General features: G+C 64.3%; 45 protein-coding genes and 1 pseudogene (2 of these 46 cut by a window edge). 18 read left to right on the top strand and 28 right to left on the bottom strand.

Features of this window, described 5'->3' with window-relative positions:
• From CKO27_RS07905 to hcp, 9 genes and pseudogenes are all read right to left on the bottom strand, one after another.
• Nucleotides 1-60: the start of a hypothetical protein gene (locus tag CKO27_RS07905; protein ID WP_200374332.1), read on the bottom strand. It extends 765 nt beyond the left edge of the window; 60 of the gene's 825 nt are visible here — the first part of the coding sequence; the start codon lies at nucleotides 58-60; its stop codon lies off the left edge, out of view.
• A gap of 249 nt (nucleotides 61-309) precedes the next feature.
• Nucleotides 310-684 (bottom strand): helix-turn-helix domain-containing protein, encoded by a 375-nt coding sequence (locus CKO27_RS07900; protein WP_200374331.1) that lies wholly within the window; start codon nucleotides 682-684, stop codon nucleotides 310-312.
• A gap of 22 nt (nucleotides 685-706) precedes the next feature.
• Nucleotides 707-1,009, bottom strand: coding sequence for a type II toxin-antitoxin system HigB family toxin (locus CKO27_RS07895; RefSeq protein WP_200374330.1), 303 nt, complete (start codon nucleotides 1,007-1,009; stop codon nucleotides 707-709).
• A 164-nt stretch (nucleotides 1,010-1,173) separates the two neighbouring features.
• Complete coding sequence (locus CKO27_RS07890) at nucleotides 1,174-4,587, bottom strand: GH36-type glycosyl hydrolase domain-containing protein (protein WP_200374329.1); 3,414 nt, start codon at nucleotides 4,585-4,587, stop codon at nucleotides 1,174-1,176.
• Between the two features lie 200 nt (nucleotides 4,588-4,787).
• Entirely contained in the window at nucleotides 4,788-5,804 is a 1,017-nt protein-coding gene (gnd, locus tag CKO27_RS07885; RefSeq protein WP_200374328.1) for a phosphogluconate dehydrogenase (NAD(+)-dependent, decarboxylating), read from the bottom strand.
• Nucleotides 5,805-6,447: 643 nt separating this feature from the next.
• Nucleotides 6,448-7,444, bottom strand: a pseudogene (locus CKO27_RS07880) (IS110 family RNA-guided transposase).
• Nucleotides 7,445-7,697: 253 nt separating this feature from the next.
• Nucleotides 7,698-8,123: a tetratricopeptide repeat protein gene (locus CKO27_RS07875; protein ID WP_200374327.1), complete on the bottom strand. Its 426-nt coding sequence runs from the start codon at nucleotides 8,121-8,123 to the stop codon at nucleotides 7,698-7,700.
• 78 nt (nucleotides 8,124-8,201) lie between these two features.
• Complete coding sequence (locus CKO27_RS07870; RefSeq protein ID WP_200374326.1) at nucleotides 8,202-9,707, bottom strand: multiheme c-type cytochrome; 1,506 nt, start codon at nucleotides 9,705-9,707, stop codon at nucleotides 8,202-8,204.
• A gap of 234 nt (nucleotides 9,708-9,941) precedes the next feature.
• Entirely contained in the window at nucleotides 9,942-11,234 is a 1,293-nt protein-coding gene (gene hcp, locus CKO27_RS07865; protein ID WP_200374325.1) for a hydroxylamine reductase, read from the bottom strand.
• A 298-nt stretch (nucleotides 11,235-11,532) separates the two neighbouring features.
• Here hcp and ppnP point away from each other — a divergent pair, with 298 nt between their 5' ends.
• The 5 genes from ppnP to rimK all read left to right on the top strand — a co-directional run bounded on the left by ppnP (nucleotide 11,533) and on the right by rimK (nucleotide 16,571).
• Nucleotides 11,533-11,847, top strand: a complete 315-nt coding sequence (ppnP, locus tag CKO27_RS07860; RefSeq protein ID WP_200374324.1) for a pyrimidine/purine nucleoside phosphorylase — start codon at nucleotides 11,533-11,535, stop codon at nucleotides 11,845-11,847.
• 60 nt (nucleotides 11,848-11,907) lie between these two features.
• On the top strand, nucleotides 11,908-13,635 hold the full coding sequence (locus CKO27_RS07855; protein WP_200374323.1) for a potassium/proton antiporter: 1,728 nt from the start codon (nucleotides 11,908-11,910) through the stop codon (nucleotides 13,633-13,635).
• 79 nt (nucleotides 13,636-13,714) lie between these two features.
• Nucleotides 13,715-14,581 (top strand): ATP phosphoribosyltransferase, encoded by an 867-nt coding sequence (gene hisG / locus CKO27_RS07850; protein WP_200374322.1) that lies wholly within the window; start codon nucleotides 13,715-13,717, stop codon nucleotides 14,579-14,581.
• Between the two features lie 300 nt (nucleotides 14,582-14,881).
• A complete protein-coding gene (gene lspA, locus CKO27_RS07845) occupies nucleotides 14,882-15,391 on the top strand; it encodes a signal peptidase II (RefSeq protein ID WP_200374321.1) in 510 nt (169 codons plus the stop codon).
• Nucleotides 15,392-15,665: 274 nt separating this feature from the next.
• Complete coding sequence (rimK, locus tag CKO27_RS07840; protein WP_200374320.1) at nucleotides 15,666-16,571, top strand: 30S ribosomal protein S6--L-glutamate ligase; 906 nt, start codon at nucleotides 15,666-15,668, stop codon at nucleotides 16,569-16,571.
• Nucleotides 16,572-16,624: 53 nt separating this feature from the next.
• On the opposite strand, the gene CKO27_RS07835 is transcribed toward rimK, so the two are convergent.
• Nucleotides 16,625-16,870 (bottom strand): hypothetical protein, encoded by a 246-nt coding sequence (locus CKO27_RS07835; protein WP_200374319.1) that lies wholly within the window; start codon nucleotides 16,868-16,870, stop codon nucleotides 16,625-16,627.
• Nucleotides 16,871-16,900: 30 nt separating this feature from the next.
• On the opposite strand from CKO27_RS07835, the gene CKO27_RS07830 reads away from it, so the two are divergent.
• On the top strand, nucleotides 16,901-17,188 hold the full coding sequence (locus tag CKO27_RS07830) for a hypothetical protein (protein ID WP_200374318.1): 288 nt from the start codon (nucleotides 16,901-16,903) through the stop codon (nucleotides 17,186-17,188).
• Nucleotides 17,189-17,225: 37 nt separating this feature from the next.
• Here the strand turns inward: CKO27_RS07830 and CKO27_RS07825 are convergent, their stop codons facing one another.
• A complete protein-coding gene (locus tag CKO27_RS07825) occupies nucleotides 17,226-17,996 on the bottom strand; it encodes a retropepsin-like aspartic protease family protein (protein WP_242470789.1) in 771 nt (256 codons plus the stop codon).
• A 370-nt stretch (nucleotides 17,997-18,366) separates the two neighbouring features.
• Here CKO27_RS07825 and CKO27_RS07820 point away from each other — a divergent pair, with 370 nt between their 5' ends.
• Nucleotides 18,367-20,340 (top strand): SLC13 family permease, encoded by a 1,974-nt coding sequence (locus CKO27_RS07820; RefSeq protein ID WP_200374317.1) that lies wholly within the window; start codon nucleotides 18,367-18,369, stop codon nucleotides 20,338-20,340.
• A gap of 188 nt (nucleotides 20,341-20,528) precedes the next feature.
• Nucleotides 20,529-20,834: a hypothetical protein gene (locus CKO27_RS07815; protein WP_200374316.1), complete on the top strand. Its 306-nt coding sequence runs from the start codon at nucleotides 20,529-20,531 to the stop codon at nucleotides 20,832-20,834.
• Here the strand turns inward: CKO27_RS07815 and CKO27_RS07810 are convergent.
• Both CKO27_RS07810 and cobD read right to left on the bottom strand, forming a co-directional pair.
• Nucleotides 20,796-21,611, bottom strand: a complete 816-nt coding sequence (locus CKO27_RS07810) for a hypothetical protein (protein ID WP_200374315.1) — start codon at nucleotides 21,609-21,611, stop codon at nucleotides 20,796-20,798. The two genes, CKO27_RS07815 and CKO27_RS07810, sit on opposite strands and share 39 nt — an antisense overlap.
• A 57-nt stretch (nucleotides 21,612-21,668) precedes the next feature.
• Nucleotides 21,669-22,745: a threonine-phosphate decarboxylase CobD gene (gene cobD / locus CKO27_RS07805; protein WP_242470788.1), complete on the bottom strand. Its 1,077-nt coding sequence runs from the start codon at nucleotides 22,743-22,745 to the stop codon at nucleotides 21,669-21,671.
• Nucleotides 22,746-23,013: 268 nt separating this feature from the next.
• Here cobD and CKO27_RS07800 point away from each other — a divergent pair, with 268 nt between their 5' ends.
• On the top strand, nucleotides 23,014-23,352 hold the full coding sequence (locus tag CKO27_RS07800) for a TusE/DsrC/DsvC family sulfur relay protein (RefSeq protein ID WP_200374314.1): 339 nt from the start codon (nucleotides 23,014-23,016) through the stop codon (nucleotides 23,350-23,352).
• Between the two features lie 60 nt (nucleotides 23,353-23,412).
• Here the strand turns inward: CKO27_RS07800 and CKO27_RS07795 are convergent, their stop codons facing one another.
• A complete protein-coding gene (locus CKO27_RS07795; RefSeq protein ID WP_200374313.1) occupies nucleotides 23,413-25,155 on the bottom strand; it encodes a SufS family cysteine desulfurase in 1,743 nt (580 codons plus the stop codon).
• 496 nt (nucleotides 25,156-25,651) lie between these two features.
• On the opposite strand from CKO27_RS07795, the gene CKO27_RS07790 reads away from it, so the two are divergent.
• From CKO27_RS07790 to CKO27_RS07775, 4 genes are all read left to right on the top strand, one after another.
• Nucleotides 25,652-25,891, top strand: coding sequence for a hypothetical protein (locus CKO27_RS07790; RefSeq protein ID WP_200374312.1), 240 nt, complete (start codon nucleotides 25,652-25,654; stop codon nucleotides 25,889-25,891).
• Entirely contained in the window at nucleotides 25,888-26,622 is a 735-nt protein-coding gene (locus CKO27_RS07785) for an ABC transporter ATP-binding protein (protein WP_200374311.1), read from the top strand. The genes CKO27_RS07790 and CKO27_RS07785 overlap by 4 nt, the downstream gene beginning before the upstream one ends.
• Nucleotides 26,619-29,141, top strand: coding sequence for an FtsX-like permease family protein (locus CKO27_RS07780; RefSeq protein WP_338115938.1), 2,523 nt, complete (start codon nucleotides 26,619-26,621; stop codon nucleotides 29,139-29,141). Before CKO27_RS07785 ends, CKO27_RS07780 begins: the two co-directional genes overlap by 4 nt.
• Nucleotides 29,142-29,334: 193 nt before the next feature.
• The gene (locus CKO27_RS07775) at nucleotides 29,335-29,799 is read left to right on the top strand and encodes a DUF2934 domain-containing protein (RefSeq protein WP_200374310.1); all 465 of its coding nucleotides are present in this window, start codon (nucleotides 29,335-29,337) and stop codon (nucleotides 29,797-29,799) included.
• A gap of 116 nt (nucleotides 29,800-29,915) precedes the next feature.
• Here CKO27_RS07775 and CKO27_RS07770 read toward each other — a convergent pair whose 3' ends face one another.
• Nucleotides 29,916-30,590 carry a DUF3334 family protein gene (locus CKO27_RS07770; RefSeq protein ID WP_338115937.1) on the bottom strand — a complete coding sequence of 225 codons (675 nt, stop codon included), beginning with the start codon at nucleotides 30,588-30,590 and terminating at the stop codon, nucleotides 29,916-29,918.
• Nucleotides 30,591-30,874: 284 nt separating this feature from the next.
• On the opposite strand from CKO27_RS07770, the gene CKO27_RS07765 reads away from it, so the two are divergent.
• From CKO27_RS07765 to CKO27_RS07745, 5 genes are all read left to right on the top strand, one after another.
• Nucleotides 30,875-32,749 carry an LTA synthase family protein gene (locus CKO27_RS07765; RefSeq protein ID WP_200374309.1) on the top strand — a complete coding sequence of 625 codons (1,875 nt, stop codon included), beginning with the start codon at nucleotides 30,875-30,877 and terminating at the stop codon, nucleotides 32,747-32,749.
• 241 nt (nucleotides 32,750-32,990) lie between these two features.
• Complete coding sequence (locus CKO27_RS07760; protein WP_200374308.1) at nucleotides 32,991-33,572, top strand: Tll0287-like domain-containing protein; 582 nt, start codon at nucleotides 32,991-32,993, stop codon at nucleotides 33,570-33,572.
• 48 nt (nucleotides 33,573-33,620) lie between these two features.
• A complete protein-coding gene (locus CKO27_RS07755) occupies nucleotides 33,621-34,127 on the top strand; it encodes a hypothetical protein (RefSeq protein ID WP_200374307.1) in 507 nt (168 codons plus the stop codon).
• A gap of 13 nt (nucleotides 34,128-34,140) precedes the next feature.
• On the top strand, nucleotides 34,141-35,337 hold the full coding sequence (locus tag CKO27_RS07750) for a protoporphyrinogen/coproporphyrinogen oxidase (protein ID WP_200374306.1): 1,197 nt from the start codon (nucleotides 34,141-34,143) through the stop codon (nucleotides 35,335-35,337).
• A 94-nt stretch (nucleotides 35,338-35,431) separates the two neighbouring features.
• Entirely contained in the window at nucleotides 35,432-35,938 is a 507-nt protein-coding gene (locus tag CKO27_RS07745; protein ID WP_200374305.1) for a CreA family protein, read from the top strand.
• Between the two features lie 112 nt (nucleotides 35,939-36,050).
• Here CKO27_RS07745 and pnp read toward each other — a convergent pair whose 3' ends face one another.
• The 13 genes from pnp to CKO27_RS07680 form a co-directional block, all read right to left on the bottom strand.
• Entirely contained in the window at nucleotides 36,051-38,150 is a 2,100-nt protein-coding gene (pnp, locus tag CKO27_RS07740) for a polyribonucleotide nucleotidyltransferase (protein ID WP_200374304.1), read from the bottom strand.
• A gap of 184 nt (nucleotides 38,151-38,334) precedes the next feature.
• Nucleotides 38,335-38,604: a 30S ribosomal protein S15 gene (rpsO, locus tag CKO27_RS07735; RefSeq protein WP_200374303.1), complete on the bottom strand. Its 270-nt coding sequence runs from the start codon at nucleotides 38,602-38,604 to the stop codon at nucleotides 38,335-38,337.
• Between the two features lie 161 nt (nucleotides 38,605-38,765).
• Nucleotides 38,766-39,683 (bottom strand): tRNA pseudouridine(55) synthase TruB, encoded by a 918-nt coding sequence (gene truB, locus CKO27_RS07730; RefSeq protein WP_200374302.1) that lies wholly within the window; start codon nucleotides 39,681-39,683, stop codon nucleotides 38,766-38,768.
• 4 nt (nucleotides 39,684-39,687) lie between these two features.
• Nucleotides 39,688-40,083, bottom strand: coding sequence for a 30S ribosome-binding factor RbfA (rbfA, locus tag CKO27_RS07725; protein ID WP_200374301.1), 396 nt, complete (start codon nucleotides 40,081-40,083; stop codon nucleotides 39,688-39,690).
• The gene (infB, locus tag CKO27_RS07720) at nucleotides 40,080-42,821 is read right to left on the bottom strand and encodes a translation initiation factor IF-2 (protein ID WP_200374300.1); all 2,742 of its coding nucleotides are present in this window, start codon (nucleotides 42,819-42,821) and stop codon (nucleotides 40,080-40,082) included. The genes rbfA and infB overlap by 4 nt, the downstream gene beginning before the upstream one ends.
• Before the next feature lie 18 nt (nucleotides 42,822-42,839).
• Entirely contained in the window at nucleotides 42,840-44,342 is a 1,503-nt protein-coding gene (gene nusA, locus CKO27_RS07715; RefSeq protein ID WP_200374299.1) for a transcription termination factor NusA, read from the bottom strand.
• 73 nt (nucleotides 44,343-44,415) lie between these two features.
• Entirely contained in the window at nucleotides 44,416-44,877 is a 462-nt protein-coding gene (locus CKO27_RS07710; RefSeq protein ID WP_200374298.1) for a ribosome maturation factor RimP, read from the bottom strand.
• Between the two features lie 370 nt (nucleotides 44,878-45,247).
• Entirely contained in the window at nucleotides 45,248-46,153 is a 906-nt protein-coding gene (locus tag CKO27_RS07705; RefSeq protein ID WP_200374297.1) for a polysaccharide biosynthesis tyrosine autokinase, read from the bottom strand.
• A 72-nt stretch (nucleotides 46,154-46,225) separates the two neighbouring features.
• Nucleotides 46,226-47,020, bottom strand: a complete 795-nt coding sequence (locus CKO27_RS07700; protein WP_200374296.1) for an SLBB domain-containing protein — start codon at nucleotides 47,018-47,020, stop codon at nucleotides 46,226-46,228.
• A gap of 338 nt (nucleotides 47,021-47,358) precedes the next feature.
• Nucleotides 47,359-49,473 (bottom strand): carbohydrate binding domain-containing protein, encoded by a 2,115-nt coding sequence (locus CKO27_RS25160; protein WP_200374295.1) that lies wholly within the window; start codon nucleotides 49,471-49,473, stop codon nucleotides 47,359-47,361.
• Between the two features lie 702 nt (nucleotides 49,474-50,175).
• A complete protein-coding gene (locus CKO27_RS07690) occupies nucleotides 50,176-52,701 on the bottom strand; it encodes an alkaline phosphatase family protein (protein ID WP_200374294.1) in 2,526 nt (841 codons plus the stop codon).
• A 116-nt stretch (nucleotides 52,702-52,817) separates the two neighbouring features.
• Nucleotides 52,818-53,816, bottom strand: a complete 999-nt coding sequence (locus CKO27_RS07685) for a sulfotransferase family protein (protein ID WP_200374293.1) — start codon at nucleotides 53,814-53,816, stop codon at nucleotides 52,818-52,820.
• A 104-nt stretch (nucleotides 53,817-53,920) separates the two neighbouring features.
• Nucleotides 53,921-57,671: the 3' portion of a Calx-beta domain-containing protein gene (locus tag CKO27_RS07680; protein WP_200374292.1), read on the bottom strand. It continues 524 nt past the right edge of the window; 3,751 of the gene's 4,275 nt are visible here — the last part of the coding sequence; the start codon falls outside the window, past its right edge — the gene reads right to left on this strand; its stop codon occupies nucleotides 53,921-53,923.

Here is a 57,671-nt window from a genome sequence, read left to right as displayed (position 1 = left end):
CTCATCGATTGCTGTAATACGAATGGCTGCGCGTCCGTTGTCCATCAGCTTGGCCGCCAACCCAGCCGCCACCCGTGTTTTGAGCCGAGGGATCAGCTCTTCGATTTAGATGATCGGTGAGTGCTCTGGATCTCTCAGTAAATGCAGGTCGGCAAATTGTATCCACCGCTGATTTTTAGCCAGCATTGTGCTCTCCCTATCATTCTAACGAGCAATACCGTGGATAAAATACAGATTCCCCAAGTGACCTGATCTGCCAGTGAGGGGAACAAGGAACCAGGGAGTTCTCGACCAGCGCAATAAGACTATTCACGCTGAAAAAACATCGCCCGGAGGTCTGATCAGGCTTTCGGCCGGGATGCCCAAATCTCGATGCAGCCGCCAGATCATCTTAAGGGTCAAGGGGCGCTTCCGGTTGAGTATTTCATAGACACGATTGGAGCGCCCGATCATGGGCTCCAAGTCCTTTGGTGCGAGCCCTTTTTGCTCCATCTGAAAACGGATGGCTTCCACTGGGTCAGGCAGGTCGAGCGGGAAATGCCGTCGCTCATAGGTTTCGACAAGCGTGACCAGGATGTCGAGCTGATCGCCTTCAGGGCTGTCCCGCTCGGCCATCATCAGACTCTCGATGGTACGAAGCGCCGTGCGGTAGTCGGCTTCGGTCTTGATCGGCTTGATATCCATGAGTGTATGAGACTTCCTCTGGTTAAACTGTCTGGGCGTCAATGGCATCGTACTGGGCGTGCGTTCCGATAAAGCGAATGTAGACTACTCGATACGGATAGTTGATCCAGACGACAAGCCGGTACTTGTTGCCGCCAAGATTGAAGACGACACGCCCGTCCTTGAGAATGCTGGCGCTGCGGAAATCCGCTTTGACATCGGTGGGCGCCGCCCAATCGGCGCGGCAAGCGATGCGATACCAAGCAAGGGCAGGCTCCTTGGAGTCTTGGAGGGACGCGGTTTCCGCCCAGAATGCTTTCAGCGTGGAGAGTGCAATGACGCGCATGCCTACCAAGATAGTCCCGCCTTGGGACTCGCGCAAGGCCGGGCTTACGCCTGTAATCGGCTCATGAACCCGAAATGAGGGGTATCGAGAGGATCCAGAGCGACAGCGCTGGAGCGGTCTGGCGCCCGACCGCCGCCTGATGGTTGTTGTGCATCGCCAGCGGTTTAACCCATCGCGATCTGGAGCCAATTCAACCCTGGAGTCAACCCCGCGCGGAAGTCGTCCAGCGGGATCTCCGCCGCGCCAAGGCGATAGGGCGACTCCCCCCGCGCGAAATCCAGCTCGACCCCATTGAGCCGTACGGCGAGCGGTCCGCAACCGGCGCTACGCACCTGGTAGGTGACCTCGAAAGCCTCGCCGATCAACGCCAACTCAACCCGCAACCCATCCAGCCGCGCCGGGATCACCGGATCGATCACCAGCCGATCGCGCTCCAGCCGTAGCCCGAGCAGGCCGCGCAGGATCAGGCCCAGGCCGATGCCCGCGCCGCTGGAATAGACTCGCCAGCCGCCTTCGAGCGGGGTTTCGCCACGCAGCGCCCGCGCATAGTCGGCGTCGGCCTGGTAGCGGTCGGCGAAGGCGGCGTCGGAGCTGGAATAGTAGCAGTTGGCCTGGCGCGGGGCGGCGGCGGGGACCAGTGACTGGAGTCCGATAGGGTTGGCCTGGCCGAGCGCGCGGAAGAAGCCCTCGGCATCGCCATAGCGCCAGAGCGCCTCGGCATAGCGCAGGTGGGCGTGGGTGTACATCAGTCCAATCTCGCGCCCGAAGTAGCTGCTGCTCTCGGCGCGCTGGAAGTGGCGTTGCAGACCGCCGCGATAGGGCATGGGTCGATCGAAGAGTCTGGCCCCATCGGGACCGAGCAGATGGCGCTCGATCAGGTCCAGATGGTGGCGCGCCTGTTCGGGGGTGAAAAGCCCCTCGATGATGGCGTGGATCATGGCGAGCAGGCTATAGGAGAGACCGGTTGTCTGGTCGCGCGGGTGCAGCAGATAGGCGATGGCCTCCGGATCCCGGAAATCGGCGAAGCCGGTCAGGGTGTCGTCGACGATCAGGTATCGCTGGAAGTCCGCGCGCACCGCCTCGGCCATGGCGGCGTAGTCGTTCGCTGGCGCGTCCTGGCCCAGATGGCGGAAGGCGCTGGCCAGGGTGGCGAGGGTGCGGAAATGCAGCGTGACCGTCCAGGCGCTGCACAGGTGCTCGCGCATGGCAGGATCGACCGGCTGGAGCGAGTCGTTCCAATCGCCGTGCCCGTAGGCGGCGAGCTGGGTGCCGGTGATGCGCCGCGCGGCGATGCAGGCGAGCGCGCGCTCCAGGTGGACGCGAATCGTCGCCGGCTCGGACTGGGCGTCGCCCTCGGGATGGAAGAAGGGGACGATTTCATCGAGCAGCGCGCCGTCTCCCGATGCGGCCAGGTACTGACCGAGCGCCAGCGGCGGCCAGAAGACGATGTCGCCGTGCGAATCGTCCGGGCGGATGTGGCGCTCGCGCTCGAAGAACATGAACCATTGGGGCCAGTCTCCGTCGGGGTTCTGCTGTTTGAACAGACGCCGCAGCAGATCGCGCACCGGTGCGTGCTGGTCCAGCGCCAGCAGCATCTCGACCGGCCCCTGCGCCACGTCGCGCGTGCCCCAGCCGCCGCCGGAGTATTGCTCCAGCCCGCGCGGGCTGAGGTAATGGACGAGCGCGTTCTGGGCCAGCCAGGGCAGGATTTCGCCGAGCCGCTCCGCATCCCCGGCCAGTGGGCTTGCGGTCGGCGGATGCAGGCGCAGCCCGGCGGTCATGCGCGACCAGTAGTCCGCCTCCTCGATTGATTCGACCTCGGTCCCGGCGACGAGATGACCCGTCAGACGGAAGCCGATGGACATCGCCAGCTCGGTCATCAGACAGAAATAGGGCTGGTTGCGCGAGCGCCCGTCGGCGAACAGCAACTCGTCTCCGCCGACGCACGCGATCTCGGTCTCGGTTCCGGGCAGGAGATCGAGCCGGAAGCCGCCCTCGGGAAAGCGCCGGCCGACATCGCTGTCGGGGATGGGCCGAATGAAGAAGCCATCGGCATCGTGCTCGTAACGCACCGGGATCGACCCCGAGCCATCGTCCCCATTGATGGCGACATGGTTGACGAGCAGGAAGCGCGCGGGCTGACCGGCGTAGATCTCAACCTCCAGGGTCAACTCATGGCGGTCGGTCGGCGCACGGCTGGTGATCTGAATCCAGCCGTCCGCGTAACGATAGGTCCAGCGACAGGCGCTGGGGCTCATGGCGAAGGCCGAAGGGATGTCGAGCCGATGCCAGATTCCGTCCAGCTCGACGAAGAGGCGCTGGCCGTGCGAGCGGAAGAGTCCCAGATAGCCGTGGGTGGTGGATAGCAGACGGTTGATGCTCACATGCCCCTGGGTGACCATCGAGTGAAAAACGCCGGCCATCCAGGCGGTCGAGGTCAGGCCCGATTCGTCCGGCGTCAGCGCCGAGCCGGTACGCAGGATCTGCCCGTGCGGGCGCAGAACCTTGAGCTCCTTGGGCTTGAGGACGACATGGGTGTGCTCGTCGGCGAAGAAGGACAAAAGCACGCCATCCTCGGATTCCAGGTGACGCCAGTCGCTTTGAAAGAGCGCGGCCAGTTCGCCATGACAGAGGTCCAGGCACTCCAGGATTGGGGCGCTGGTGAATAGGTTCGCGCCCCCCACCTCTCCCCAACCCCTCTTCCCCGTGGGGGCGATGGGCTCGAAGAGGATTTCGGCGGGGCTCGCCTCGGGCAGCGCGAGCACGCGCTCGATGCGGGCCAGATCCGCGTTCGAGGTCGCTTCCGGGTGATCCGCCTCGAACCAGCCGAAGAAGCCGCGCCTCGTCCGCTCGCCGGGCTCCAGCCGAAACGCCGTCTCCTGAATCGCCGCCATCCCGTGCTCATGCTGCCGGCGGGTGCCGGGCAGTCCCTCGGTCAGCGCGACGGGCTCCAGCCCCGCGCGGGTCGCCAGACCATGCACCTGCAAGGCATCGGTCGCGTAGCTGACACCCTGTCCGAGCGAGCCGATCAGACACCAGGGATGTCGGCCGCCCATGGACTGATTCTGCCGCGTCGCCAGCACCCAGCCGCGCTCGGGATGGCTGAGGGGACTATGGTCGAGATAGTGGCTGACGTAATACTCGTTGAGCCGCACCGCGCCGTAGTGGGCCAGCGCCAGATCCTGAGTGTGAATCAGATCCAGGGTCACGGTCTCCGCGCCAAGATTCTCCAGCTCCAGATGCCAGAACCAGGCCGGGGCCGATTCCGCCAGCACCAGCGCCAGGCTGAAACGGATGTCGCGCCAGACGCCACTCACCCGGAGCCCTGACCCGTCGCACGCCGCCAGACCCGGACCGCGCGGACCGAGCAAGGGGACGGACTCGATCCGCTCGCCCAATCGGCGCAGATAGAGATTCGCCGGCCCGCCCTCCAGCTCGTTGCCGAGGAAGCCGTTGAGGATGATGTCCTGGTGGTCCAGCCGCTGGATGGAACCGTTGGCGTTCACCCGCGCGGCCAGTCCGCTTGGGCTCTCGATGATCCGGGGGAAATCGGCGGACGGGGAGTTCTCGGCGGTCATGGCACGGCACCTGTCTCGATTGGCTCGATGCGCTTAATACACCGATGGGATGATCTTGGCCAGATGATCCGCCGGGTCGGGGGCGCGAACAGGATGGCGGTCACCGGCAGGCTCTTGCCGGCACGGATGTAATCGCGGGCCAGGTCTCCCCTGGCCCCGAAAAAACCAAGACATCGGATCGGGAAGCGCTCACACGCCACTTACTTGGCGGGCTTTTCGTGATGGCCGCCGAACTGGAAGCGCATCGCCGAGAGCAGTTTGTCCTGATAGTCGGACTCACCGCGCGAGCTGAAGCGCTGATAGAGCGCGGTGGAGAGCACCGGCACCGGCACCGCCTCGTCGATGGCGGCCTTGATCGTCCAGCGTCCCTCGCCGGAATCCGAGACCCGGCCGGCGAACTGGCTCAGATCGGGATCCTCCACCAGCGCGGCGGCGGTCAGGTCGAGCAGCCAGGAGGACACCACGCTGCCGCGCCGCCATACCTCGCTGATGTCGCGCAGGTCGAAGTCATATTGATAGTGCCCGGGGTCGCGAAGCGGGGTCGTCTCGGCGTCCGCCGCCTGCTCGCGCTTGCCGATATTGGCCGCGCGCAGGATCCCCAAGCCCTCGGCATAGGCCGCCATCAGGCCGTACTCGATGCCGTTGTGCACCATCTTGACGAAGTGTCCGGCACCGTTAGGGCCGCAGTGCAGATAGCCCTGCTCGGCGGTGCCGCCGAGCGGCTCGCGGCCGGGCGTGCGCGGAATCTCGCCCCGACCGGGGGCGAGGGTGGCGAAGAGGGGATCCAGATGCTTCACCGTGTCCGCCTCGCCGCCGATCATCATGCAGTAGCCGCGCTCCAGGCCCCAGACGCCGCCGCTGGTGCCCACATCCACGTAATGGATGCCCAGGGCCGCCAGATCGGTGGCACGTCGGATGTCGTCGACATAATAGGAATTGCCCCCATCGATCAGGATGTCGCCCGGCGCGAGCAGCGGCGCGAGAGCGGCGATCGACTGGTCCACCACCGCCGCCGGGACCATCAGCCAGATGGCGCGCGGCGCGGTGAGCTTGCCGACCAGATCCTCCAGCGAGGTGGCGCCGACGGCCCCCTCCGTGGCGAGCGCCGCCACCGGGCCGGGCGAACGGTTGTACACCACGCAGTCGTGTCCGCCCCGAATCAGCCGACGAACCATGTTCGCCCCCATGCGTCCCAGTCCGATCATGCCAAGTTGCATGGCTGTGCTCCTCTTCTGGTGAATGTGAGGTTCCCTCGGTTGTTCGTCTTCCAAGGGAGTGCGCCCATGCTACCTGATGTCTCGACCAGGATGACCCATAACTATCCAATCGGGCGCGACCATAACCGATGCCTGGCGTTGGGGTGGGCGAACGTGAACCCCAACCTTTTCTCTTGAGCCTCGGAGCGTACAGGATGGGCACGCCCGTTAAGCCTCGGTCGTATGGCTGATGCGATAGAGCACGGGCTCTGCCCATATATGGTCCGCCCCGCGATGCAAGAGGAAAACCGCTGTTTCTGACAGAAGGGACGTTGCAGCCATATATCCGGCATCTTGAGGTGTCGTCGCCGACCCTCGTGCCCTGATGGAATTCGCGCGCCTTCCCGTCCTTATCATCCTAACAGTCTCGGCTTAGCCGGCTGATGGGCAAACCAGGTTTTCAGGAAGGCTGGCCGTGCCTTTCAGGCCATCACAGTGATGTTCACTCTTCGCAACTCGTGGTACTCGGTACTCGGTGTTCGGTTGTGGCGACCGCCGGGTCGCGATTCATCCCGCCAAAGTCGGCGTCTCGCCGGTCTCAGACAGCGGCCTGGAGCGGCCGGCCGGCCGCCGGGTCGTAGGGTTGGCCGGTGACCATCACGGCCTAGGCGATCCGCGCGATCTTGTTGGCCAGCGCCACGACGGCGACATGGGTGTGACGGCGAGCTTTGAGGGCCGTCGCCCAGCGGCTGGTGGCGTCCTCCTTGCGCTCCACCCAGCGCATGACGGCGCGCGCCCCATGGATCAACAACTGACGCAGATAAACGTCGCCGCGTTTGCTGATCCCGAGCCGGCGTTCGCGCCCGCCGGTGGAATGTTGTCGCGGCACCAGCCCCAGCCAGGCCGCCAGGGCGCGCCCGTTGCGAAACAGGCCGACGTCCTCGCCGACGGCGGCGATCAGGGCGGTGGCGATCAGGGCGCCGATGCCGGGGATCGTCATCAGCCGCTGGACCGTCTCATCGCTCTGGGCGATGACCTGAATCTGGGTGTCGAAAGGCGCGACCTGCGCCTCAAGGTGGCGTAGTTCCTCAAGTAGGCGGTTGAGTTCGGCGCGAAAGCGCTCCGTCAAGCCGTTCTCGGCGTCTTCGAGGATCTCGGGCAGGCGCCGCATCAGCGCCGCGCGTCCCTGGGGAATCTCGATCCCGTACTCCAAGAGCAGACCGCGCACCTGGTTGACCTGGGCGGTGCGCCGCTCGATGCTGAGGCTTCGCATCCGATGGATCGCCTGGATGTCTTGCGGCTCGACGGTCTTGACGGCCACGAAGCCGCCTGTTAGGCCGGCGCACCGCCTCACAGATCGCTTCGGCGTCCAACGCATCGTTCTTGTTGGATTTCACGAACGGCTTGACGAACTGGGGCGCGATCAGCCGCACCTCATGCCCGAAGCCACGAAACACCCGCGCCCAATGGGGCGCGCTGCCGCACGCCTCCATCGCCACCAGGCACGGTGGCTGATTCACCATGAAGGCGCTCAACTTCTCGCAGCTCACCTTCTTGCTGAACACTGGGTGCCCCTGCGCATCCACGCCGTAGACATGAACGCTGTTCTTCGCCAAATCGATGCCGATCGTGACCACAGGCTCTTGGCTACACTCTTTCATTGGTCGGCTCCGCTACCTCGGTTGACGATGCTTCACCTACATCGCTCATTGTGCCCGCTCAGGGCGCGTTGGAGGAGCGGGGCAGACCATCCCATTATCCTTGTATCTTGAGCCCGGAGCGTACAGGATCCTTGTATCTTGAGCCCGGAGCGTACAGGATGGGCATCGCTCTCGCTCTGCCCATCCTACGGCGCTTATAGCTCGGTGCGAGGGTAATGGGTTTCGCCGTGCTCGACCCATCCACAACCCAGAATCATTCCTCCAGACGCCTGTCGATCCAGGCGATCAAGCGATCCGCCTCGGTCCCTTTCTCGGGATCGAGACGCTTGGCCTCCTGAAGCGCGGCGCGGGCCAGGGCGTGGCGTCCGAGATGAATATCGGCGATGGCCATCCCGACGAAGGCGTCGGCATTCCCCGCGTTCAGTCCGATCGCCGCGCGAAACCGCTCGATCGCCTCTTCGTGTCGTTGCTTGAGCAGCAAGGCCCCGCCGAGACGGGTGTAGGCGAGCGACGAGCCGGCATCGGCCGCGATGGCCTGTTCGAGCAGGCCGATCGCCGCGTCGACCTCCCCGGCCTGGAGCTTGCCCTCCCCGGCCCGAATCAGCGCGGTGGAATCCTCGGCCAGTAGGAACGAGGGGATGCAGATGAGCAGAACCAACAGGTAGCGAAGCCGTGACATGATGGACCCTCGGCAGGCGGATGAAGGCACGTCCCTGTGCGTCCTGATCGCGCGGGCGGACCGGAGCCCGCCCAGGATCTATTTCAACGAGTCCTTGCCGTAACGAGCCTCGAAGCCCTTGCGGACGTTCTCGAGCTGCTCGGGGTTCATGCCGTTGAAATACCAGTCATGTCCTTCGTTCGGCGCGAAATGCTTCTTCAGCATGGCGGTGGCGAACTCCTCGTTGCCATCCTTCTTGTGCACCACCTCCTTGAGTTCCGGAATCCACTCGAAATAGGTGTTCTTGGCCACCTCGTAGATGCCATGCCACCAGGTGTAGTCCGGTCCGTTCATGGAAGCGCCGTGACGGGCGCGCCGGCCTTCGTGATGCCAGATCTCCCACCAGACCCATTCGATCTTCTCGTCGAAGGGCGCGCCCGTGATGTAGCCGCCGTCCTTCAGCTCGCCCATGATGGCGGAGATGGGTTTGGCGAATTTCTCGTTGTAGAGATCTACCACGTCGTCGAACTGCTTGTAGTGGCCCTCGATGACGCTGGTAGAGTGACAGCCGAAGCAGACCGCTTCCATCTTGGCGCGCCGATCCCGCCAGGTCAGCACCTCGATCACCTTGGAGTCCTTGGCCACGTCGCCGACCTTGGGGATCTCCTTGCCTTCCGGAACGTCGAACTCGTCGCCGTTCTCCAGGCGCACCAGGTTGATCTTGGTGGAAATGGGCGGACGCAGGGTCCAGGAGATGCGCTCGCCGACGTTGTGCGTCTTGCCGATCCCAGGGCCGGCGCTCATGTGGCAGGTGGCGCAGGTGGGCGCGGCGCTGTAGTCGACCCCGGCGACCCATTTATCCGAGTCCAGGTTCATCTCATCGACCTTGGCGCGATAGATGATGCCGTGCTTGGATTCGTTGTAGACCTCGATCTGGGGATGATCGGGTCCGACATGACACTTGCCGCAGGTGTCGGGCGTGCGGGCCTGGGCGCGCGAGAAGCGGTGGCGGCCATGACAGGCCGAGCAGGAACCGAGGCTCCCGTCCGGGTTGACGCGCCCGATGCCGGTGTTGGGCCAGGTGCCGGGCGTGGGACGGCCCTTGTCCTTGCCCTCGGTGATGAATTCCAGTTCGCCGCCGTGACATTGCTTGCAGCCGGCATTGACCGCCGCCGGACCGCCGACCACCTCGCCAAGCAGGTTGTCCAGCGAGGCGAGGATCCGACCCGCCTTGGCGTGGTGCGAGCCGTCCATCTCCTCGAACTCGATCTTGTGACAGGTCGAACAATCCTTGGGCGTGACCACGATGGAGATGAAGGCCCCCTCGTGCTTGAAGGCGTCGATATCCCCTTCCTTCGCCTGGTGGCAATCCAGACAGTTGACGCCGGATTGGCCATGCTGGCTGCTGTTCCACTCCATGTAGAGCCCAGGGCTTTCGGTCATATGACAATCCACGCATTCCTGCCCCCGCGGATCGCCCCAATCGACTCCGGCCTCACCCGGCGGACGCGCGGCATTCGCCGACGACAGCAGCGAGCCGAGACCGACGACGAGGCAGAGCCTGGCCAATAGGCTCGGCCAGGAATCATGTGGTTGACGCTTCATGATGCACTCCTTAGTTATGTTAGCGTGGCCCCCCTCGGGCTTAGGTCAGCCGGGGGGCTTGGCTTCCTCCTGGATGACGATGGACCCTTGGTCCTTTCGTCGTCCGCACGGACATCGGCCGAGCCCGCCGAGTCCATGCGCGCCTCGTTGCTTCCATCCAGGATCGAAGGTGCCGGTGCGCCACGAAATCATCCTTGATACACATCAAGTTCGATCAAAAGGCGTCGAGCGGTATCAGGCCCCCATCGCCAGGCGCAGATCGCTCTTGGGATCGTCGCCCGTGAGACGCAGATCGAAGCGCTCCTGGAGCACGGCGAAGACGTTGGGGGTAATGAAGCCCGGAGGGTTGGGACCGAGCCGGATGCCCTTGACGCCAAGGCTCAGCAGGGTCAGCAGCACCGCCACGGCCTTCTGCTCGAACCAGCTCACGACCAGGGTGAGCGGCAGATCGTTCACGCCACAGTTGAACGCCTTGGCCAGGGCCAGGGCGACCGCGATCGCGCCATAGGCGTCGTTGCACTGTCCCATGTCCATCAGACGCGGCAGGCCCAGGTGCTCGCCATAGTCATGGTCGCGGATACGGTACTTGCCGCAGCCCAGCGTCAGGATGAAGGAATCGCTCGGGGTGGCCTGCGCGAAATCGGTGAAATAGTTGCGCCCTTTCTCCGCCCCGTCGCAGCCGCCGATGACGAAGAAGTGACTGATCTGGCCGGCCTTGACCGCGTCCACGATCACCTGGGCCTGGTCCAGTAGGACGCTGCGATGAAAGCCGATGGTGGACTCGCCGACGAGGGTCTCCTCGCAGGGATCGCAGCGGCGCGCCTCCGCGATCACCGCGCTGAAGTCGTCATCCATCAGACATTGACCGCCGGGCACGGCGGTCGCGCGCATGGTGAAGAGCCGGCCCTTGTAGCTCTCCGGGGGAATCAGCACGCAATTGGTGGTGCCGACCACCGGACCGGGGAAGGCCGCGAATTCCTTCTTCTGGTTCTGCCAGGCGCCGCCGTAGTGACCGGCCAGATTCGGGTGCTCGCGCAGCTTCGGATACATGTGCGCGGGCAGCATCTCGCCGTGGGTGTAGACCTTGATGTCCGTCCCCTTGACCTGTTCGAGCAGATTCCAGAGATCCACCAGGTCGTGACCCGTGACCAGGATGCCCGGTCCCGCCTGGGTTCCTTCCTTCACCTTGGCCGGCGACGGCTTGCCGAAGGTCTCCACATGACCCTCGTCGAGCAGTTCCATGACCCGCAGATTCATCTCGCCGCACTTGAGGCAGTAGGCCAGCATCGACTCCAGGTCGAAGTTGACGTTGGTCATGGTCGCGAACAGGGCCTCCTCGATGAAGGCCGAGACGCGGTCATCGTACTTACCCATTCGACGGGCATGATGGGCATAGGCGGCCATACCCTTGAGGCCGTAGAGCAGGGTCTCCTGGAGTGATTGGACATCGGCGTCCTTGCCGCAGACGCCGGGTGAGTTGACGCAGGCGGTCTGACGGAAGGTTTGTTCACATTGATTACAAAACATGCTGGCCTCTGAATCCGGGAAATGGGTCAAGACGCGATGGCCATTGGGTCTCGACGGCCCAAGAGTGGCGTGGGCGCAAGTCTTGCCGATAGGGATGACAGGGGCCTTGACCGAGGTCAAGGTGACCACCGGGACGTCCCGACCCGGCCGGCCGCCTTCGCGAGGCCGTCGCGCGCTCTGGACGCGCATCGAGAATGGTAGGATGCGAGGGTCAACCCCCGCCGAGCGGGGCTGATCGCGGCGCGATTCACAACTCCGTTTCGCACCGGAACCCGACCCAACCACCCAGGAACCGACGATGTCCGAATTCACCCATGTCACCGTGACCAAGGCCGCCAACATCTATTTCGATGGGGGCGTGACCAGCCGCACCCTGATCTTTCCGGACGGCCAACGTAAGACGCTCGGAATCATGCAGCCGGGCGAATTCGAGTTCGGCACCCAGGCGGCGGAGTTGATGGAGATCCTGAGCGGAGAACTGGACGTTCAACTCCCCGGCGCGGAGGGCTGGCGCCGGATTCAGGGCGGCGAGTCCTTCGAGGTCCCCGCCAACGCCAAATTCACCGTCCGGGTCCTGAGTCTGACGGATTACTGCTGCTCGTTCCTGTCCTGAAACAGCCGTCGGCCAGACCTCGCGCCCGCCGGCGACCTTGATGAAAGCCGCTAAAGCCGCATGGATCTAACCAACCAGATCATTCTCATCGGTTCGCTGGTGCTGTTCGTCAGCGTGCTCGCCAGCGTCGTGACCAGCCGGCTCGGCGCGCCCCTGCTGCTGGTCTTCCTGGTCATCGGCATGCTGCTGGGCGAGGACGGCCCCGGCGGCATCGCCTTCGGCGACATCCAGCTCGCCCATCTGCTCGGTAGCCTGGCGCTGGCCATCATCCTTTTCGATGGCGGCCTGGCGACCCCCTACAAGGACTTCCGCGTCGGCCTCAAGCCCGCGCTTGGACTGGCGACCCTGGGCGTGGCGGTCACCGCCGCCGTCACGGGACTGTTCGCGGTCTGGTGGCTCGAACTGCGATGGCTGGAGGGCCTGCTGCTGGGCGCCATCGTCGGCTCGACCGATGCCGCGGCGGTCTTCTCGCTGCTGCGTTCACGCGGTCTGGAGCTGAAACAGCGGGTGGGGGCGACCCTGGAGATCGAGTCCGGCAGCAACGATCCCATGGCGGTCTTTCTCACCATCGCCCTGATCGAGCTGCTGCTCGTCGACCAGGCCAATCCGGGGCTGATCCTGCTCATGGAGTTCTTCCGCCAGATGGGCCTTGGGATGCTCATCGGAATCGGCGGCGGATTCGCGCTCGTCTGGCTGATCAACCGGTTGGAAATGTCGCCGGGACTCCATCCGCTGGCGATCATGGCCGGCGGCCTGAGCCTGTTCGGCATCACGGCGGCGCTCGACGGCAGCGGCTTCCTGGCCATCTATCTGGTCGGACTGGTGATCGGCAATCGGCCCCTGCATTCGAGACTGGAGATCAAGCGTTTTCACGACGGCATCGCCCGGCTCGCTCAGATCGGCATGTTCCTGATGCTGGGGCTGCTGGTCACGCCCTCCGCGCTCCTGCCGGTAGCACCGGACGCGCTCCTGTTCGCGGGTGTGCTCATCCTGATCGCCCGGCCGCTGGCGGTCGGGTTGTGTCTGCTGCCGTTCCGATTTCCGTGGCGCGAGCAGTTGTTCCTCGCCTGGGTCGGACTGCGCGGCGCGGTGCCGATCATTCTGGCGCTCTTCCCATTGCTCGCGGGCCTGGATCAGGCCCCCATGATCTTCAATATCGTCTTCTTCGTGGTGCTGGTGTCGCTCCTCATCCAGGGCTGGACCGTTACCTCGTTCGCCCGCCTGCTGGATCTGGAGATCCCGCCCACCACGCATCGGGTCCAGCGCGTGGAGCTGGACATCCCAGGTCAACAGGAGCTTGAGCTGGTGGGCTACCGGCTGGCGGAAAACGCCCCCGTCATCCAGGATCGGCGCGCCGAGCCGCGCCTGCCCAAGGGCGCCCGCCTGGTCGCGGTCCTGCGCGACAAGCACCTGCTGGAGACATCCGCCCCGCTGGATCCGCGCGCGAACGATTACGTCTATCTCCTGGCGGACCCCAGGGATCTGGCGGAACTCGACCGATTGTTCGTCGCGCGCCCCGACGAACGCCTGTCCGAACGCGCCTTCTTCGGCGAATTCGTCCTCAATGGCGACGCCCGTCTGGCCGATCTCTGCGCCTTCTACGGACTGGATACCTCGGGCGTCGAGCCGGATCTCACACTCGACGCGCGCATCCGCCGCGACCTCAACGCCCACCCGGTGGTGGGCGATCGGCTGCGTCTCGGCGCCATGGAACTGGTGGTGCGGGAGGTCGAGGACGACCGGATTCGGAAAGTGGGACTCAAGCTGACCAAGACGCGCCGGTCCTGAGTCGGTGGTGAATGCGTGGTGACTGGTGAGTGTCGGGATACAATCGCGGCACTCTTCATCACAGGGTTCACGATCGACCATGCTCAAACTTGGCATCCCCAAGGGCAGTCTCCAGGAGGCCACCATCGACCTCTTCGCCCAGGCCGGCTGGCGCATCACGCCACACTCGCGCAACTACTATCCCGACATCGACGATCCGGAGATCCACTGCTCGCTGCTGCGCGCCCAGGAGATGGCCCGCTATGTCGAGCGCGGCACCCTGGATCTGGGTCTGACCGGTCTGGACTGGATCCTGGAGACCGAGGCGGATGTGGAGCAGATCTGCACCCTCACCTATTCCAAGGCATCCAACCGTCCGAGCCGCTGGGTTCTGGTGGTTCCGGAGCACTCGCCGATCCAGTCGGTCGCGGATCTTCAGGGTTGCAAGGTCGCCACCGAACTGGTGGGCTTCACCAAGCGCTATCTGGCCGAGCGCGGAGTCACCGCCGAGGTGGAGTTCTCCTGGGGCGCCACCGAGGCCAAGGCGGTCGAGGGACTGGTCGACGCCGTGGTCGAGATCACCGAGACCGGCAGCACCATCCGCGCCCACGGGCTGCGGATCGTCGAGGATCTGCTGATCACCGATACCCGCCTGATCGCCAACCGGGAGGCCATGCGCGACCCGGCGCGGCGCGCGCGCATCGAGCAGATCGCGCTGATGCTCCAGGCGGCCCTGGCCGCCCGACACAAGGTCGCGCTCAAATGCAACGTGCCCGCGGAACTCCTCGACGCCGTGGTCGAGCTGCTGCCGAGTCTCCACGCCCCGACGGTGAGTCATCTCTACGACCCGCGATGGCTCGCGGTGGAGACCATCGTCGACTCCGCCCTGGTGCGCGATCTCATCCCCCGGCTACGCGCCGCCGGGGCCGAGGGGATTCTGGAGTACGAACTGCGGAAAATGATCTGAGGACGCGAGACCCGATCCAGCCTCCGGATCCGATTGGATGGATGGAACGGTCACGGCATGAAGCCGAAGCTTGGCACGGACGCCGACTGGCCGTGAAACCCATCGACTACCGCTCCAAGACTTAACGAAAACGCCCTGTGCAACTAAAAGGGGCAAAGGCCCGCGGAAGCCGGCCGAGTTCGACGGCGAGGCCGGGCGCGCCCGAAAAGGTCGCGCCGAGTCGGCCGGAATCGCTCGGCGCCAGGGTATAATGCCCCCCACGCATCCGAGCCTGGGCTCGACAAGGGGAGAAACGGCATCTTGAAACACTGGCTCTGGCTCTCGTTCGCGGTTCTGGCTCTGGATCAGGTCAGCAAATGGATGGTGCTCCTGACCCTGAGTCCGTTCGAGACGGTCGCCTTGATCCCTAACGTCAACCTGACCCTCATGTTCAACAAGGGGGCGGCCTTCAGCTTCCTGGCGACGGCCGGGGGTTGGCAGCGCTGGCTCCTGGCCGGCCTGGCGCTGGTGGTGACCGGCGTGCTGACGGTCTGGCTGGCCCGGCTCAAGCCGGAGGAACGGCTCCAGGCATCGGCGCTCGCGCTGCTCATCGGCGGCGCGCTCGGCAATCTGATCGACCGCGTTCTCTTCGGTCATGTGGTGGATTTCATTCAGGTCTATCTGCCCGTCATCCCGCTCGACCTTTTCAATCCCTGGCCGGCGTTCAACATCGCCGACAGCGCCATCACCATCGGTGTCCTGATCCTGCTGATCACGACGCTGACGGCGGACGGGAACCGCGCGCCGCCGTCGAGCGGGACATCGGCCTGACCGGAGGCATCCGCCCCGCCCGCGACCGCCAGGAATCGGTGCCGCGAGTCCGGTAATCGCGGCACGATTTAGGTATCATGCGCATCCCATCGGGATCATCCGGTCCCTGACCCACGAGCCCCCGGCGACGCTGTTCGATCAGCCCCCGCGCCGCTCATCCGTATCCCTATAGCGTCGAACCCGCCCCAGCCAAGTAACCCTTATCCGAGTCGAGCATAGGGCCTGGGCCGGGCGTTACCGGCATCGAGCTCCAGCTCATTTCCCGGAGACTCTCATGAGAATTGCCATCCTCTCGCGCAATCCGTCCCTCTATTCCACCCGCCGACTGGTGGAGGCCGCGCGCGCGCGCGGGCATGAGTCCAAGGTCATCGATGTGCTGCGCTGCTATATGAACATCACGTCCCATGCGCCATCGATCCACTACAAGGGCGAGGATCTCAAGGATTTCGACGCCGTGATCCCGCGCATCGGCGCCTCGGTGACCTTCTACGGAACGGCGGTGCTGCGGCAGTTCGAGATGCTCGGGGTCTATCCGCTGAACGAGTCGGTCGCCATCACGCGCGCGCGCGACAAACTGCGCTCGCTGCAACTGCTGGCGCGCAAGGGGATCGGTCTGCCCATCACCGGCTTCGCGCACGCCCCGGACGACGTGCAGGATCTGATCAAGATGGTCGGCGGCGCGCCGCTGGTCATCAAGCTGCTGGAGGGCACCCAGGGGATCGGCGTGGTGCTGGCCGAGACCCACAAGGCGGCCGAGAGCGTCATCGAGGCCTTCATGGGGCTCAAGGTCAACATTCTGGTGCAGGAATTCATCAGCGAGGCCAATGGCGCGGACATCCGCTGCCTGGTGATCGGCGACAAGGTGGTCGCCACCATGAAGCGCCAGGCCAAGGAGGGTGAGTTCCGCTCCAACCTCCATCGTGGCGGAACCCCCTCGCTGATCCGCATCACGCCCGAGGAGCGTTCGACCGCGACCCGCGCGGCGCGGATCATGGGGCTCAACGTCGCCGGGGTGGATATTCTCCGCTCCAATCATGGTCCGGTCGTGATGGAAGTGAACTCCTCTCCGGGACTCGCTGGGATCGAGTCGACCACGGGCAAGGATGTCGCGGGTCTCATGATCGACTTCATCGAGAAGAACGCCGCGCTCGGTAAGACACGCACCCGCGGGCAAGGCTGAGATGAACGCCCGCCGCCGCCATCAGCCGGCACGAACCGCGCCCGCCCGCTCGCTCAATACCAGATTTCGAGTACGGAAATCGAGGCGTGGGTCACGATGCTGGGGAGGGATTCATGAAAGCATGCGCGGGATTCCCTGGCCAGGCTCCGCTCGAAGCCGGCGTCGGCCAGTGAGACACTCTTGGTATCATCAGGGATGCCTTGAACCCCTCGGACGAGCCGGTCGTCGCGTGCTTCGGAGGGGGTCGGAGGAATCGCCCACCCCGCGAAAATGAACGTCGTGTCGAGGCCGGTTGCCATGCCGGGCCGATTTCGCCCTTGGAGCGCCACATGTCAAACGGTTTCGTACTCGTACTCCTGAGGGAACTGCGAGAGGGTCTGCAAAAATTCCGGCAGGACTCCACCGAACGGATGGACGGATCCAACGAGCGCCTGGAGCAGGCCATCGGCAGTCTGGCGCGCATCGAGAACGACCTCAACGAGCTGAGGAAATACATGCGCCAGATCGCCTTGAATCAGGCCAAGCACGAGGAGTTTCAGTCGACCAACGTCGAGAATCTCGACAAGGAACTGCGCGATATCAAGGAACAGCTCCGCCGACTCAAGCCGATGCGTTAGCCAAGGCGTCGACCAGCGCCTCCCCGACAGGGAAGATTCATTTCGAGCCCAGCGTCAGTTGGCTCTTTTCATCATCGATCGTCATGCGGAACCGCCCGAGCAGGCTCATGCCCAAGAGCGAGGTTCCGCCCAGGCTCTGGTCGTCGATGAAGGCGACATCGACATTCTCGACCCGTTTTCCCCCGACCCAGATGGCGTTCAACTGGCCGACCCGCGCATCGACCGATCCGTTGGCGGTCTGAACCTGCTGCTCCTGGAGACCTTCGGTGGATAGGCCAAGCGTGGACAGGAGCGAGATCGGCAATACCACGCGATCAGCGCCCGTATCGATGAGCATGGACTCCTGTATCTGTTGTTGATTGGATCCCTCCAACCCAAGCGTGACGAGGTGCGAGGAGCCGCGGCGCTGCGTCGCCAGGACGATTTCGTCCCCGGTCGATTCTGGCGGGACGCCCTCGACGCCGCCGGCCTGAGCGTCGACCACCATCGGCGGCGGCACATAGGCCGCCTTCTCTCCCAGGATGATCACCCGCTCGATCCCGGCACCGGGGCTCTGCACGATCACATGATCGAAGTCCTCCAGGAGCAGATGCAGGCGCTCAAGTAGACTCCCGTCCACCGAATGCGCCTTGGCATCCTCGGTCTGTTCGATCCCTCGCACCTCGAATCCAAATTCCGACCTCAACCGTTCGAGTTCCACCGCGACCTCGACCCGTGGCGCTCGGGGTGACTCATCGGCCGCCGCGAGGGCCAGACTCCACCCGATCATGGGCAGAGCGAGCAGGGACCATCGGTTGGGAAGCATCATGGTTTCAGGCTCCGAAAAGGCGGTCTGGAAAGCGAATCGACAGACTATCAGCGACATCCGACGCCCGCCATCATCCCGGTCGATTGTCAGGCATCGGCCCTGGGCAAGCACGAAAAAAGGAAGGAATATTAGGGTTTCTTAAAGTAATATCGACGATCCACGGGACAGAAGGCATGCCGCGATCCTCGGGTTCGAACGAACCCGTCGCGAACCAGAGGTCGCCTCCAGCCAGCTCCTGGCCTCGCGGATTCACCCTCCCGGCCGATCGCGCCAGCGCCCGCCCATCGGCCCCGGCCTGGTCGCTCCAGGCTGGGCGACGATTCCCGAAATTCGCCAAGCACTCCAACACACTCGCACGAGAGGACACGCCATGCTCGCCGCCATCCGAGCCCTATCCAAAACAGACCTCGCGGCCGCCCTGTTCGCGGCGTTCGCCATTTATCTGGCGGGGATCGTCCCGACCACCGAGATCGCCTGGGTGAGCGCCTTCCTGCTACTCACCGTTTTCCTGTTCGCCTTCGAGGTGGTCGGCGTCGACGTGGCGGCGATCACGGTCATGGTGTTGCTCGGCCTGACGAGCCTGGCCGCGCCCTGGATCGGCCTGGAACAGGGCCTGGTACCGGTCGAGCATCTCTTCGATGGCTTCGCGAGTAACGCGGTGATCTCCATCATCGCGGTCATGATCGTCGGTGCCGGTCTCGACAAGACCGGCATCATGTCGAAGGTCGCCGCCTTCATCATGCGCATCGGCGGCACCACCGAGGCGCGCATCATTCCGCTGATCTCGGGCACGGTCGGGACCATCTCCAGCTTCATGCAGAACGTCGGCGCCGCCGCCCTGTTCATACCCGTCGTCAGTCGCATCTCGGCCCGCACCGGCCTGCCCATGTCACGCCTGCTGATGCCGATGGGTTTTTGCGCCCTGCTCGGCGGCACCATCACCATGGTCGGCTCCAGTCCGCTGATCCTGCTCAACGACCTCATCCTCACCTCCAACACGGCCCTGCCGGAAGGGGTCGCGCCGATGGCGACCTTCAACCTCTTCGACGTGACGCCGATCGGTATCGCGCTATTGGGTTCCGGCATCGTCTATTTCGTGCTGGCCGGGCGCTTCATCCTGCCCTCGCGCGGGACCGACAAGCTGGAGGGCAGCGATACCAGCCAGTATTTCGCCGACACCTACGGGCTGAACGATGTACAGATCGGCGAGTTCCGCGTCCCGCGTGAAAGCAACCTGATCGGGATGAGCGTCGATGAACTTGAGCGGACCTGGAAGGTGCGGATCGTCGCCGTCGAGAAGGGCGATGGCCTGCGCTTCGGCGCCGATGGGGTCGACCGCACGCTCGGCATCACCGCCGGCACCACGCTCGGACTGCTCGGCAACGCCGATTCCTTCCTGGATTTCAGCAACGCCAACAAGGTCGAGCGCAAGCGGGATCTGGAGCTCTTCTCCGAGGCCATGGCCAATACCAAGGCCGGCATCGCGGAGATCGTCATTCCGCCCGGCTCCAGCCTCCTTGGCAAGACCGCGCGCGACATCTGGTTGCGCAAGACCTACGGACTCTCGCTGCTGGCGATCAATCGCGGCGGCGAGCAGATCACCTACAAGACCGGCGGCGTGCGCAACACCGCCTTCGTCGCCGGCGACGCCCTGGTGGTGCACACCACCTGGGCCGATCTCGCCCGCATCGAGCAGGATCGCAATTTCGTGGTGGTCACCACCGAGTACCCGCACGAGGAACTGCGGCCACACAAGGTTCCGGCGGCGCTCGCCCTGTTCGCCCTGACGCTTGGACTCATCCTCTTCACCGATCTTCGGTTGTCCGTCGCCTTGCTGACGGGTGCCCTGGGCATGGTGCTGACGCGCGTGCTGTCGATCGAGGAGGCCTACGAGGCGGTGAGCTGGAAGACCATCTTTCTGCTGGCCTCGCTCATTCCGCTGGGCATCGCCGTGGAACAGAGCGGCACCGCGGCCTGGATCGCGGAACGGACGCTGGCGGCCCTGGGCGACGTGCCGATCTGGGTGGTCCAGGCCGCGCTGGCCGTCCTCGCCACCGCCTTCACCCTGGTGATGTCGAACGTCGGCGCCACCGTGCTGCTGGTTCCGCTGGCGGTCAACATGGCCCTCGGAGTCGGAGCCAATCCGGCGGTCTTCGCGCTCACCGTGGCCATCGCGACCTCCAACTCCTTCTTCCTGCCCACGCATCAGGTGAACGCCCTGATCATGGGTCCGGGCGGATACCGGGTGACGGACTACATGCGTGCCGGCGGCATCATGACCGTCATCTTCCTCGTCGTCGCCCTCATCATGCTGAACCTGGTATTCGAGACCGCGAGTCTCTGAAAGGCCGGATGATCGAGGCCGGTCGTGCCCGCGCCGCGGGCACCGACCGGCCCGGACGACTCCCCGGTCAAGCGCGGGCGACCAAGAGGGCAAGACTGTCGGCTTAAGTGTTTTACCGGATTACGCGAAAACACCATGGGGTTAGGATGACGACACGGTGTACCTGCCTACAGCAGGAAGGAGCGGACATGCCAGACGCGGATCCTCATCCAATCAAATGCTCGGTCGCGAATCTGAACGAGCGCAGGCTGCGACGCCTGGAGCAATCCATCGCGACCACTCGAACCAAGCTCGACGTCGTCGGCATCCGGATCGAATGGCTCGGGCGCAAGCTATTGAGCACGGAACTCGAAAAGGCCGAGCTGCGCCGGACGCTCGCCGAGGGGATCTGGGAGTTCAACCTGCTGCGCCATCGGCTCAAGCACGAGCGACCGAGCACCCCTGAGGAGCGACCGCTAGCCGACGACGTCAAGCCACGACTCGACCATGGGTGAGCGGGCGACCGGCCCCCACTCCCGATCCACGTCTGGCGGTCTAACCTTCGAGCGGAACGAGCCGTCCTCGCCAGGGACCAAGAGCCAATCCCCAACCCCCCTGTGCAGGCCCATCGCGATCCAACCCGCGATTCTGGCGCGCGGTCCAAGTGGTCTCGACCCGATCCCCATCTGAGCACAGGCGACCATCGCCCCGACGAGCGCGGCGATGTCGAAACGACCCAGACGGCGCAAGGCGCGATAGAACCTGTCGCGGCGGACTGGTGCCCGCCAGGCGCTGGATGGATCGAGCCAGTCCAGAAGCTCGGGCTCATCCAGGATCATGGGCCAATCCCAGTCGACGGATCCCGCTTCGCGCCCCCATCGACCAGGGCCTTCCGAACCCGGCGGCCTCATTCCTACGCGCGCACCGGCCCCTTCCTCGCCGCCGAGTCCAAGGCAGGTCAGTCGCGGGCATCCGGCCAGTTTCGCCCGCTCGGCCGCATGACGACCGACGCTCAGCGCGACGTCCAGGCGATGCCGGTCCATCCTGGAACCGGAATCCGCGCCGCCCGGAGACAGGCCGCCGGTGTCGATGACCTCGATCTCGGCCTTGGCCTGTTCCGCCAGTAGAGCGAGGATCCCGGCGTCCAGACCCTCGGCCCAAGGCGCGCCCGGCGCCGCGCCCCTGTCCCGTCTCAAGCGAGCCGACAGACTCGGATCCGCGACGAAGAGCACTAGTCTCGGGGAACCGCCACCCTGGCTCGCCGGATGGAGGCTGGACCGGAAAGGAGGCACGCAAAGCCTCTCGGACCCATGCGAGGCCGGAATCGAAAGCCAATCGGGCATCCTCATCTAGCGCGGCGCCACGCGGTCCGGGTCATCCGCGCCCCGGCTCCAATCGCCGGCGATCGACCCCAGCGCCCGCTCAAGCCTCTCCCATTCGGACGCCCGTCCGGGCAATCCGAAACGCAGACTGGCCGGATGCTCGAAGTGTCGCGCCAGGATGGCGCGCTCGCCCAGGGCCGTCTGGAGCCGCTCCGCCTCCGGGGTCAACACCCATTGAAAAAGCGCGGTGCCACCCGCCGGCGCGAGCCCGTGACGACGCAAGAGCGCGGCTAGCCGGGCGGAGGCCGCCGGCAAGGCGGCGCGCGTGACCGCCTGCCAATCGGCGTCGACCAGCGCCTGACGGGCGATCCAGCGCGAAGGCCCGGCCAGTGTCCAGGGTCCGAGCCGGCGCGCGACCCGCTCGCGCAGATTCGGCTCGGCGAACAGAAAGCCGACGCGCGCCCCGGCCAAGCCGAAGAACTTACCGAGCGAGCGCAGCACCAGGAGTCCGGGAAGACCGACATAGGGCATCAGACTCCCGGCGGGTGTCGTATCCATGAAGGCCTCGTCGACCACCAGCCAACCGCCGCGCGCGGCGAGACGCGCCCGCCAGTCGAGCAGGAGTTCCGGGGGCCAGACCTGCCCCGTCGGGTTGTTGGGATTGATCGCGACCAGACAATCGAACTGGTCTGGACCGGCGTCCAGAAGGGATCCGGGATCGCCGTTCGCCAGCGCGACGACCTCATGTCCGGCGCGGCGCCAGGCGTGGGCATGCTCCTGATAGCCCACCTCGGGTATCCCGACCCGGCCGGGGGGGCGCAGTGTCGGCAGGATCTGGATGGCGGCCTGCGAGCCCGCCAGCGGCAAGGCGTCCGGCGCGCCGTAATAAGCCGCCGCCGCCGATTCCAAGCCATCGCCATCTTCCGGCAGACGCCCCCAAACGAAGGCCGGAACGACCGGAACCGGCCAGGCCAGCGGATTGATGCCGGTCGAGAGATCCAGCCAGTCCTCCAGCGGACGACCGAAACGGACAGCGGCCTCGCGCAGCCGGCCACCATGATGGGGTGATGCATGCGGTCCCAGAGCGGTGTCTCCTCGACTCAAAAACCGTGCAATTTCTCATCCGGCCCGGATTTCGGCAAGCACTCACGGCACCTCGCCATCGGGGCATGATCGACATCGTCCAGGCCCGATCCGGCACGAACCAGGCGAGCCATCCCATCGCCCGCGCCGAGACCCGCGGCCCGAGCGCGCAAAGCGGGTGACGATCCGATCATAAAATCATAAAATTCCAATGTTTTGATTGAACACGAAACAAGAGGCCGCCACCTTGGGGGCCACCAAGAATTCATGACGAAGAGAGGAGCAAACCATGGCCATCGAGGTAAACGGGCAAACCATCGCGACCACCGACAGTGGTTATCTGGAGAATCACGCCGACTGGAACGAGGATGTCGCGCGCCGGCTGGCCGAGATCGAGGGGATCGAGCTGACCGACAAGCACTGGGATGTGGTCAAGTATCTGCGCGACGAGTACATCAATAATGGCCAGAACCAGCCGATGGAGCGCGTGGTACTGAAGGACATGGCCAAGCTGTGGGGCAGCAAGCCCACCAGCAAGGATCTGTACCAGCTCTTTCCGCTGGCGCCCACCAAGCAGGGCACCAAGATCGCGGGCCTGCCGGCGGTCAACCGCAAGGGTGGTTACTGAGGGATCCCTCGTCCCCGAACGACCGGGCCGGCGATCCGCCGGCCTTTTTTTCGAGCCCGCTCAACCCGCGAGCGGGCTCGCCAACCGACGCAACCGCCGCACCATCGACTCCAGCCCGTTGCGACGGGTCAGACTGAGATGCCGGTCCAGACCGATGCGCGCGAAGAACGCCTCGGCGTCGAAGCCCATGATGTCGCGCGCGCGCTGCCCCGAATAGAGCTGCTGGAGCAGGGCGATCAGGCCGCGCACGATGTTGGCGTCGCTGTCGGCGAGAAACTCGACGATGTCCCGCGAGCCCGGCTTGAGCCGCGCGGCGATATGCACCTGGCTCTGACAGCCAGACACATGATTGGCCTCGGTCTTGAGCGACTCGGGCATGGTCGGCAGCTTGTCGCCCAGGTCGATGATGTGCTGATGGCGCATGGGCCAGTCCGGCAGCAGCTCGAAGATCTCGGCGATCTCCTCGGCGGCGGCTTGCGGCGATTCGGCGACGGCCGCCGGATACACCAGCTCGCGCCCCCCGTCCGCCGTCTGAACGCGAGGCCTGGACGACGCCTGGATGGCCTCCAGCGCCTCGGCCAGACGATCGATCTCCTCCGACCGGTTATAGACGCCCAATGAGGCGCGCGCGGTCGAGGAGACGCCCAGCCGATCCATCAACGGCTGACAGCAATGGTGTCCGGTGCGGATGCAGATCCCTTGCAGATCGAGCTGGGTACCGATATCCAGGGTAGCGATCGGCGGGTCGAGCATCACCCAGGAGATGACGCCGCTCTTGCGTCGGGCCGTGCCCTTGATCGCGAGCCCCGGAATCCGGGACAGACGCTCGGTCGCCTGCCGCAGCAGGGCCTGCTCGTGGAGACCGATCGCCTCGACCCCGATCGACTCGACCCAGTCGATCGCGGCGCCCAGGCCGACCGCGCCCGAGATGTTCGGCGTGCCGGCCTCGAACTTGTTGGGCAGCGGCGCGTAGCTCGTGCCGGCGAAGGTGACGCGCTCGATCATGTCTCCGCCGCCTTGGTAGGGCGGCATGGCCTCCAGCAGATGGCGTTTCCCGTAGAGCACGCCGATACCGGTCGGCCCGTAGAGTTTGTGTCCTGAGAAGACATAGAAATCGGCATCCAGGGCCTGGACATCGGTACGGCCGTGAGCCACCCACTGGGCACCGTCGATCAGCACCAGGGCGCCAGCGGCATGGGCCTCGGCGATGATCTCGGCGACCGGGTTGATGGTACCAAGCGCGTTGGAGACATGATTGACCGCGACCAGCCGGGTGCGGGGCGTCAGCAGGCGTCGATAGGCGTCGAGATCCAGATCGCCCGCGTCGTCGATCGGGATGACCCGGACGCGGGCGCCCGTGGCCTCGGCGACCAACTGCCAGGGCACGATGTTGGAATGGTGTTCCAGGGTCGAGAGCAGGATCTCGTCGCCCGGCTTGAGATTGGCCCGGCCCCAGGAAGCCGCCACCAGGTTGATGGACTCGGTCGCCCCTCGGGTGAAGAGACATTCCGCCGGCTCGGCGGCGCTGAGGAAACGGGCGACGGCCGCGCGCGCCTCTTCGTGCAGACGGGTCGCGGTCTGGGAGAGTCCATAGACACCGCGATGGATATTGGCGTGATGGAGACGATGATAGTCCGCGACCGCCTCGATCACCCGCTCCGGTTGTTGGGTGCTGGCGGCGCTGTCGAGATAGGTCAGCGGCCGACCATGGGCGAGCGTCTTGAGGATCGGGAACTGGGCGCGGATCGACTCCACATCGAGCGGAGCCTGAACCGGCAACCTTGGCGGTGGGTTGAGAGTCATTTTAGAGTGTATTCCAACGCGGGTTCGACGAGCCTATGCGGCCCTATGCGGCCATGAACCCAGTATGACAGTTGGTTACTTCAAGCGAAAGAGATCCGGATTCGCCGGGCGCGACCATGACCGATGCTTGGCTGGGAAACCCCGGCCGCGGCGTCCGATGTCGGCGGCAAGTACATCGCGTCGATACCGCCGCCAACCGCCCCGTCCGGCGTCCATCGATCGTTGGGGTGAACGGTCGACATGCGGCCGCGCCAGATCATGAAGTCGATCCATGAGAATGGCGTCCGCCACGGCAAGACCGACGGCTTCGTCAGCTCAGATCCGCTGGCGCATGGCCGGGCGGTACGGACGGCGGCATATCCCAGCCTGGCCCACTCCATGACGCTCAGGGGTCGACCTGGGATGGAAACGCTTGATGCGCCCGAGAAACTCACCACCTATACGAGGATACGGGTTCCGCTGGGACTCAAGCCAGTCATCGCCTTTGGATACATCCATGCCGCATGTGATCGTCGACCCCGAATCCAGCTCGCTGGCCGAGCGTTTTGCGCTGATCCGTAGCCCGCGCGCGAACCGTGCCCGGTTCCCCGAGGGTTGCGTGACCCTGACCGACGATGAGGCGACGGCGATCGCGGGCGCGAATCCCGAACGTCACCTGCGTCCGGCGCTGGTGTATGGCCCCTCGGCTTCGTCCGAGGGTCAGCGGGTCTACTATCTGGTGCGGTGGCTGGAATGACCCCGAAGGCCGTTCAGGATGGGCGGGGCGACGCCGAGACGACCGCCCTGCGGGTGCGGGACATCCAAAAACACTACCACGAGGGCGCAACCAGGCACCCTGTGCTGGATTCCGTCGGCTTCGATGTCCGACGTGGTGAGTGCGTGGCGCTGCTGGGACGCAGCGGTTCGGGGAAGTCGACACTGCTGAACCTGCTCGCGGGGATCGACCGGCCGGACGCGGGCCGCATCGAGCTATTGGGAGAGCCATTATCCGAGTTGATGGAGCCGGCCCTCACCCTCCTGCGCCGCCGGCACATCGGCTTCATCTACCAGTTCTTCAACCTGATTCCGACCCTGACGGTCGCGGAGAACCTGGCGCTGCCGCTGGAACTCAACGGCCTGGGTCCACGCGAGCGCCAGCCCCGGATCCAGACCATGCTTGAGCGCCTGGGGTTAGAGAACCGCGCGGAGACCTTTCCCGATCAGCTCTCGGGCGGCGAGCAGCAGCGGATCGCGATCGGGCGCGCGCTCATCCACGAGCCCGCGCTGGTTCTGGCCGACGAGCCCACGGGCAATCTGGACGCGGAGACCGGCGAGCGGATCCTGGGGCTGTTGTCGGAGATCTTTCGCGAGCGCGGTCAGACACTCATCCTGGTCACCCATAGCCGGGCGGTGTCGGCGATCGCCGACCGGGTGCTGACCCTGGAGCAGGGCCGGCTGATCGAGGCGGATCTGGAGCCCGCCTGGTGACCCCGATCCTGTGGCGGGCCAGTCTGCGCTTCCTGACTCGCCATCCCTGGCCGTCTGGACTCTCACTGCTCGGCATCGCGCTCGGCGTCGCGGTGGTGGTCGCGGTCGATATCGCCAACGCGAGCGCGCAACGGGCCTTCGAGCGCTCCATCGAGCAGGTCGCCGGACGGGCGACCCATCGGATCGAATCGGCCTCCGGCCAAATCCCGGACGCGCTCCATCCGCGCCTGGTCCGCGAATTGGGGCTGCGCGACGCCTCTCCGGTCATCGAGGCGACGGTTCGGCTGAAAGACGCGACCTTTACCCTGCTTGGCCTGGACCTGCTCGCCCTCGGAACCCTGCGCGGGATCGACGCCGGTATCGAGATCGAAGGCCAGGCGCTGATCCGACTGCTCACCGATCCCGGCACCATTCTGCTCGGTCAGCCCGACGCCGCGCGGCTCGGGGTGGCGCCGGGCGATCGGCTGACCCTGCGGATCGGCGGGCGGGAGCCAGCGGTCGAGCTGCTCGGCGTCCTCGGCCAGGGGTCGGGAACCGGCTGGGACGGGATCATGATCGCGGACATCGCCACGGCGCAGGAGCTGACCGACCGGGTCGGCGCCGTCGACCGGATCGACCTGGTGCTCTCGCCCGAGGAGGTCGAGCGCGTCGCGGCCCATCTACCGGCCGGCTCGCGGCTGCTGCCGTCCGCTCAGCGCGGCACCGCGCTCGAACGGATGACCAGCGCCTTCCGCATCAATCTGACCGCCATGAGCCTGCTCGCCATGCTGGTCGGTGGCTTCATCATCCACAACACCATGACCTTCGCGGTACTGCAACGCCGAACGCTGTTCGGCTCGCTACGCACACTTGGCTGCACCCGCGCCCAACTCTTCACGCTGATTTTGGCCGAGGCGCTGCCCTTCGCGCTGCTCGGTGGACTGCTCGGCGTCGGGCTGGGCGTTCTCGCCGGTTGGGGGCTGGTCGGGCTCGTGACCCGTACCATCAATGACCTCTATTTCACCCTGACGGTGAGCGGGCTCGCGCTCGCCCCGGCGAGCCTGATCAAAGGGGTTGGACTCGGCCTGGTGGTCACGCTCGTCGCCAGCCTGGGTCCGGCGATCGAGGCCGCGCGCACCCAGCCGAGGGAGGTGCTTCGCGAGGGCAGCCTGGAGCGTCTGGGGCAGCGCTGGGTCATCTGGCTCGCCCTCTTTGGAGCAGTTCTGGCGGCCATCGGATGGCTGTCCGCCCTAGCGCCCGGTCGTTCGCTGTCCTTCGGGTTCCTGGCGCTGTTCCTGCTCATCCTCGGCTACAGCCTAGGCGTGCCCTGGCTGCTGCGGATCATCGCCTCGGGCCTAGCCCCTTGGATGGGACGAATCGGTGGGGTGGCCGCCCGGCATGCCGCGCGCGGCATCGCCGCCTCCATCACCCGGACCGGAATCGCGGCCGCCGCCCTGACGGTGGCGATCGCCACGACGGTCGGCGTGGCGGTCATGATCGACAGCTTTCGCGGGAGTCTGGCGCAATGGCTGGAGACGACCCTGCGCAGCGATATCTATGTCGCCGCCCCGTCCGGAACCGGCAGTCAGGCGGACGGGCGACTCCCGCCCGGTATCGCCGAGGCACTGGGGGCCATCGAGGGGATCGCGGAGATGAGCCAGGCGCGCGGCGCCCAGGTCGAGACGGAACATGGCCCGGCCCGTCTGCTGGCGCTCCAGTCCTCCTCGATCTCTCCGAGGGGCTTCGATTTCACCCAGGGCGAGGCGTCCGACCTCTGGCCCCGGTTCGAGGCCGGCGAGGTCATCCTCGTCTCGGAGCCCTTCGCCTATCACCACCGGATCGGCCTGGGCGACCGGGTCGGACTCTTCACGCCGCAAGGCTGGCGCGACTTCGAGATCGGTGGCGTCTTTCGCGATTACGGCTCGGGCAGCGGGATGCTGATGATGGCGCGCCAGTCCCATGCCGCGCTCTGGGGCGATACCTCCATCTCATCGCTGGGCCTGATGGTCGGCGCGGGGGCGGATCGGCGCGAGGTGTTCGAACGGGTCAGAGCGATCGTCGAGTCCCACGACAGGCCGCTGCTGGTCAGTCTCAACGACGAGATTCGCGAACGCTCGCTGGCCATCTTCGACCGCACCTTCGCGATCACCGAGGTGCTGCGGCTGCTCGCCATCGGGGTCGCCTTCGTCGGCGTCCTCAGTGCCCTGATGGCGCTGCAACTGGAGCGCGGTCGCGAGTATGCGATCCTTCGGGCCACCGGCATGACGCGCGGCGAGCTGACTCGACTGGTGCTGATCCAGACCTCGCTCCTGGGACTGGCGGCCGGACTCCTGGCCATTCCCCTGGGCCTGATCATGGGCGACCTGCTGATCCAGGTCATCAATCTGCGATCATTCGGCTGGACCATGCGCCTTTCCCTATCGCCCGCGCCATTGATCTCCGGGGTTCTGCTCGCCTGGCTGGCGGCCTTTCTCGCCGGTATTTATCCGGCCATCCGCTCGGCGAACGCGGAGCCCGCCCGAGCCCTTCGCTCCGAGTGATGTCGTACCCTATTGGAAGAAGGCGCGACACCCCGCCAGGCGGCGACAAAAACCGGGATCAGGCCCCTGGTTTATGTGTATTCTATAAGTTCTCTAAACCGAGGACCGACGGTTCCGCGAGGCCGCTAAACCGATGGGGCATGAGCGGTCATTCCATAGAGAGAAACCAGAATCCAAGAGGCATGCGACAGACATGGCTGACGACAAAATCGTGACGAAAAAGACGGCGGTTAAGAAAGCGGTGGTGAAGAAGACGGCGGACAAGAAGTCGCCCGTCGGCGAGGCGCAGGCCAGCCCGGTGACGACGGCGACGCGAGCGGCCCCGCCCGTCGCGGAGAAACAAACGCCAGCGAAATCGACCGCCAGGAAGTCCACGCCCCCGTCCAGGTCCACGACCGCCAAAACAACGAAGACGGCGGACAAGGCACCCGACGGGGCTGGGCCAGCCGCACCCCAGAAGCTGTCCGATCACAAGGGGAGTCTCCGCCAGTTCGCCAAGACCCCTCCGGAGCAGCGCCTGGACATGATCCGCGAGGCCGCTTACTACAAGGCCGAGAAACGCCACTTCGCGCCAGGGCACGAGGCCGAGGACTGGGCGGATGCCGAGCGCGAAATCGATGAACTCCTCGCGCGCGCCAAGGTGATGACGGGCGACTGAGCGCGATCCAGACGGATTGGCGAGCGCTCGGACGGGGAGTCAGGGGCGCCAAACACCCAGCCTGGCGGATAGCTCTCCCGGAGCCGGAAGAGCCGCCAAGGCCAGGCGAACGCTCGCTAGATCCCCAGCTCGTCCAACAGATCCTGATCGACGAGCGATTCCTGCTTGGTGCTCGTCGGGGATTGCCGACCGACCTCCTCCACGATCCGGTCCGGATCGGTCTCCTCGCGCTCGAAGTCATGGAGTTGGATGAACTCCGTTCTGTCCATCGCCAACTCCATGTAGAAAACACAATGCCGCGCGGTAGTGAAGGCGACCCGCCGCGCCTGGGCGCGGTCCAGGTTGGTGTCGATGCTGACCAGCACTTCCTTGTTGATGGTGAGCATCTTCGGCTGGTTCTGATTGATGGAGACCAGCAGCTCATGCCCCACCTTGCCGGTGAAATCGCCGACGATCTGGTTCATCAGTTCGCCCAGCATGTTCCCCACCTCGTCGGAGGTGTGCTGGGTCGCCAGCTCGGACTCCGGCATCCCCATGCTCATCATGTAGGCGCGGTACAGTTCCATGGCGGACTGGGCCGAGAAGTTGATGATGACCAGACCCGAGAAGCCCCCATCGAAGAGCACGAAGCAACCGATATCCGGCCGCAGACAGGTGCGCGTGATCTTCTGCACCATGGGCGAATAGTTGATCTGAGTCTGGGTGGCGGCCGAGAGAACCTTCTTCACGGAGTTGCACAGCATCAGAAGCACGTCATCGGTCGAGATCGTTTTTGTCTTTGCCTTTGTCACGGATCTTGGTTCCTGCCGGGTTAGCGATTGAGCCGGGGCGCCCGTGCCGTCGAGGTCATCGGATAGGCGGCGCGGGATGTTCAGAATCACGGATTGTTGTACTGGATTTCAAGCACGGGCGATGTGACGACATCCTCACACCGAATCCGTCGCCGCGCCAGTCGCCGCGATGGAATCTCGACGCCCCGCGGCGTTGTTACGCTTTCGAGACATTTTCATGACGATCGGCTAGGCTGTGTGGCATCAGGCGTTCCTCAAGGATCCGTCGTTCCACCGCTACCGACATGAAGCCTCCTTTCGTTCCATCCGCCCTCGCCCATCGCCGTTTGCTCGCCTGGGGCGCCGCCCTGCTGTTCGTGCTGATCTGGTACCTCTTGGCCCAGACGGCGATCAGCCACTTCCTCCAGGTCAAACCCTCGGACTCGGCCTACGCGCGCGACCTGATCGCGCATCTGCTCATCGGCGCCCTCCTCTTCGGACTTTCGCGCTCGCTCAAGTGGTTCATGATGGCGTCGACCGCGCTTTTCAGCGCCTTGACGCTCGGCAACGCCATGAAGCTCTCGACCCTGGGCGCCCCGGTGATGCCGGACGACTTCGCGGCGGCGCGCAATATGTTCCTGCTGCTCGACGGTTGGCCGCTCGTCGGCGCCGTGCTCATGGTCGCGGCCCCGCTCCTGCTGCTGGCCTGGACGATCGCCTGGCGGCGGCGTGAAACCTGGGTCGGCCTGGGCCTGCTCGCGCTGGGCGTGACGCTCCTCACCGTCTTCCCCGGCGACCTCTCGCGCGCGATGGACCGGCACTTCGGTCACTCGGTCTGGAATCAGCCCGAAAACTATCAGTCGCGCGGTCTGCCGATCCATTTGCTTCAAGAGACCGCGCGCGGTCTGGCGCGGCGGGTGGCGCCCCCGACGGTTTCCGAGGTCAGCCAGGCGCTGGAGGTTCTCGACGGCGCCGGATCCGACCGCCTGGTCAAGGTCCAGACCGCCAACCGACCCTCGCGCAATCTGCACATGATCGTCCTGGAATCCTTCTGGGATCCCATGGCACTCACCGCCTCCAGGCTGTCCGCCGATCCGCTGGACCCCGAGTTTCGCCGGCTGTGGGCGGAGGCCGGGCATTCGCACCTCCTCTCCCCCGTGTTCGGCGGTTACACCGCCAACGTGGAGTTCGAGATCCTCTGCGGCTTTCCGGTGACGGAGGACAACGTTTTCTTCGAGACCGGCCTGAAGCGCGAGACGCCCTGTCTTCCCCGTCACCTGGGCGAGGCGGGATACCACGCGATCGCTTCCCACCCCAACGCCGCGTCCTTCTGGAACCGCGTCAATGCCTATCGACGGATCGGGTTCGAGACCTATTGGTCCGATCGGGATTTCGCGCTCGATGACATGAACCAGGTGTTTCTCAGCGATGAATCGCTCTATCGGCAGGTCATGGATCGTCTGGGATCCCGGCTCGATGGCCCGCGACCGCTGTTCAATTTCCTGCTGACCTATTTCGGTCACCTGCCCTACCCGCTCAACGAGCGTCGCCCACCGGTCATCGAGGCGGCCAAGGGTCATGAGGTGGTCGCGGCCTATGCCAACACCATGCACTACAAGTCGCGCGAACTCATGGCCTTTCTGCGTGAGTTGCGCCAGGCGGATCCAGAGGGACTGATCGTACTCTTCGGCGACCATCTCCCCGCGCTGACACCGAATTTCGGCGGTTATACGGAATCCGGCCTGCTGGCCAAACGTCGCGGCGACTTCACCGACCCCATGTTCCGCACCCTGGTCGAGACACCCCTGATCCTGATCGACGGCCAGCGTGGCCCCCTGTCGGTGGGCGATCTGCCCGCCTACCGGTTGCCCGCGCTGCTGCTCGACTTGCTTGGCGACCAGCGACCAAGCCTCATGAAGGTCGCGAGTCAGGCCACGGACCAGTCGCGCATTCGCCCACTGCCGGGCGCGCACTTCGTGCTCGCGGACGCGAATTCACGGGTCTGTCGCGGAACAGACGGCGATCCTCCCGCCTGCGCGGACTCCACGCGCTGGGTTCGGGCCGTCGAGACGCTCAGAACCGATCTCTTCAGTGGCGAACAGCACACACTGCTGGATCTTCACGCCCCCGACACGGGATTCCTGGAGGCGTCCGTGCCATCGGTCCAGCTCCGTCGCTGAGTCCTGGCCGGACCGCTCCCTACCGGTCCATTCGCAAAGACATCCATCACCCGAGCGGTGCATCATCGGTTGGCCGCCAAGCCATCCAGCCCGCCCCGCGACCGCCGGAGGCTGGCGGCTCCTTCCGGGTTTATCGTCAAGGGCGGAACTCTTCGGGTACGATCCGTCAAAGGCAGCGGGCCGGCCCAAGCGCGCCCATGATTCCGCCCCCATCAACCGAACGAACAAGGAGAAACCATCGATGAAAGTACTGACTCGACCAACCCTGGCGGCCGCTTGCGCCCTGCTGATCGCCGGCCTGGCGCATGCCGATGACAAGGCCGCCAACCCCAACGTCGACGAGGCCAAGGGCCTCATCAAGCAGTTCGCCGACCAGTTGCAGTCCGAGCTGAAAACCAGCATCAACAATGGCGGCCCAATCAAGGCGATCGAGGTCTGCCAGAAGCGCGCACCTGCCATCGCCGCCGGGCTATCGAGATCCTCGGGCTGGGAGGTCGGTCGCACGAGCCTCAAGCCCCGCAACGCCAAGCTCGGCGCGCCGGACGACTGGGAGCGCGGCGTCCTGGAGTCATTCGAGACGCGCAAGGCCAGCGGTGAGAGCGTCGAGACCATGGCGCACGCCGAGGTGGTCGAGACCGATCAGGGCCAGCGGTTCCGCTTCATGAAGGCCGTTCCGACCCAGGAGGTGTGCCTGGCCTGCCACGGCACCGAGATCAGCGAACCAGTCGCCGCGGCGCTGGACGAGCGCTATCCGCAAGACCAGGCACGCGGCTTCGCCTTGGGCGACATTCGCGGCGCCTTCAGCCTGTCCAAGCCGCTGTAAAACCTTGCATCGATCCAGGCTCCGGCCTGGATCTGGAGATGGAGCCTCATGCCAGACGCGCGATTCGACCTTCTCTTCGACGGTACGCTCAAGCCGGAAGCCGACCCAGCCGACGCCCGCCAGCGCCTGCGAGCCGTCTTCAAGCTCGACGCCGCTGGGATCGAGCGACTCTTCGGCGGCAAGCCGGTCATGATCAAGCGCGATGTCGATGCCGCGACGGCGGCTCGCTTCAAGCGGATCTTCGACGAGGCCGGGGCCATTCTCGGCCTGACCCTGATCGAGTCGAGCGAGGCCCCGGCGAACCAGCCAGCCGCCACCCATCCGCCGCAAGCACCGGGAGCGCTCCAACTCGCGCCCATGGACGGCTTTCTTGAGGAGCCCCACGAGGTTAAGATGCTCGACCTCGATACCAGTTACCTGAGTCTGGTGCCCGGTCCCGAATGGAGTCTCGAGGACTGCGAGCCGCGTCTCCCGCAGACACGGCTGCCCGACATCAGCCACCTCACGCTGGCCGACAAGGACGAGGGACCAGACGACGACCAAGACCTACGTTGATCGGCCCCTCCCCATGAGCAAAGACTTCGACCACATCGTCATCGGCGCCGGCATCAGCGGCCTGGGCGCCGCCCATTTCTCCGCCCGTCGCGGCCTGTCCACCCTGATCCTGGAATCCAGCGACCGCCTCGGTGGCTGCATCAACAGCCAGCGCTTCGAGTCGCTCGGCGGCTTCTGGACCGAGGCCGGCGGCCATACCTGCTTCAACAGCTACGGCAACATGCTGTCCATCCTCGACGACCTGGGACTGACCAGCCAGGTCCAGCCCAAGCTCAAGGTCGGCTACAAACTCTGGAAGGACGGCAAACGGCGCTCCATTCTCTCCGCCCTGCATCTGTTCGAGGCGGCTCGCTGCTTCCCCCGAATCTTCAAGGCGCCCAAGGCCGGACGCAGTGTGCGTGACTACTACGGAACCGTCCTGGGCCAGCGCAACTACCAGGATCTGCTGCGACATGCCTTCCAGGCCGTCATCTGTCAGCCGGCCGACGACTACCCGGCCGAGGCGCTGTTCCGTCGCAAGCCCCGTCGCAAGGACGTCATCAAGGCGTTCACCTTCGCCGAGGGTCTCTCGGCCATTCCAAACGCCATCGCCGCCCAGAAAGGGATCGAGACACGGACCGGACAGCGGGTCGCCGCGATCCACTCCGATGGCCCTGGGTTCCGCGTCGCGATGGCGGACGGCGCGACTCTCCGCTCCAGCTATCTGACCCTGGCGGTCCCGCCGGACGCCGCGGCCCAACTCATCCCCGATGGATTCGAGCCGGCACGCGAACTCGCCTCCGGCATCGGCGTGGCCGAGATCGAGACCCTGGTGCTGGTCTTCCGCAGGGCGGATCTGGATCTGCCACCCACCGCCGGACTGATCTCGGTGGGAGACGCCTTCTATTCGGCGGTCTCGCGCGACTTCCTGCCGGACGACGGCTATCGTGGTTTCGCCTTCCATTTCCGCCCCGGCGCGCTCGACCCGGAGTCCCAGGCGCGACGCGCCTGCGCGGCCCTGGGTGTCGACCCCGAGCGCATCGCCGCCCGCGAGTCCGTCCGGAATCGTCTGCCGGCCATGCGGCGCGGACATTTCGACCTGGTGACGCGACTGGACGCGGCACTCGCCGGCACTCGCCTGGGTCTGACCGGAAACTGGTTCCTCGGAGTGTCGATGGAAGACGCCCTGACCCGCAGCCGAAGCGAGGCCGACCGACTGTTCGGCGCCTGACCGCGACGCACGGCGATCCCGCGCGCCCGAACCGAGCAAGATCCGTCGCGATTCCATTGATCGAATTTGGCACAGCACAGAAGGAGATCGAGCGATGCGCCCCGTTCTCACGGCCCTAACCCTGATCGGACTGTCCACGACCGTCGTTGCCGAGCAGATCGGCAGCGTCTCGACCAAGTTCAAATGGATGGGACCCAACGACAAGATCGTCGTCGAGGTCTTCCAGGACGAAGGCATCCCAGGTGTCGTCTGCTACCTGAGCCGGGCCAAGACCGGCGGTGTCTCGGGCGCGGTCGGCGTCGCCGAGGATACCTCGGACGCCTCGATCGAATGCACCCAGATTGGCCCCGTCGATCTGCCGGACGACGTGCGCTCCGGCAAGCGTAATGGCGAGGAGGTCTTCAAGAAACGGACATCGCTCCTGTTCAAGAGCCTCCAGGTCGCGCGATTCTACGACGCCCCACGCCATGCCCTGGTCTACCTGAGCTACAGCGACCGCATCATCGAAGGGTCACCCAAGAACAGTATCTCGGCCGTCGCGATCCAGCCCTGGTCTCACGGCCCAGCCGTGCCGGAGCCGGAGCCAGCACCGGCCAACTGATCGGCGGGATCCATCTAGCAAGTGGCTCCCTGACCCCATCCAATCTCCAGACATGAAAAAGGGGCCGAAAGGCCCCTTTTCATATCAGGGCGTCAGTCGCGCCCTGGCCAGGCTACTCGCCCAGCTCGACCGCCTTCATGCTGAGTCGGATGCGCCCCTGCTTGTCGACTTCCAGAACCTTGACGCGAACCTGGTCGCCTTCCTTGAGCTTGTCACTCACCGACTGCACCCGCTCCTCGCAGATCTGGGAGATGTGAACCAGACCGTCACGGCCGGGCAGGATGGTGACGAAGGCGCCGAAGTCCATCAGACGGGCGACCTTGCCCTCGTAGATCTTGCCCACCTCGACGTCGGCGGTGATGAGACGAATGCGTTTCTTCGCCTCCTCGCCAGCGGTCTTGACCACGGAGAAGATCTTGACCACGCCGTCATCGTTGATGTCGATGGTGGCGCCGGTCTCCTCGGTGATGGAGCGGATCACGGAACCGCCCTTGCCGATGACGTCGCGGATCTTCTCGGGATGGATCTTGAACTCGATGATGCGTGGGGCGTGCTCGGACATCTCCGAGCGGTGCGCCTGGATCACCTTGTGCATCTCGCCGAGGATGTGCAGACGCCCCTCCTTGGCCTGAGCCAGGGCGATCTCCATGATTTCCTTGGTGATACCCTCGATCTTGATGTCCATCTGCAGGGCGTTGATGCCGCTGGTGGTGCCGGCGACCTTGAAGTCCATGTCGCCGAGGTGGTCCTCGTCACCCATGATGTCGGTCAGGACGGCGAAGCGGTCGTCCTCCTTGATCAGACCCATGGCCACGCCCGCGACCGGGGCCTTGATCGGCACGCCGGCATCCATCAGAGCCAGACTGGTACCGCAGACGCTCGCCATGGAACTGGAGCCGTTGGACTCGGTGATTTCCGAGACCACGCGCACCGAATAGGGGAACTCCTCGATGCTCGGCATCACGGCCAGCACGCCGCGCTTGGCCAGACGGCCATGACCGATCTCGCGCCGCTTGGGGCTGCCGACCCGACCCAACTCGCCGACGCAGAAGGGCGGGAAGTTATAGTGGAGCATGAAGTGCTCGCGCCGCTCGCCTTCCAGGGCATCGATAATCTGCGAGTCGCGCTCGGTTCCCAGCGTGGTGATGACGATCGCCTGGGTCTCGCCGCGGGTGAAGAGCGCGGAGCCATGGGTGCGCGGCAGGACGCCGGTGCGGATGGTGATGGGGCGCACGGTCTTGCCATCGCGGCCGTCGATGCGGGGATTGCCGGAAAGGATCGACTCGCGGACCGTCCGGGACTCCAGGGCCTCGATCGCGGCCTTGACCTGCGCCTCGCTCCAGGCGGGCGCCTCGCCGCCGCACAACTCCGCGACGATGGCGGAGCGGGCCGCGCCCAGGGCCAGGTAACGGTCCTGCTTTTCCTTGATGCGATAGGCGGTCGCGATCGGCTCGCCGCCAACGCGGGCCACCGCATCATGCAACGCCTGATCCGGTTCCTTGGGCGTCCAGGCCATCGGGGGCTTGCCGACCTCGGCCGCCAGCTCGCGGATGGCCTGGATCACGACCTGCATCTGTTCGTGGCCGAAGAGGACCGCGCCGAGCATGATCTCCTCGGAGAGCCCACGCGCCTCGGACTCCACCATGAGCACGGCCTTGTCGGTACCGGCCACGATCAGGTCCAGGTCGGAATCCGGGGTCAGACCGACCACGGCCGGGTTGAGAATGTACTCGCCATCCTTGTAACCGACCCGTGCCGCGCCGATCGGTCCGTTGAAGGGCGCACCGGCGATCGCGAGCGCGGCGGAGGCGCCGATCAGGGCGGGAATCTCTGGATTGACGGCGGGATTCAGCGACTTGACCGTGGCGATGATCTGCACCTCGCTGCAGAAACCATCGGCGAACAACGGCCGGATGGGACGGTCGATCAGCCGCGCGGTCAGGATCTCGCCTTCGCTCGGGCGCCCTTCGCGACGGAAAAAGCCGCCTGGGATGCGTCCAGCGGCATAGGTCTTTTCCTGATAGTCGACGGTCAGGGGCAGGAAATCGCGCTCCGCGCCAGGTCGTTTGTCGATCACGACCGTCACCAGGACCACGGTGTCGTCCATGTTGACCATGACAGCACCATCGGCCTGGCGCGCGATCTCGCCCGTTTCCAGCTTGACTGTCTGGTTTCCGAATTGGAACTGCTTAACGATAGGGGTGGGAATCACAGATAAATCCTCGGGGTGTTTGGGCCGCCGGGGCCGTGTGCCCTGGCGCACTCCAACCTTGGCTCGAGCCAGCGAGAAAAGGAGTGACAGCCTGTGCCGTCGACTCCGGCGACCGACCGGTCGCGGGAGCTGGCGGACGAACGGGCACCGGAGGGCCGCTCGTCCGCCGGGGGTGCGTCGCCTGTCAGCGACGCAGACCCAGACGCGCGATCAGGGCGCGATAGCGATCCAGATCCTTGCGCTTGAGATAGTCGAGCAGCTTGCGCCGGGAATTGACCATGCGCACCAGGCCGCGGCGCGAGTGATGGTCGTGCTTGTGCTCCTTGAAATGATCGGTCAGATCCAGAATCCGCGCCGTCAGCAGCGCCACCTGGACCTCGGGCGATCCGGTGTCACGCTCGCCACGCGCGTATTCATCGACGACCTTTTTCTTGTCCGCCGCAGTCATTGTCATTGGTTATCTCCTCAATAGGTTGGGACGAGAGAACGACCCTTGCCCGGCGGTCGCTACCGCCATGGCCATCCCCGACAATGACTTCAGGGAATAGGATCGGTGAAAAAATCAGTGAATTTCCGAGTGCCTCGCGGATCGGCCCGAACCACCACCAGGGGCGGCTAGATCAGACGCTTGGGCTGCACCTTCCCATCGTCGAGGATTTCCCCGACACCCAGGAACCGGGACGACTGGTCGTAGAGACGCACCAGCCCTTCGGTGGGCGCCTGGGGAACCAGGACGGCCTGTCCCTGCTGGAGATAGAAGGCGGCATCGGCCGACAGACGCACGGATGGCCAATGTCCCAACGCCGTATCCAGCGGGAGGAGCAGGGCATCCAGGCCAGCCGGGGTCTCTTCCTCGGCCAGGGCGGCGACCTGCTCGATCGACACGAAGGGCATCGCCGTCTCGTCATAGGGACCGACGCCGGTGCGCCGCAGCGCACTCACATGCCCACCACAGCCCAGTTCGCGTCCAATGTCCTCCGCCAGGGTACGGACATAGGTTCCCTTGGAGCAATGGACGTCCAGTTCGATCTCGGGCGGAGCGCAATCGAGCAAATCCAGGGCATGGATCTGGATCCGGCGTGGCTGACGCTCGACCTCGATGCCCTGTCGCGCCAGTTTGTAAAGGCGCTGCCCCTGATGCTTCACGGCGGAATACATGGGCGGCAACTGATCGATGCCACCGAGAAACTGGAGCAGAACCTGTCTGACGCGCTCCTCGGTGATGCCCTCGACCGGAACCGTCTCCACCACCTCGCCCTCGGCATCCGCCGTGGTGGTGGTCACGCCGAGCCTGACCCGAACCCGATAGCGCTTATCGGCATCCAGCAGAAAGGCGGAAAACTTGGTCGAATCGCCCAGACAGCAGGGCAGAAGCCCCGTCGCCAAGGGGTCGAGACTGCCCGTATGTCCCGCCTTGGCGGCGCGATAGTAGCGTTTGACCCGCTGCAAGGCATCATTCGAGGTGAGGCCAAGCGGTTTGTCCAGCAGTAGGATCCCGGTCACCGGGCGTCCCGGATTGCGACGACGTAACATGGTGTCAGTGCTCCCGCTCCGCGCGGGGCGAATCATCGCTGTTCGCGGTTCCAACCGCCGCGTCGATCAACGAGGACAAGCGCTCGCCGTAGCCGATCGACTCATCGTGAATGAAATGCAGGATTGGAACGGTGCGCAGACGCACCTCTTGCGCGAGCGCGTGACGCAGAAAGCCGGCGAGACGGCCATTGAGCAGACGCTCCTGCTCCTTGGGATTCTCCGCCTCTGGGAAACAGGTGAAATAGACCTTGGCATGCGCCAGATCCCTGGTCACCCGGACCTCATGCACCGTGATGTTCGCCAGCCGCGGATCCTTGACCTGGTCGCGCACCAGGACCGACAGAACCCGCTGCATCTCGGCACCGATACGCTCGGTGCGGGCGAATTCACGCTCGCTCACAGTACGCGCGCCCGCTCGGTACGCTCGAAGACTTCGATCTGGTCGCCCGGCTGTACGTCATTGTAATTCTTGACGCCGATGCCACACTCCATGCCGTGCTTGACTTCGCCGAGGTCGTCCTTGAAGCGACGCAGGGATTCCAGCGCCCCCTCGTAGATGACGACATTGTTGCGCAGCACGCGGATGGGGCTGTTGCGACGGATGACACCCTCGACCACCATGCAGCCGGCGATGGCGCCGAACTTGGATGAACGGAAGACATCGCGCACCTGGGCCAGACCGATGATCTCCTCGGTCACGATGGGGCTCAGTAGCCCGGAGATCGCCTGCTTCACCTCGTCGATCAGCTCGTAGATGATGCTGTAGTAGCGCAGATCGAGACCCTTCTCCTCCACCACCCGCCGCGCAGCGGCGTCGGCCCGGACATTGAAGCCGAGCAGGATGGCGTTGGAGGTCACAGCCAGGTTGGCGTCGGACTCGGTGATCCCGCCCACGCCGGAGGCGACGATCGCGACCCTCACCTCATCGTTGGTGAGTTTCAGCAGGCTGTCCTTGAGGGCTTCGAGACTGCCCTGCACGTCGGCCTTGATGATGAGGTTGACCGCTTTCTGCTCGCCGTCCTTGAGCTGCAGGAAGAGCTGATCGAGGCTCACGCCGCGCTGCTCGTCGAAGCGGCTCTGACGCGAACGCGCGGAGCGGAACTCGGCGACCTCGCGGGCACGCCGCTCGTCGGTCACGGTCATGACATCGTCACCCGCGTTCGGGGTTCCGGACAGACCCAGAACCTGAACCGGGATCGACGGACCGGCGGACTCGACCGGCGCGCCCGACTCGTCGAACATGGCGCGCACACGGCCATACTCGCCGCCACTGACGATGATGTCGCCGCGCCGCAGGGTGCCAGCCTGGACCAGCACGGTCGCGACCGGACCCCGTCCCTTGTCGAGACTGGACTCGACGATGGCGCCGCGCGCGGGTCCATCCCGAGGCGCCGTGAGTTCGAGCACCTCGGCCTGGAGCAGAATCGCGTCGAGCAGTTCGTCGATACCAACGCCGGTCTTGGCGGAGACCTTGACCAGCATGGTGTCGCCACCCCACTCCTCGGTCAGCACCTGGTACTGGGTGAGCTCCTGCATCACCTTGTCCGGATTGGCGTCGGGCTTGTCCATCTTATTGACGGCGACGATCAGCGGCACCCCGGCGGCGCGCGCATGCTGGATCGCCTCGGCGGTCTGCGGCATGACGCCATCGTCGGCCGCCACCACTAGGACAACGATATCCGTGACCTTGGCCCCACGGGCGCGCATGGCGGAGAAAGCCGCGTGTCCGGGGGTATCCAGGAAGGAGACCGTGCCTTTTTCGGTTTCGACGTGATAGGCGCCGATGTGCTGGGTGATGCCGCCCGCCTCGCCCGAGGCGACGCGGGTACTGCGGATATAGTCGAGCAGCGAGGTCTTGCCGTGATCGACGTGACCCATGATGGTCACGACGGGCGGACGCGGCATGGGCGTGAACTGGCCTTCCTGCTCCTGAACCTCGTCGATTAGGGTGCCCTCGGCATCCCGCTCGTCGGCGAGGATGGCCTTATGACCGAGCACCTCGACCACGATCATGGCGGTTTCGCGGTCGAGCTGCTGGTTGATGGTGACCATCATGCCCTGCTTGAAGAGCGCCTTGATCACCTCGGAGCCCTTGACCGACATGCGGTTGGCGAGTTCGGCGACCGAGAGGCTATCCGGAATCGAGACCTCGCGAACCACGGGAGACGTGGGGCGCTGGAAGACATGCTTGTCCTGAAGCTGAGGCTTGGGCGCCTTCTTCCGGCGACGCGGTCCACGACCGCCGCCCGCGCCGTCGACTTCCTCGTAATCGCTGCGGGCGGCGACTTCGATTTCACGCACCCGCACGGGTTCCTTGCGCACGACTTTCTTGGCGGCACGCTCTTTTTCGACTGGCTCGGGTGCCTTCTTGACCGCCTTCTTCGGCTTGGCGGCATCGGCGCGACGGCTGGTTTCCTCGGTCTCCTTCTCGTCGACCTGCGCGACAACCTCGGGTTCTGGCGGCTTGCGGGCCGCGGCCTCCATCTCGGCCTGATGGCGCGCGTCGGCGGCGGCGATCTCGGCGAGACGCCGGGCCTCCTCGGCCTCGCGTCGACGCACCTCGGCCTCGCGGGCCAGACGATCCTGCTCCTCGACCTCGGCGAGACGACGCGCTTCCTGCTCGGCGCGCAAGCCCTGAAGCTCGGTGCGCCGTCTTGACTCGTCGAACACCGAGCCACTTGGGCTGGAGCGCTCGCGCGAGGGACGATTACGCGGTTCGTTCGAGGAGCGGCGCGGAGCCGTGGTGGTGGGTGCCGCCGCAGGCGCGCCGGTAGCGGGCTCGTCGGCACGCTTGACGTAGGTGCGCTTGCGCCGAACCTCGACGCTCACGGTCTTGCTGCCGCGCGGCGGTGGGGGGGGTCTGACCCCGGTCGTGCTGGTACGTGGAGCCGCCGTCGGCTGACGCAGTTCGCTGACCGATTTGCGCTTGAGCGTGACCTGACTGGGCGCCGCAGCGCTCTCGTCTTCTTCCTTGCCGTGGCTGCGACGCAGATAACCGAGCAGTTGGAGCTTCTCCTGTTCCGTCAAGGTGGCATCCGCGCCACTGGCGCTGATGCCAGCCTCGTTCAATTGGGTTAGGAGTCGCTCGACCGGAATGCCGACCGTGGAGGCGAGTTGCTTGACCGTGACTTCACTCATGGACTGACTTTTGTACCTCTATTCCTCTTGGGCGTTCGCGAACCAGGGCTCGCGCGCCTTCATGATCAAGCGGGCGGCCCGCTCCTCGTCCATACCCTCGATTTCCATGAGTTCATCGACCGACTGCTCGGCGAGATCCTCCAGGGTAACGACACCTCGCTGGGCGAGCGTATCGGCGAGAGCGGCGTCCATCTCCTCCAACGACAGCAGACTCGTCTCGACCTCGTCATCGACGTCTTCTTCCGTGGCGATCGCGCGCGTGAGGAGAATATCCTTGGCGCGCTCGCGCAACATGTCGATCGTCTCGTCATCGAGCTCGTCGATCGCCTGCATCTCGGCGAGCGGGACGTAGGCTACTTCATCGACGGTCGAAAAGCCCTCCTCGACCAGCAGGGTCGCCAGAGTCTCATCGATCGCCAACTGCTCCACGAAGGTCCGCGCGAAGCGCTTCGCCTCCTGCTCGCTCTTGGTCGCGGCGTCCTGCTCGTTCATGACGTTTAGCTCCCAGCCGCTGAGCTGGGTGGCGAGCCGAACATTCTGACCGAAACGACCGATGGCCTGAGCCAGGTTCTCTTCCTTCACGGCCACGTCCATGCTGCGCGACTCCTCGTCGATGACGATCGAGACGACGTCCGCGGGGGACATGGCATTGATGACGAACTGAGCGGGATTCTCGTCCCAGAGGATGATATCTACCCGCTCGCCGTTGAGTTCGTTGGATACCGCCTGAACGCGCGAGCCGCGCATGCCGACACAGGCGCCGACCGGGTCGATCCGGGGATCGGAGGTGCGCACCGCGATCTTCGCCCGCGAGCCCGGATCGCGGGCCGCGCCGAGGATCTGGATCAACCCCTCGCCGACCTCCGGGACTTCCAGCTTGAAGAGCTCGATCAGCAACTCAGGCGCCGTGCGGCTGACGAACAACTGCGGCCCCTTCTGCTCCGAGCGCACATCGTAAAGATAGCCGCGCATGCGGTCTCCCGCCCGAACCGATTCGCGTGGAATCACCTGGTCGCGGGGTATCAGCGCCTCGGCATTGTTGCCCAGGTCCAGCAGGATGGTGCCGCGCTCGGCCTTCTTGACGATTCCGGTGACCAACTGACCCTTGCGCTCGGAGAAGGCGTCGACGATCTTGGCCCGCTCGGCGTCCCGAACCTTCTGAACGATGACCTGCTTGGCGGTCTGGGCGGCGATGCGACCGAACAGCTCCGAGTCGATCTCTTCCTCGATGAAATCGCCGACCTTGAGTTCCGGCTCCAGATACTCCGCCGCGGACTGCGTGATCTGGCGCGACGGGGCCTCCAGCACGCCCTGCTCCGGGTCCGGCACGATCTCCCAGCGCCGAAAGGTGCGATAATCCCCAGTCTTGCGGTCGATCGTCACGCGAGCCTCGATATCGCCGCCATGCTTCTTGCGGGTGGCCGAGGCCAGAGCGGCCTCGATCGCCTCGAAGATCACGCCTTCGGGGACGTCTTTCTCGTTGGAAACGGCCTCAACGACCAATAGGATCTCTTTGCTCATTCCACCAATATCCAACTTAGAACTTTACGACCCGGAACATCCAAATTCATAACCCTTTGGTGGCGCGCCCCGCTCAGAGTTCAGGCACCAGACGGGCCGACTCCACGCTCGTCAGGGGGATTTCCCAGTCGCGATCCTCCGCCCGCAGCTTGATCCGGTCACTCTCGAATCCGATCAGCACGCCTTCCAGCTTGCGCCGGCCTTCCAGCTTGTCGGCCAGTCGAATCCTCGCGCGACAACCCGCGAAGCGCTCGAAGTGCTCGGGGAAGACCAGCGGGCGATCCAGACCCGGAGAGGAAACTTCCAGGTCGTAGTGACCTGGCAGCGGATCCTCGACATCCAGAACACCGCTCAACTGGTGACTCACCGCCGTGCAATCGTCCAGGGTGATTCCGCGCTCCGGCTGATCGATGTAAACCCGCAGCGTGGCCCCGCTCCCGCCCCGCTGAAAGAACTCGACGGCGACCAGTTCGAAGCCCATGGGCTCGACGACCCGGCGCGCCAGAAGCGTGAGATGGCTGTCGGCCGGCTGCATGATTTCCACCCCGTAGAAACGAAAATTGGGCCATCGGCCCAACTTCTAACCCTGCCCGAGCGCCAGTGACAGCCAGTAGGCGCCATTTCGCGAGCGATAAAAAAACCCCGAAACGGGGCCTTATGGATGGCGATATAGGTACTTTCTAGATCCGCCTCCTCCTTAAGCACTGGAACTATACTCCCTGACCGAATGGACTTCAAGGGCGAAGGGCATCAAGGGTACGACTGCTTGGCCGGTAAACCCCAGCCATGGCGTCCGATGTCGACGGTCAAGAATGGCGCTGGATGCCACGCGGCTGGATGGCGAAGCGGCGATCCCAAGGGCGTTCGACGCCAGATGGCCGGAACGATGAGCGGGATCGCGGATTCTAGGTATTCACGAGCGTCCCGATGATATGTACGCCATTCTCGGACAGTACTTCGGCGAAATCCCTGGTCTTACTGAGTCGCGTCCGATTCTTGCGCACGATCACCAGGACGGTGTCGACGGCCGAGGCGATCATTTCGGCGTCGGGGAAGCGGGCCGCGGGGGGCGTGTCCAGAAGCACGATGTCGTAGTAGCCCTTGGCTTTTTCGATCAAGGCCGATAGCTCGCCGCGACCGAGCAAATCCGATGGATTGGGCGGTAAGGGACCGGCCGTGATGAGTGAGAAATTCTTGAAGTAGGGAACCTGACGCACGACGTCCTCGGGAGTGAAGCCGCACAAGAGCCGACTGAGACCGGGATGCTGGGAGACGCCAAAGGTCTGGTGCTGCTTGGGGTTGCGCAAATCCGCGTCGACGAGCAGCGTCTTCCAGCCGGCTTGGGCGAGACAGACCGCGAGGTTCGCGGCGATATGGCTTCTCCCATCCCCGGCCTCGGCACTGGCGACCCCCAGAACCTTGCGCCCCTCCGCGAGACATCTCGACATCAGCCGGGCGCTCAGGGCTCGCACGGTATCGGCATAGGTTCCATTCGGATGGGAAACCGTCACGAGATCCGCGCCAAAACGAACGGATGGCGTGAGCGGATTAAGATTTCCGAATTGAAGAGCCAGCGCCTGGTTCAGATCGGACGCGCTGATCATTTTCAGACGCCGGCAGGTTTCGCCGAATAACAAACCGCGCTTGGACTGCCGCTCCAGGGCCAGGTCTCTGTCACGGCTCTTAAGCAAGCCCATGGCCACCAGTATTTCGCCCAGCCGCATCCTGGAAAAACCGCCGGCGACATCGACCGGGTACTGATCGACATGGCTCGATTCGGTCAGGGATCCAGCGGATTGACCTTCCTTCATTTGCGCCTCAAGCGCATCCTTCGCCAGAATACTCTCGTGGCTTCTCATATCAGGTGGCCGTTTGATGGGAAATCAGAAAAGACTCTCTTTCACTTGAATGACATCACTGGGTTCGATCGAATGGGTCAGCTCCGCCGGCAATTGCTGCTCGACGCCATGGCTGGTCTTGCGCCTGATCTTCAGGCCACGATCGGTGCCCTTGTCGGTCAATCCACCGGCGACGGACAACGCCTGCATGACCGTCATCCCTGGCGCGAGACGATAGGCGCCTGGACGGTTGACCTCGCCATACACATAAAAAAGCTCCATCCTGGGTATGAAGATCCTGTCGCCGTCGGCCACTTTCGGCTCTGGTGTCGCGGATCGACCCTCCATGAGCGCCAACAGATCGACCACGACCCGACTTTCGGATCCACCGGCCTTGCGTGTCAGAACGGCCGTATCGCCGGCATCCTCCTTTAGGCCGCCGGCCTGCGAAACAAGGTCCATCAAGGTGCTGTCACGGGTCATCACATAGACACCGGGATTGGCGACCTGCCCCAGCATGGTGACCATCTGGCTCTGATACTTGTCGATCACGAGGCTGACTTGCGGATCCTTGACGATTTCCTTCCGCACCAGACTCTCCGCCAATCTTCGCTCGGCCTCGCGAGGCGTCAAGCCGGCGATCGACAGTTCCCCCACGGCGGGAAACCGGATACTTCCGTCCGCCGCGATCTGGGCGACGACATCCAGTTCCGGATGTCCATAGACGCTGATTCGCACGACGTCGTTCACTCCCAGCCGATAGGATTCGGCTCCCTGAACGCCAAGGGACCACAGGAAGGCGATCATCGACAGGATGAACAAAAAGTTGCTTCGCTTCATCGTTTTTCTCTGTTTCCAAAAAGGAGAAATCATGCGACGACTCCGAACCTCCTCCCTCCCAAGAAGCGAATGTGACGGTCCCTATCGAGCACGGATACACAAATCAAGATAGCACCCGCCAAACCATGATGGCAGCCGGTGTTTTACTCAACTGGGGATGACGCCTGTCCATGGCAAGTCGACGGGGACTGGATGAAGCCCGTGCGAGCGAAGGGGACGGGAATCGCGAACGACGATGCCGATCGGACATCCGCCACGGGGCCTGACGGGGCGATCTCGGCGGGTCGACCGGCGGAGCCGCCTGGCATCGGCGAGGGCCGATGCCAGGCGAGCCGGCCTTAGGGTCTTACCAGAATGGCCGCGTCATAGGGAGCGATGGTGACTTGATTGATTCTAGCCCCATTGTTGATGGCGTCCTGGCCGGCACCGCGGATGCGCTGGAGTGTCTCTCCCAGAGCAACGGTCCGCGCGGTGGGCGTGGCGTTCACCACGATGACCGCGTTCTCGTAATCACGCCGGAACACATTGGCATTGCCTTCGAACAGGTAGATCGAGTCGATCCAGACCTCGGTGTTTTCACGTCCGGTCTCGAAGCGCAGGCTGTAGTTGCCGGTGCCCGTGGCCTGGAACGTCATCACCCGGCGTACCCAGACATCGGGGATTTCCATCTTCTGGACCGATTGCCATCCCACGGCGGCCTGGATCGTGCGCGGCTCGCTCGCCTTGGCGGCGAAGGCCAGGGTGTACTGCCGCCCGGCGGTCAGACGCACCGAGGGACCGACGACCTCGGCCCCTTCCTTGGACGAGGAGTACTGCTGCTGCCGGCTGATATACAAGGCCCCCGTGCCTTCGAGGAAATCGCCCGCCGAGGTATCGCGCGTGACCGAGACGTTGCGTCCCGACCAGGATCCCAGCGTGGAATCGAAATTGCCTCCCGTGACCAGATTGCGCTCGGGCGCGAAGGCCGCGTTGTCATAGATCCGGTAGCGTGGCCCCAGCGGGTAGCCCATCCAGCCCTTGTGGCGCCGGATCGCGGACTCATTCTGGGCATTCCTGGCGATGGCTTGGCCAAAGGTCGAGGATCCGGGCGTCACGTCCACGGCGTACTCGTCATACCAGGCGTCGCGCGTGTTCCAGTTCTCTTGCGAGAAGTAGCCGTCGTTCATGAGCGCGAGGCCGAAGCTGAACCGGAAGGGGGCATTACTGGTGGGTCGCACGTCGGCCTGGTCCGGATAGGCCAGGGTCGGCATCTTGTTGGACAGCTCCGTGTACCTGGGGCCCATGCCGCGATGGTGCATGTTCTGGCTGTAGATGGACAGCTTACCGTCCAGATCCCGGTAATCCGGCACCGCGCTGGTGAAGTTGCCGCTCTTGGGAAAACCCTCCAGTTGCGTGCCGTTGAGGGAGTCATACCCGCGGGCCTCGGTCACCCCGCCGGTGATGACGACGTTCGGCAACCGCTGGCGCAGCAGGGTGTAGAAACGCTCCATTCCCTCCCCCCAGAGGTTTGTGCCGTCATCGCCGATGCCCTTGTCGAGAACCAGGTCGTTATCCACGTCCGGGAGCTTGTTATGGCCAGCCTGTTCGAGGAAATAGAAATCCGAATCGAGCAGGATTCCATCGATTCTCGCGCCCGAGACCTTACCCAGATAATCCTTGTCGTAATTCGCGGCAAGCCAAGCCGCCATGACTTCACCCAGTGTCCTGCCGCTGCCGTCGCGCGGGCTACTGGTGCTGAGGTTGTAGGCCCAGTTGAGCGGGTTCTGCGCCGGACCATTGCCCAGCACATGCTCGGCGACGATCGCGCCCGCGGGATGAGAGATCGCGCTCGACTTGTATCCACGACCACTCAACGTCAGCGTGTTGGTCGTGCGATTGACCGATTGCACCAGGGCATGCTCGGCATTTTTGAACGCCCCCGCCCCCCCATCGTAGATGACCACGTAACGGCCGGCATTGATGCGGCTGGCATCGGCCACCGTCACCGTGGTCGCCCCGGCGGTTATGGAGCCGCGCAGGGTGGTCCCTGGCGCGTAGAGCCAATGCCCCGCGTAGACATTGCATCCCTGGGTCGAAACGCCGGTTCCACCGAAGGGGATGCCGGCCCCCTGATAACAGGCGCTGGTTTCAGGCCAGCCCTGATAGTCAAACGGAGTGAAGAGGCGAAACCCTTTGACCTTGGAGTCGATGGCCTGCACGTTGCGGAGGAAATTGTACGAGAAGGCCTTGAGGTGAATGACATCGTACTTGGAGAACTGCTCGGCCGTGCCATAACCCTGGGTATCCCCCGTGCTGAGGCGCGGCCAGGGCTTGTCGTCGATGTCCGATGATAAGGATCTGGTGATGCGGTCACCCGTCTCCGCGTCCGTGAGATAGGGGTAGGCGGCCTGACTCGTTGGAATCACGAGACCATTGACCACGGCGAACAGGCCAACACCGAGCCATGTCTTCACAGCGCCTTGGACGCCAGAGCACCGATCAGCGGGATGGCGAGGGTTGGCCCCGTGCCGGGAATCTCGGCCGAGGATGGGAGTTTTACATCGTTGCGTCATTTGAGATGTCTCCGATTGACATCGTTGTTGTAATCCGGCGTCGCGGATGCTCCGCCATTGGCGAGTCGTCCTTGAGTGATTTGAGCCGCGTCGCGGTAAGCGGGTCCATATCGGCATGGACCCCGCGCGAACTCAGCGGATCGAGGAAAACGGAAATCGAGGGGTGCTTCGAGTAGTTTTGGTGTCTAAGTAGATATTGCTTATTGGCCGATACCATCGAACTTGGAACATCGGCGAAATCAGAGCCAAGAGTTCATGTTTTCCGCTCGTGGGGCTTAGCCCCGATTCGCGAGTCACGATAAGGGAGAACCCTATAAGTGGGAACCCTTTATACCGCCTCGATTGCGCGAGGTCATTTATTTTAAGCACCTAATTAATCAGGTATTTTTTCAAAAATGAAGTTTTTCAAAAATCCCGCATCTAATGTTCAAATATTTCGCAGTCATGAAGGAAGATTCGGGTTAAGCCTAATCCGAGGGCTATCCTGGCATGAAAAATGACCAATAAAAAAGGCCCGACCAAAATGGTCGGGCCTCGCAAAAAGAGTCTTGGGGAATTCGAGCGACCGCGGCCCAATGGCCCCAGGGTCGCTCGGGTGAGCGGCTAGCGAATCGTGAAGCTGAACTGATTCCTGTGATAGCGAGGAAGCCCGGAATAGGTGCCGATCGTCCCGTCCTCGACCCGGATCATGGCGGTGCTCGTCCCCACGACAGTCGGCGTACCACTGATCACACCCGTTTGGGGATTGAGCGTCAGACCCGCGGGGAGTTGCCCGCTTTCGAGGAACCAGCGGTAGTCGCCGCTACCGCCCCAGGCCGTGAGCGGCTGTGAGTAGGGAATGCCAACCCGGCCAGCGGCTGGCCACAGAACCTTGAATGCCACGGATTTCTCGGCGATTAGCTGCTTGGCCAGCGTCTGCTTGACATCCGCGAACAAGGGATCGAGATGCCGGCTCTCCTCCTCATAGGGATCATTCGCGAGATCGTAGAGCTCTTCCTCGCCACTAGCCTGGAGAATGTATTTCCATTGTTCCGTGCGCAACGCCGCCCAGGTGCAGTGCGGTCCGGACGCGCCATTGCCCCAACTCTCGACCAGGAAACGATCGCGCCAGGTCGGGCTCTGACCGGTGAGCAAGGGACGCAGACTCGCCCCATCGGACGCGAGAGCGCTGACGCCGGCGATGTCCATGATGGTCGGAGCAAGATCGAGATCGGCGAGCACCATGCGATCGTTCTCCACGCCGCTGTCGATGCCCGGACCAAAGGCGATGAAGGGTACCCGCAACGACTCCTCGTAGCCGATGCCCTTGCCGGATAGACCGTGCTCTCCCCACTGATAGCCATTGTCCGACAGGATCAAGAAGACGGTGCGGTCGGCCAGGCCCTTGGCCCTGACCTTCGCCACGATCTCATCCACTCCACGGTCCAGGGCCTGCAGGGAACGCAACTGGTCGCGATGGAACTCGTCGTCTGGCGTCTTGGCGTCTGGAAAGCGATTCGGATCCCTCACCCACGAAGGCTTGTCGCTCAGGTCGGTTTCACCCCAGGCACGGTCGCGATACTCGAAATCGGAGAAGAGAGTCTCGTCTCCATCCGCCGGCGTGGCGGGCGCATGCGGCGCGTAAGCCGCCCAGAAGATGAAAAATGGCTCGCTGCCGACGCCGTCCAGGAAGGACAGAACCGTATCGCGATGGAAATCCGTGACGTACTCCGAGATCGGCCCAACGATCTGGCCGACGGACGACTGCGCGTCGCTACTGCCATCGGTGATCGTAAAGCCGGTCCAAGGTAAGGTAGAGCCTTGATTGTTGGCCATCCAGCGTGTCCAGCCAGGCGGCACATAGGTCTTGCGGGTGGGATAGCCAGAGAGGTACTTCCCGACATAGAGCGTTTGATACCCGGCCTGCTGAAGTCGCACGGCGATCGTGTCGCGGTCGTTGTAATTGGCGAACGGCGCGATGTTGATATTGTTGCTGATCACCCCAGTATTGGAGGCCCGGAATCCACCGGACAACATACTGGTACGCACCGGCTCGCACACTGGATAGGAGACGAAGGCATTCGAGAACCGAACCCCCTGGGAGGCCAGGGCCTCGATATTGGGCGTGCTATCCATGGTGTCCCAGCGCTGATCGTCGGTCAGGATGACGACAATGTTCATCCGATCGTCCACCGGCGGTGGAGTCGTCGCGCAGGTTCCCAGGGTCGAGAGGTCGAAGGGGGTGCTGACCGGCACTGCCTCGCGACCCACGTGAACCTGGGTGCCCACCGGCAAATCGGTTCCAAAGCACAGACTCGTTGCACTCGGGGCCGCGAAGCTGAAACCGTCATACCATGGGCTGCCGACGTTGAGCCGGTAGTTGAGCCGCTGGTTTCCCTCGACCAGTTCCAGGAGATCGCTGGACTCAAGTGAAACGCGCGTCGCGCTCTGAAGCGGCGCACCGGCGTTCAGGCTTCCCGCGTAGGTCTGGATCGTCGCAAGGCCGCCCGCCAACGCCCTTAGGGTAAAGGCCCGACTGGCGCCTCCCCCGCAGTTGTCCTCCCAGAGATAGAGTCCGGAGTTGGTCGCGCCGTCCAAGGTCGGCGCGCCACAGACGATCGGCGCCGTCTCCACCGGGCAGGGCTCGAAGGTTTCCAGATTGAACGGCGCGCCTATGGGCGTGGCGTCGGGACCCACCCTGATCTCGGTGCCAGGCGGCAGATTGGCGCCAAAGCATGAATTCATCCCGCTGGGCGCGACAAGATTGAAACCGTCATACCAACCGCTGCCGACGGTCATCCGATAATTGAGCTGAAGCGCCCCCTGAGTCAGTTCCAACAGGTCGTTGGACTCCAAGGACAGCGGACTCGCCCCCAGCAGGGCCTGATCCGCGTCGATGCGACCATCGTAGGTCAAGACCCTCGCCTGGCCGCCAGCCAAGGCGCGCACGGCGAAAGTCCGGGTGGCGCTTTCGCAGTTCTCCTGCCAAAGATAAAGCCCCGTGTCGGTCGAGACGTTGTAACTCGGGGCTCCACAGGCGTCGAGTCCCTGAGCGAAGACCGTTCCGGAGAGCCCCCAGCCGATCAGGATCACCCAAACAAGCACATCCTGAATACGCTTGAGCCACCGCCATCCTTTACACTCACTCATATGTTTCACCCCATGCGGCTATCGAATAGAAACGAACGGAATCATTGCCTGGACATGGCGTCATCGTGGAATACAAACCACGGCGCGCAAGAATGTCACGCGGCATATCCCAACCCTCAGGCGCATTTCCTGGAAAAACCGATCGCATGCGTCTTGCTGAAAATCGCCAGCCTGCGCTTCACTCGGTACAAACCATGTCGGAGTTGTTCACGTAACAGCAACCAGCGCCAGTCACCGCCTGAAACCTCGCCCTCCACCTCATAGCCCCAGTAACGAAGATCCTCCTGCTGTACGTGATGAATCAAGGACAGTTCCCTGTCCGAAAAAGTGGCGCGCCATGCCTCGGTTCGACTCGGGTCGATCGCATCCTTGGATTTGGCCATCCATGATTGTCTGTAATAAGCCTCGAACCTGGTCTCGACTTCATTCGCGCTATCCATCATCCCTGGCTGGAACTCCTCGCCGAGGAAGGCGCAAACCCGGCTAATGACAACCTTGGGGCTGGAAACCAGATCCTCGTATCGGATCACGAGAATACGCTCGTCGTGATCGCGCATCAGCCGCATCAAACGCCGACTGTCCTTCCGCCAGATCAGCGCCGCGCCAAAAAGGTTCTGTTCCCAATTCTGTTTCTGAAGTCGACTGCGTGTAACGGCCCGCCCATCACGCACTATCGCGATCATGGGCGCATTGGGAAACAACGCCATGATCATGTCGGCGGCATGCAGATGATGAGGGGTCTTCTCGCCCCAACGCGGTTTGCCCGAGGGCTCGTTGAGAATGACCATCAGACGGACGAACATCTCTTGGTAGCTAGAAACATTCTCCAGCAAACGCGGCTTCAGTCCTGGAATGCTGGATAAACCCAGCATGGATGCCGACCGGGTGGCAACATACAGATCGAGAAAGCGCGTCGCCCAGATCTCACGGAAGGGTCGCTTCAAGAAGCCATAGAGATTGAGGTAATAAAAGAAGTCGGTCTCCGGCGGAATGAACAACCGCGAGTGTCGGTTCAAGATCTGCACCAGCAGGGTGGTTCCCGATCTGGGAGAGCCGATCAGGAAGAACGGCTCGTTCGATTGAGCTGGCATGGCGTGTCGCGGCGAATCGAGCATGTCGAGGAAACTCCGGCATTAGGTCAATATTCGGTCGAGCGTCGATGCGAAACCACTGGCTGGCCTGTCTCGGTGGAGACAGGCTCAAGCCAGTCTGTATCGCGTCAAGGCGTACAGACCCCGAAACCGGGGATTCCCACCGTCCGATCCACCGGCTGACGATCCGCCCCGGCGAACACCGGAAGCGTGGTCGGCGAGGTCAGGTCAAAGCAGGCGCTCGCCCCCGAAGCCAGGGTAAAGTTGATGCCGTCCTCGAAGGTGCCGCCCACCGCCAGCTCGAAGACGATCCGGTTCGCCTGACTGGTGTTGAGCACGTCGTTGGCCTCGATCGAGAAGCCGCTCACCGCCGCGAACGCCTGGCTGGATTCGATGCTGCCCAGGTGACGCGGATATTGCGGATTGCTCCCACCGCTGATACGCAGGTGCCAGACGTCGGTGCCGCAGTCGTTCCAGAGGAAGGCCGCCCGATCCGTGGTGGTGCTGTAGCTCGGTGCGCCACAGGCCGGCCCGCTGCCGCCGTCATCGTCCAGGATGGTCCCCGTGCCGGTCGCGCTGTTGCTGACCGGGCTGCTCGCCGTCAGGGTGAAGCTCTCCGTGCCCTCGGCGATCGTGTCGTTCAGGATCGGCACCGTCACCGTCGCCGTGGTCTGACCGGCCAGGAAGGTCAGCGACCCCGAGGTCGCGGTGTAGTCACTGCCCACCACGGCACTGCCGTTGACCGTCTGGTAGGCCACGGACACCGAGCTGCCGCTCGCCGGCGCCGGTGACAAACTCACCGTGAATTCCGCCTGCTGGCCCGTCGGTCCCTCGTTCAGGCTGAGGTTAGCGATACCCAGGGTATGGGTCGCCCCCCCGGTGCAGACTCCAAAGCCAGGCAGCCCCACCTGGGCAGTCACCGGCTGACGATCCGCCCCGGCGAACACCGCAAGCGTGGTCGGCGAGGTCAGGTCAAAGCAGGCGCTCGCCCCCGAAGCCAGGGTAAAGTTGATGCCGTCCTCGAAGGTGCCGCCCACCGCCAGATCAAAGGCAATCCGGTTCGCCTGACTGGTGTTGAGCACGTCGTTGGCCTCGATCGAGAAGCCGCTCACCGCCGCGAACGCCTGGCTGGATTCGATGCTGCCCAGGTGACGCGGATATTGCGGATTGCTCCCACCGCTGATACGCAGGTGCCAGACGTCGGTGCCGCAGTCGTTCCAGAGGAAGGCCGCCCGATCCGTGGTGGTGCTGTAGCTCGGTGCGCCACAGGCCGGCCCGCTGCCGCCGTCATCGTCCAGGATGGTTCCCGTGCCGGTCGCACTGTTGCTGACCGGGCTGCTCGCCGTCAGGGTGAAGCTCTCCGTGCCCTCGGCGATCGTGTCGTTCAGGATCGGCACCGTCACCGTCACCGTCGCCGTGGTCTGACCGGCCAGGAAGGTCAGCGACCCCGAGGTCGCGGTGTAGTCACTGCCCGCTACGGCACTGCCGTTGACCGTCTGGTAGGCCACGGACACCGAGGTGCCGCTCGCCGGCGCCGGTGACAAACTCACCGTGAACTCCGCCTGCTGGCCCGTCGGTCCCTCGTTCAGGCTGAGGTTAGCGATACCCAGGGTATGGGTCGCCCCCCCGGCGCAGGCCCCGAAGTCAGGGAGTCCTACTTGCGCATTCACCGGCTCGCGCGTCGCCCCGGCGAACACCGGAAGCGTGGTTGGCGAGGTCAGGTCAAAGCAGGCAGTCGCCCCCGAAGCCAGGGTGAAGTTGATGCCGTCCTCGAAGGTGCCACCCACCGCCAGATCAAAGGCAATCCGATTCGCCTGACTGGTGTTGAGCACGTCGTTGGCCTCGATCGAGAAGCCGCTCACCGCCGCGAACGCCTGGCTGGATTCGATACTGCCCAGATGACGCGGATACAGCGTGTTACCCCCGCCGGTGACGCGCAGATGCCAGACGTTGGTGCCGCAGTCGTTCCAGAGGAAGGCCGCCCGATCCGTGGTCGCACTGTAGGTCGGGGCACCACAGACCGGGCCACCACCGCCACTGTCGTCATCCAGGATGGTGGCCGTGCCGGTCGCGGCATTGGTGACTGTGCTGCTCACCCCCAGGGTGAAGGTCTCCGTGCTCTCCGGGGTGCTGTCGTTCAGGATCGGCACCGTTACCGTTTTCGTGGTCTGCCCGGCCAGGAAGGTCAGCGTCCCCGAGGTCGTGGTGTAGTCGCTGCCCGCTAGCGCGCCGCCGTTGGCCGTCTGGTAGTTGACATTGACCGACTCACCCGCGCCCGGCGCGGGCGAGAGGGTTACCGTGAACCCCGCCTGCTGACCCGTCGGCCCCTCGTTGACGCTGACATCGTTGACGGCCAGGGTATGGCTCGGAGACGCGCCGCCCTCGCCCTCCGTGAGTTCGACCACCTGGTTCGTGCTCAGACCGGTGAAATGGTCCACCACGCCGCTCGGCCAATGCACCTCGATGTCGACCTGCTGATTGGAACCCAAGCCAAAGTGGATGCGACGGAAGTCCTGCGCGTTTCTGTGCGTGCCGTTCGCCTGCTCGCGCATCTGGATCTGGCCATCCGGGGTACTGGCGTACAGCACGGCGCCGATGCCGTTGGCGTTCGAGACCAATCCATCAAGGTCGATCTGAATCCAGCGATTGCCGCTGCACTGGTTGCGAAACAATTGATGGTTTGCCGCGTAGGCAAAGGGTGCCGGGTAGCCCCCCTGGGCGACGAAGAGATCCAGACAACCATCGCGGTTGTAATCGACGCTGGTCACGACATCCGTCTTGCCCAGCAGACTTCCAGCCGCGCCACCGGCGCCACTCGCCACCCGGAAGGTTCCGTTGCCCTGATTGTCGAACAGTAGATTGGCCACGTTGGCCACCGGCCCGGTGGCGCCGACATAGACGTCCACATCCATGTCGTTGTCGAAATCCCCGGAGACGACCGAACGGCCGTAGGTCTGGATCATGGAAACCGGATCCAGGAAGGTCTCGCTGTTGGTCGTGCGCCGGAGCACGCCGTTCTCGTTCTCGAACAGGATGGGGGCCAGGGTATTGCCCTGGGTCGTGCCGACCGAGCCGAAGGGCTGCGGGACCGAGATGGCGTTGGCGATCGCCGACACATTGAGACTATGGTCGAGATTCACGACCCGGATGTGCCAGCGACTGTCCTGATAACCGATGTAGATTCCCTGGGTCCGACTGGCGGGCAGACCGATCAGATTCGGGTCGCTCGTGGAGAGCGTGAGTTGCACCCGATGCGGCCAGGCATTGGGCGGCGTCAGACCGGGATCGGAACCGCTCGGGGGCGCGACCCCATTGGCGCCCAGCGAGATATTGCCGGTCTCGGTTTCCCAGCCGAAGCTCACCTGAACATCGCCGGTCGCCGTGAAGGAGAAGCCGCGCTCGGTGCTGGACGTCGGGAGCGTGGACTGAATCCGGTCGCCCTGCTCCAGCCTGACCGCCGCAGCCACGTTCGGCGGGGACGGAACGGCGAAGATATCGGGCCGCAGATCCCCGTTGAAATCGGCGATCGACAGATCAAAGGGGTAAGCACTGTAGATATCGTTACCGATCGCGTTACGCAGATCGGTGAAGGGAATGCTCGTAATGTCGTAGATAGCGCCGATTTGCGAGGTATTACCGCAGATCAGGGCCGTCGCCGCATCCGGACCATCGGGCGACAGCATGAGGTTTTCGCAACTGCCCGCGTTGAAGCCCGTCTGCGTGGAGACGTCCTCGAACAGCCCAGGGCTCTGGCGGAAGAGCGCGGATGGGTATTGTCCGGCCAATTGCAGGGCGCCAATGACGACATCCAACTCGCCATCATTCTCATAATCCAGCCACAAGGGCGTGCGGCCCCGTGCCCTGGGATAATCGACGCCG

The sequence above is a fragment of the Thiocystis violacea genome (assembly GCF_016583575.1).
Lineage (GTDB): Bacteria > Pseudomonadota > Gammaproteobacteria > Chromatiales > Chromatiaceae > Thiocystis > Thiocystis violacea.
The sequence above is the reverse complement of the archived record's forward strand: the minus strand, read 5'-3'. Positions and strand labels throughout refer to the sequence as shown.

Bases quoted from the DNA above. Each gene is read 5' to 3' on its own strand.
- CKO27_RS07900 (WP_200374331.1), bottom strand. From the start codon at position 684: ATGGATATCAAGCCGATCAAGACCGAAGCCGACTACCGCACGGCGCTT.
- CKO27_RS07895 (WP_200374330.1), bottom strand. From the start codon at position 1,009: ATGCGCGTCATTGCACTCTCCACGCTGAAAGCATTCTGGGCGGAAACC.
- CKO27_RS07890 (WP_200374329.1), bottom strand. From the start codon at position 4,587: ATGACCGCCGAGAACTCCCCGTCCGCCGATTTCCCCCGGATCATCGAG.
- gnd (WP_200374328.1), bottom strand. From the start codon at position 5,804: ATGCAACTTGGCATGATCGGACTGGGACGCATGGGGGCGAACATGGTT.
- CKO27_RS07875 (WP_200374327.1), bottom strand. From the start codon at position 8,123: ATGTCACGGCTTCGCTACCTGTTGGTTCTGCTCATCTGCATCCCCTCG.
- CKO27_RS07870 (WP_200374326.1), bottom strand. From the start codon at position 9,707: ATGAAGCGTCAACCACATGATTCCTGGCCGAGCCTATTGGCCAGGCTC.
- hcp (WP_200374325.1), bottom strand. From the start codon at position 11,234: ATGTTTTGTAATCAATGTGAACAAACCTTCCGTCAGACCGCCTGCGTC.
- ppnP (WP_200374324.1), top strand. From the start codon at position 11,533: ATGTCCGAATTCACCCATGTCACCGTGACCAAGGCCGCCAACATCTAT.
- CKO27_RS07855 (WP_200374323.1), top strand. From the start codon at position 11,908: ATGGATCTAACCAACCAGATCATTCTCATCGGTTCGCTGGTGCTGTTC.
- hisG (WP_200374322.1), top strand. From the start codon at position 13,715: ATGCTCAAACTTGGCATCCCCAAGGGCAGTCTCCAGGAGGCCACCATC.
- rimK (WP_200374320.1), top strand. From the start codon at position 15,666: ATGAGAATTGCCATCCTCTCGCGCAATCCGTCCCTCTATTCCACCCGC.
- CKO27_RS07835 (WP_200374319.1), bottom strand. From the start codon at position 16,870: ATGGCAACCGGCCTCGACACGACGTTCATTTTCGCGGGGTGGGCGATT.
- CKO27_RS07830 (WP_200374318.1), top strand. From the start codon at position 16,901: ATGTCAAACGGTTTCGTACTCGTACTCCTGAGGGAACTGCGAGAGGGT.
- CKO27_RS07825 (WP_242470789.1), bottom strand. From the start codon at position 17,996: ATGATGCTTCCCAACCGATGGTCCCTGCTCGCTCTGCCCATGATCGGG.
- CKO27_RS07820 (WP_200374317.1), top strand. From the start codon at position 18,367: ATGCTCGCCGCCATCCGAGCCCTATCCAAAACAGACCTCGCGGCCGCC.
- CKO27_RS07815 (WP_200374316.1), top strand. From the start codon at position 20,529: ATGCCAGACGCGGATCCTCATCCAATCAAATGCTCGGTCGCGAATCTG.
- CKO27_RS07800 (WP_200374314.1), top strand. From the start codon at position 23,014: ATGGCCATCGAGGTAAACGGGCAAACCATCGCGACCACCGACAGTGGT.
- CKO27_RS07795 (WP_200374313.1), bottom strand. From the start codon at position 25,155: ATGACTCTCAACCCACCGCCAAGGTTGCCGGTTCAGGCTCCGCTCGAT.
- CKO27_RS07790 (WP_200374312.1), top strand. From the start codon at position 25,652: ATGCCGCATGTGATCGTCGACCCCGAATCCAGCTCGCTGGCCGAGCGT.
- CKO27_RS07785 (WP_200374311.1), top strand. From the start codon at position 25,888: ATGACCCCGAAGGCCGTTCAGGATGGGCGGGGCGACGCCGAGACGACC.
- CKO27_RS07775 (WP_200374310.1), top strand. From the start codon at position 29,335: ATGGCTGACGACAAAATCGTGACGAAAAAGACGGCGGTTAAGAAAGCG.
- CKO27_RS07765 (WP_200374309.1), top strand. From the start codon at position 30,875: ATGAAGCCTCCTTTCGTTCCATCCGCCCTCGCCCATCGCCGTTTGCTC.
- CKO27_RS07760 (WP_200374308.1), top strand. From the start codon at position 32,991: ATGAAAGTACTGACTCGACCAACCCTGGCGGCCGCTTGCGCCCTGCTG.
- CKO27_RS07755 (WP_200374307.1), top strand. From the start codon at position 33,621: ATGCCAGACGCGCGATTCGACCTTCTCTTCGACGGTACGCTCAAGCCG.
- CKO27_RS07750 (WP_200374306.1), top strand. From the start codon at position 34,141: ATGAGCAAAGACTTCGACCACATCGTCATCGGCGCCGGCATCAGCGGC.
- CKO27_RS07745 (WP_200374305.1), top strand. From the start codon at position 35,432: ATGCGCCCCGTTCTCACGGCCCTAACCCTGATCGGACTGTCCACGACC.
- rpsO (WP_200374303.1), bottom strand. From the start codon at position 38,604: ATGACAATGACTGCGGCGGACAAGAAAAAGGTCGTCGATGAATACGCG.
- truB (WP_200374302.1), bottom strand. From the start codon at position 39,683: ATGTTACGTCGTCGCAATCCGGGACGCCCGGTGACCGGGATCCTACTG.
- infB (WP_200374300.1), bottom strand. From the start codon at position 42,821: ATGAGTGAAGTCACGGTCAAGCAACTCGCCTCCACGGTCGGCATTCCG.
- nusA (WP_200374299.1), bottom strand. From the start codon at position 44,342: ATGAGCAAAGAGATCCTATTGGTCGTTGAGGCCGTTTCCAACGAGAAA.
- CKO27_RS07710 (WP_200374298.1), bottom strand. From the start codon at position 44,877: ATGCAGCCGGCCGACAGCCATCTCACGCTTCTGGCGCGCCGGGTCGTC.
- CKO27_RS07705 (WP_200374297.1), bottom strand. From the start codon at position 46,153: ATGAAGGAAGGTCAATCCGCTGGATCCCTGACCGAATCGAGCCATGTC.
- CKO27_RS07700 (WP_200374296.1), bottom strand. From the start codon at position 47,020: ATGAAGCGAAGCAACTTTTTGTTCATCCTGTCGATGATCGCCTTCCTG.
- CKO27_RS07690 (WP_200374294.1), bottom strand. From the start codon at position 52,701: ATGAGTGAGTGTAAAGGATGGCGGTGGCTCAAGCGTATTCAGGATGTG.
- CKO27_RS07685 (WP_200374293.1), bottom strand. From the start codon at position 53,816: ATGCTCGATTCGCCGCGACACGCCATGCCAGCTCAATCGAACGAGCCG.